At 59.4% G+C, this 57,671-nt stretch carries 44 protein-coding genes and 22 pseudogenes (1 of these 66 running past the window's edge); 37 read left to right on the top strand and 29 right to left on the bottom strand.

What is annotated here, in order from left to right; genetic code table 11:
• From NKI47_RS29150 to istA (NKI47_RS29135), 4 genes and pseudogenes are all read left to right on the top strand, one after another.
• Positions 1–1,525 carry the 3' portion of a WD40/YVTN/BNR-like repeat-containing protein gene (locus NKI47_RS29150; RefSeq protein ID WP_352594471.1) on the top strand. Its footprint begins 677 nt before the window's first position, so only the last 1,525 of its 2,202 coding nucleotides appear in the window; its start codon lies beyond the left edge, outside the window; the stop codon is at positions 1,523–1,525.
• Positions 1,526–1,586: 61 nt separating this feature from the next.
• On the top strand, positions 1,587–1,736 hold the full coding sequence (locus NKI47_RS29145; RefSeq protein ID WP_352594470.1) for a hypothetical protein: 150 nt from the start codon (positions 1,587–1,589) through the stop codon (positions 1,734–1,736).
• 161 nt (positions 1,737–1,897) lie between these two features.
• Entirely contained in the window at positions 1,898–2,098 is a 201-nt protein-coding gene (locus NKI47_RS29140) for a hypothetical protein (protein ID WP_352594469.1), read from the top strand.
• A 772-nt stretch (positions 2,099–2,870) separates the two neighbouring features.
• Positions 2,871–3,594 (top strand): annotated as a pseudogene (gene istA / locus NKI47_RS29135) (IS21 family transposase); the annotation flags it as partial.
• Positions 3,595–3,649: 55 nt separating this feature from the next.
• On the opposite strand, the gene NKI47_RS29130 reads toward istA (NKI47_RS29135), so the two are convergent.
• Positions 3,650–6,253, bottom strand: coding sequence for an HAD family hydrolase (locus tag NKI47_RS29130; protein WP_352594468.1), 2,604 nt, complete (start codon positions 6,251–6,253; stop codon positions 3,650–3,652).
• An 842-nt stretch (positions 6,254–7,095) separates the two neighbouring features.
• On the opposite strand from NKI47_RS29130, the pseudogene NKI47_RS29125 reads away from it, so the two are divergent.
• Positions 7,096–8,113: pseudogene (locus NKI47_RS29125) on the top strand (IS256 family transposase); the annotation flags it as partial.
• Between the two features lie 563 nt (positions 8,114–8,676).
• Here the strand turns inward: NKI47_RS29125 and NKI47_RS29120 are convergent.
• Positions 8,677–9,282 (bottom strand): annotated as a pseudogene (locus NKI47_RS29120) (transposase); the annotation flags it as partial.
• A gap of 146 nt (positions 9,283–9,428) precedes the next feature.
• Here NKI47_RS29120 and NKI47_RS29115 point away from each other — a divergent pair.
• The 4 pseudogenes from NKI47_RS29115 to NKI47_RS29100 form a co-directional block, all read left to right on the top strand.
• A pseudogene (locus NKI47_RS29115) lies at positions 9,429–9,612 on the top strand (phosphoenolpyruvate hydrolase family protein); the annotation flags it as partial.
• Between the two features lie 177 nt (positions 9,613–9,789).
• A pseudogene (locus NKI47_RS29110) lies at positions 9,790–10,915 on the top strand (Mu transposase domain-containing protein).
• Between the two features lie 15 nt (positions 10,916–10,930).
• Positions 10,931–11,590, top strand: a pseudogene (locus tag NKI47_RS29105) (ATP-binding protein).
• Between the two features lie 131 nt (positions 11,591–11,721).
• Positions 11,722–11,842, top strand: a pseudogene (locus NKI47_RS29100) (phosphoenolpyruvate hydrolase family protein); the annotation flags it as partial.
• Here NKI47_RS29100 and NKI47_RS29095 read toward each other — a convergent pair.
• Positions 11,824–11,994 (bottom strand): annotated as a pseudogene (locus tag NKI47_RS29095) (phosphoenolpyruvate hydrolase family protein); the annotation flags it as partial. The pseudogenes NKI47_RS29100 and NKI47_RS29095 sit on opposite strands and share 19 nt — an antisense overlap.
• A gap of 103 nt (positions 11,995–12,097) precedes the next feature.
• On the opposite strand from NKI47_RS29095, the pseudogene NKI47_RS29090 reads away from it, so the two are divergent.
• A pseudogene (locus tag NKI47_RS29090) lies at positions 12,098–12,544 on the top strand (DDE-type integrase/transposase/recombinase); the annotation flags it as partial.
• 57 nt (positions 12,545–12,601) lie between these two features.
• Here NKI47_RS29090 and NKI47_RS29085 read toward each other — a convergent pair.
• The 5 genes from NKI47_RS29085 to NKI47_RS29065 are packed head-to-tail and all read right to left on the bottom strand — an operon-like array spanning position 12,602 to position 17,023.
• On the bottom strand, positions 12,602–13,294 hold the full coding sequence (locus NKI47_RS29085; RefSeq protein WP_352594466.1) for a ribonuclease activity regulator RraA: 693 nt from the start codon (positions 13,292–13,294) through the stop codon (positions 12,602–12,604).
• Between the two features lie 11 nt (positions 13,295–13,305).
• On the bottom strand, positions 13,306–14,091 hold the full coding sequence (locus NKI47_RS29080; RefSeq protein ID WP_352594465.1) for an SDR family oxidoreductase: 786 nt from the start codon (positions 14,089–14,091) through the stop codon (positions 13,306–13,308).
• Between the two features lie 14 nt (positions 14,092–14,105).
• The gene (locus NKI47_RS29075; protein WP_352594464.1) at positions 14,106–15,020 is read right to left on the bottom strand and encodes an SMP-30/gluconolactonase/LRE family protein; all 915 of its coding nucleotides are present in this window, start codon (positions 15,018–15,020) and stop codon (positions 14,106–14,108) included.
• A gap of 18 nt (positions 15,021–15,038) precedes the next feature.
• Complete coding sequence (locus tag NKI47_RS29070; RefSeq protein ID WP_352594463.1) at positions 15,039–15,851, bottom strand: NAD-dependent epimerase/dehydratase family protein; 813 nt, start codon at positions 15,849–15,851, stop codon at positions 15,039–15,041.
• Positions 15,851–17,023 carry a mandelate racemase/muconate lactonizing enzyme family protein gene (locus NKI47_RS29065; RefSeq protein ID WP_352594462.1) on the bottom strand — a complete coding sequence of 391 codons (1,173 nt, stop codon included), beginning with the start codon at positions 17,021–17,023 and terminating at the stop codon, positions 15,851–15,853. The genes NKI47_RS29070 and NKI47_RS29065 overlap by 1 nt, the downstream gene beginning before the upstream one ends.
• A gap of 563 nt (positions 17,024–17,586) precedes the next feature.
• On the opposite strand from NKI47_RS29065, the gene NKI47_RS29060 reads away from it, so the two are divergent.
• Positions 17,587–18,168 carry a hypothetical protein gene (locus tag NKI47_RS29060; RefSeq protein WP_352594461.1) on the top strand — a complete coding sequence of 194 codons (582 nt, stop codon included), beginning with the start codon at positions 17,587–17,589 and terminating at the stop codon, positions 18,166–18,168.
• Here the strand turns inward: NKI47_RS29060 and NKI47_RS29055 are convergent.
• A complete protein-coding gene (locus NKI47_RS29055) occupies positions 18,127–19,077 on the bottom strand; it encodes an IS110 family transposase (protein ID WP_352594460.1) in 951 nt (316 codons plus the stop codon). The two genes, NKI47_RS29060 and NKI47_RS29055, sit on opposite strands and share 42 nt — an antisense overlap.
• 271 nt (positions 19,078–19,348) lie before the next feature.
• Complete coding sequence (locus NKI47_RS29050; protein ID WP_352594459.1) at positions 19,349–19,762, bottom strand: hypothetical protein; 414 nt, start codon at positions 19,760–19,762, stop codon at positions 19,349–19,351.
• Positions 19,763–19,908: 146 nt separating this feature from the next.
• Here NKI47_RS29050 and NKI47_RS29045 point away from each other — a divergent pair, with 146 nt between their 5' ends.
• Positions 19,909–20,814 carry a LysR family transcriptional regulator gene (locus tag NKI47_RS29045; RefSeq protein WP_352594476.1) on the top strand — a complete coding sequence of 302 codons (906 nt, stop codon included), beginning with the start codon at positions 19,909–19,911 and terminating at the stop codon, positions 20,812–20,814.
• A 226-nt stretch (positions 20,815–21,040) separates the two neighbouring features.
• Here NKI47_RS29045 and tnpB read toward each other — a convergent pair whose 3' ends face one another.
• The 5 genes and pseudogenes from tnpB to NKI47_RS29020 form a co-directional block, all read right to left on the bottom strand.
• Positions 21,041–21,256 (bottom strand): IS66 family insertion sequence element accessory protein TnpB, encoded by a 216-nt coding sequence (gene tnpB / locus NKI47_RS29040; protein WP_352594475.1) that lies wholly within the window; start codon positions 21,254–21,256, stop codon positions 21,041–21,043.
• 80 nt (positions 21,257–21,336) lie between these two features.
• Positions 21,337–21,790 (bottom strand): annotated as a pseudogene (gene tnpA, locus NKI47_RS29035) (IS66-like element accessory protein TnpA).
• Between the two features lie 111 nt (positions 21,791–21,901).
• Positions 21,902–22,195: pseudogene (locus NKI47_RS29030) on the bottom strand (IS6 family transposase); the annotation flags it as partial.
• 251 nt (positions 22,196–22,446) lie between these two features.
• A complete protein-coding gene (locus tag NKI47_RS29025) occupies positions 22,447–22,932 on the bottom strand; it encodes a hypothetical protein (RefSeq protein ID WP_352594458.1) in 486 nt (161 codons plus the stop codon).
• Between the two features lie 13 nt (positions 22,933–22,945).
• Complete coding sequence (locus NKI47_RS29020) at positions 22,946–24,388, bottom strand: GMC oxidoreductase (protein WP_352594457.1); 1,443 nt, start codon at positions 24,386–24,388, stop codon at positions 22,946–22,948.
• 489 nt (positions 24,389–24,877) lie between these two features.
• Between NKI47_RS29020 and NKI47_RS29015 the strand changes: the two are divergent.
• Positions 24,878–25,184, top strand: a pseudogene (locus tag NKI47_RS29015) (aminotransferase class III-fold pyridoxal phosphate-dependent enzyme); the annotation flags it as partial.
• A gap of 1,126 nt (positions 25,185–26,310) precedes the next feature.
• Here the strand turns inward: NKI47_RS29015 and NKI47_RS29010 are convergent.
• On the bottom strand, positions 26,311–26,568 hold the full coding sequence (locus NKI47_RS29010) for a cupin domain-containing protein (RefSeq protein WP_502898092.1): 258 nt from the start codon (positions 26,566–26,568) through the stop codon (positions 26,311–26,313).
• Here NKI47_RS29010 and NKI47_RS29005 point away from each other — a divergent pair.
• The 12 genes and pseudogenes from NKI47_RS29005 to NKI47_RS28950 all read left to right on the top strand — a co-directional run.
• Positions 26,533–26,686: pseudogene (locus NKI47_RS29005) on the top strand (histidinol dehydrogenase); the annotation flags it as partial. The gene NKI47_RS29010 and the pseudogene NKI47_RS29005 overlap by 36 nt on opposite strands.
• A 216-nt stretch (positions 26,687–26,902) precedes the next feature.
• Positions 26,903–27,058, top strand: a complete 156-nt coding sequence (locus tag NKI47_RS29000; protein WP_352594474.1) for a helix-turn-helix domain-containing protein — start codon at positions 26,903–26,905, stop codon at positions 27,056–27,058.
• Positions 27,049–27,369: pseudogene (locus tag NKI47_RS28995) on the top strand (integrase core domain-containing protein); the annotation flags it as partial. The gene NKI47_RS29000 and the pseudogene NKI47_RS28995, both read left to right, overlap by 10 nt.
• Before the next feature lie 67 nt (positions 27,370–27,436).
• Positions 27,437–27,673 (top strand): annotated as a pseudogene (locus tag NKI47_RS28990) (LysR substrate-binding domain-containing protein); the annotation flags it as partial.
• Positions 27,674–28,022: 349 nt separating this feature from the next.
• Positions 28,023–29,468 carry a GH39 family glycosyl hydrolase gene (locus tag NKI47_RS28985; RefSeq protein WP_352594456.1) on the top strand — a complete coding sequence of 482 codons (1,446 nt, stop codon included), beginning with the start codon at positions 28,023–28,025 and terminating at the stop codon, positions 29,466–29,468.
• Between the two features lie 202 nt (positions 29,469–29,670).
• Complete coding sequence (locus tag NKI47_RS28980; RefSeq protein ID WP_352594455.1) at positions 29,671–30,963, top strand: sugar ABC transporter substrate-binding protein; 1,293 nt, start codon at positions 29,671–29,673, stop codon at positions 30,961–30,963.
• A gap of 53 nt (positions 30,964–31,016) precedes the next feature.
• Complete coding sequence (locus tag NKI47_RS28975) at positions 31,017–31,877, top strand: carbohydrate ABC transporter permease (protein WP_352594454.1); 861 nt, start codon at positions 31,017–31,019, stop codon at positions 31,875–31,877.
• The gene (locus tag NKI47_RS28970; protein ID WP_352594453.1) at positions 31,874–32,725 is read left to right on the top strand and encodes a carbohydrate ABC transporter permease; all 852 of its coding nucleotides are present in this window, start codon (positions 31,874–31,876) and stop codon (positions 32,723–32,725) included. Before NKI47_RS28975 ends, NKI47_RS28970 begins: the two co-directional genes overlap by 4 nt.
• Positions 32,726–32,834: 109 nt before the next feature.
• Complete coding sequence (locus NKI47_RS28965; protein WP_352594452.1) at positions 32,835–33,896, top strand: ABC transporter ATP-binding protein; 1,062 nt, start codon at positions 32,835–32,837, stop codon at positions 33,894–33,896.
• Positions 33,897–33,983: 87 nt separating this feature from the next.
• Positions 33,984–34,655, top strand: coding sequence for an antitoxin Xre/MbcA/ParS-like domain-containing protein (locus tag NKI47_RS28960; protein WP_352594451.1), 672 nt, complete (start codon positions 33,984–33,986; stop codon positions 34,653–34,655).
• Positions 34,656–35,051: 396 nt separating this feature from the next.
• Positions 35,052–36,160, top strand: a pseudogene (locus tag NKI47_RS28955) (porin).
• A 372-nt stretch (positions 36,161–36,532) separates the two neighbouring features.
• The gene (locus NKI47_RS28950; protein WP_352594450.1) at positions 36,533–36,961 is read left to right on the top strand and encodes a hypothetical protein; all 429 of its coding nucleotides are present in this window, start codon (positions 36,533–36,535) and stop codon (positions 36,959–36,961) included.
• Here the strand turns inward: NKI47_RS28950 and NKI47_RS35250 are convergent.
• Positions 36,952–37,056 (bottom strand): annotated as a pseudogene (locus NKI47_RS35250) (IS5/IS1182 family transposase); the annotation flags it as partial. The gene NKI47_RS28950 and the pseudogene NKI47_RS35250 overlap by 10 nt on opposite strands.
• A gap of 77 nt (positions 37,057–37,133) precedes the next feature.
• On the opposite strand from NKI47_RS35250, the pseudogene NKI47_RS28945 reads away from it, so the two are divergent.
• The 3 genes and pseudogenes from NKI47_RS28945 to NKI47_RS28935 all read left to right on the top strand — a co-directional run bounded on the left by NKI47_RS28945 (position 37,134) and on the right by NKI47_RS28935 (position 39,391).
• A pseudogene (locus NKI47_RS28945) lies at positions 37,134–37,903 on the top strand (IS6 family transposase).
• Positions 37,825–38,217, top strand: a complete 393-nt coding sequence (locus NKI47_RS35245) for a hypothetical protein (RefSeq protein ID WP_502898093.1) — start codon at positions 37,825–37,827, stop codon at positions 38,215–38,217. The pseudogene NKI47_RS28945 and the gene NKI47_RS35245 overlap by 79 nt, the downstream one beginning before the upstream one ends.
• A 142-nt stretch (positions 38,218–38,359) precedes the next feature.
• On the top strand, positions 38,360–39,391 hold the full coding sequence (locus NKI47_RS28935; protein WP_352594449.1) for a hypothetical protein: 1,032 nt from the start codon (positions 38,360–38,362) through the stop codon (positions 39,389–39,391).
• Positions 39,392–40,246: 855 nt separating this feature from the next.
• On the opposite strand, the pseudogene NKI47_RS28930 reads toward NKI47_RS28935, so the two are convergent.
• Positions 40,247–41,069: pseudogene (locus NKI47_RS28930) on the bottom strand (IS110 family RNA-guided transposase); the annotation flags it as partial.
• 497 nt (positions 41,070–41,566) lie between these two features.
• Here NKI47_RS28930 and NKI47_RS28925 point away from each other — a divergent pair.
• Positions 41,567–41,917, top strand: a complete 351-nt coding sequence (locus tag NKI47_RS28925; RefSeq protein WP_352594448.1) for a transposase — start codon at positions 41,567–41,569, stop codon at positions 41,915–41,917.
• Here the strand turns inward: NKI47_RS28925 and NKI47_RS28920 are convergent.
• The 10 genes and pseudogenes from NKI47_RS28920 to NKI47_RS28875 all read right to left on the bottom strand — a co-directional run.
• Positions 41,844–42,325 (bottom strand): annotated as a pseudogene (locus tag NKI47_RS28920) (ATP-binding protein); the annotation flags it as partial. The gene NKI47_RS28925 and the pseudogene NKI47_RS28920 overlap by 74 nt on opposite strands.
• Before the next feature lie 6 nt (positions 42,326–42,331).
• A pseudogene (gene istA / locus NKI47_RS28915) lies at positions 42,332–43,817 on the bottom strand (IS21 family transposase); the annotation flags it as partial.
• Positions 43,799–44,281, bottom strand: a complete 483-nt coding sequence (locus tag NKI47_RS28910) for a hypothetical protein (RefSeq protein ID WP_352594447.1) — start codon at positions 44,279–44,281, stop codon at positions 43,799–43,801. The pseudogene istA (NKI47_RS28915) and the gene NKI47_RS28910, both read right to left, overlap by 19 nt.
• 97 nt (positions 44,282–44,378) lie before the next feature.
• The gene (locus NKI47_RS28905) at positions 44,379–45,257 is read right to left on the bottom strand and encodes an SMP-30/gluconolactonase/LRE family protein (protein WP_352594446.1); all 879 of its coding nucleotides are present in this window, start codon (positions 45,255–45,257) and stop codon (positions 44,379–44,381) included.
• Positions 45,258–46,391 (bottom strand): mandelate racemase/muconate lactonizing enzyme family protein, encoded by a 1,134-nt coding sequence (locus NKI47_RS28900; RefSeq protein ID WP_352594445.1) that lies wholly within the window; start codon positions 46,389–46,391, stop codon positions 45,258–45,260.
• The gene (locus tag NKI47_RS28895) at positions 46,388–47,545 is read right to left on the bottom strand and encodes an NAD(P)-dependent oxidoreductase (protein ID WP_352594444.1); all 1,158 of its coding nucleotides are present in this window, start codon (positions 47,543–47,545) and stop codon (positions 46,388–46,390) included. Before NKI47_RS28895 ends, NKI47_RS28900 begins: the two co-directional genes overlap by 4 nt.
• On the bottom strand, positions 47,469–48,233 hold the full coding sequence (locus NKI47_RS28890; protein WP_352594443.1) for a 2-phosphosulfolactate phosphatase: 765 nt from the start codon (positions 48,231–48,233) through the stop codon (positions 47,469–47,471). The genes NKI47_RS28895 and NKI47_RS28890 overlap by 77 nt, the downstream gene beginning before the upstream one ends.
• A complete protein-coding gene (locus NKI47_RS28885; protein WP_352594442.1) occupies positions 48,230–49,165 on the bottom strand; it encodes a ribokinase in 936 nt (311 codons plus the stop codon). Before NKI47_RS28885 ends, NKI47_RS28890 begins: the two co-directional genes overlap by 4 nt.
• Complete coding sequence (locus NKI47_RS28880; protein WP_352594441.1) at positions 49,162–49,932, bottom strand: GntR family transcriptional regulator; 771 nt, start codon at positions 49,930–49,932, stop codon at positions 49,162–49,164. Before NKI47_RS28880 ends, NKI47_RS28885 begins: the two co-directional genes overlap by 4 nt.
• Before the next feature lie 182 nt (positions 49,933–50,114).
• Positions 50,115–50,840, bottom strand: coding sequence for an FkbM family methyltransferase (locus NKI47_RS28875; protein ID WP_352594440.1), 726 nt, complete (start codon positions 50,838–50,840; stop codon positions 50,115–50,117).
• Positions 50,841–51,102: 262 nt separating this feature from the next.
• Here NKI47_RS28875 and NKI47_RS28870 point away from each other — a divergent pair, with 262 nt between their 5' ends.
• Together NKI47_RS28870 and NKI47_RS28865 are read left to right on the top strand one after the other, a co-directional pair.
• Positions 51,103–51,231 (top strand): hypothetical protein, encoded by a 129-nt coding sequence (locus NKI47_RS28870; RefSeq protein ID WP_352594439.1) that lies wholly within the window; start codon positions 51,103–51,105, stop codon positions 51,229–51,231.
• 482 nt (positions 51,232–51,713) lie between these two features.
• Positions 51,714–52,226, top strand: coding sequence for a GNAT family N-acetyltransferase (locus NKI47_RS28865; RefSeq protein WP_352594438.1), 513 nt, complete (start codon positions 51,714–51,716; stop codon positions 52,224–52,226).
• Positions 52,227–52,349: 123 nt separating this feature from the next.
• Here NKI47_RS28865 and NKI47_RS28860 read toward each other — a convergent pair.
• Positions 52,350–52,793, bottom strand: a pseudogene (locus tag NKI47_RS28860) (tyrosine-type recombinase/integrase); the annotation flags it as partial.
• A gap of 805 nt (positions 52,794–53,598) precedes the next feature.
• Here NKI47_RS28860 and NKI47_RS28855 point away from each other — a divergent pair.
• The 6 genes from NKI47_RS28855 to NKI47_RS28830 all read left to right on the top strand — a co-directional run.
• Positions 53,599–53,763 carry a hypothetical protein gene (locus tag NKI47_RS28855; protein ID WP_352594477.1) on the top strand — a complete coding sequence of 55 codons (165 nt, stop codon included), beginning with the start codon at positions 53,599–53,601 and terminating at the stop codon, positions 53,761–53,763.
• Entirely contained in the window at positions 53,739–53,945 is a 207-nt protein-coding gene (locus NKI47_RS28850) for a reverse transcriptase domain-containing protein (protein WP_352594437.1), read from the top strand. Before NKI47_RS28855 ends, NKI47_RS28850 begins: the two co-directional genes overlap by 25 nt.
• A 13-nt stretch (positions 53,946–53,958) precedes the next feature.
• A complete protein-coding gene (locus tag NKI47_RS28845) occupies positions 53,959–54,387 on the top strand; it encodes a reverse transcriptase domain-containing protein (protein WP_352594436.1) in 429 nt (142 codons plus the stop codon).
• Between the two features lie 8 nt (positions 54,388–54,395).
• Positions 54,396–54,752 carry a group II intron maturase-specific domain-containing protein gene (locus tag NKI47_RS28840; RefSeq protein ID WP_352594435.1) on the top strand — a complete coding sequence of 119 codons (357 nt, stop codon included), beginning with the start codon at positions 54,396–54,398 and terminating at the stop codon, positions 54,750–54,752.
• Positions 54,753–55,697: 945 nt separating this feature from the next.
• A complete protein-coding gene (locus tag NKI47_RS28835; RefSeq protein ID WP_352594434.1) occupies positions 55,698–56,405 on the top strand; it encodes a class I SAM-dependent DNA methyltransferase in 708 nt (235 codons plus the stop codon).
• Between the two features lie 596 nt (positions 56,406–57,001).
• Positions 57,002–57,671 (top strand): SDR family NAD(P)-dependent oxidoreductase (locus tag NKI47_RS28830; RefSeq protein ID WP_352594433.1); only part of this gene is annotated, 670 nt, incomplete at its 3' end.

Genomic DNA, 57,671 nt, shown 5'->3' with positions numbered 1-57,671 from the left:
CCCACACCGCAAGGGTGAAATCTGGGCGTCTACCGACGACGGCCTCGTCCATGTGACGCGGAACGACGGAGCCCGGTGGAGCAACGCTACGCCAGAAGCCATGCCCGAGCTCGCCTATGTCGGCTGCGTCGAGATCTCGCCGCATGACGCCGACACCGTCTATGTAGCAGCCACGCGCTATAAGCTCGCCGACTATCAGCCCTATCTCTTCCGCACCAAGGACCGGGGGAAAAGCTGGGAGTCAATCGTTGGTGACTTCCCGAACGGCGAGATCATCCGGGTGGTGCGCGCCGACACGATGCGGCCAGGACTGCTCTTCGCCGGCACCGAGACCGGCGTCTTCTTCAGTCTCGACGACGGCGCGCACTGGTCGCGCATGGCGGGCGGCCTGCCCGTGGTCCCGGTCTACGATCTCAAGATCAAGGGCAGCGACCTCGTGGCTGGCACCCATGGCCGGTCCTTCTGGATCCTCGACGACGTGACGCCGTTGCGCGAGCTGGCCGCGGATCAGGAAGACGTGAAGCTGGTGAGCCCACGCCCGACGGTTCGGGCCAAGCTCAACTACTGCGTCGAGACGGGCTACGCGAAGACAGGGATCAACTACGGCCCCGGTTGGGGCATCGGCGCCGCCACGGAGGTCGTGGAGCTGGAGGGTGGACGGACCGATCGCCGCTATCTCGACTGCGGCGAGAATCCGCCGATTGGGGCGATCGTCTACTTCTGGCTGCCCGATGATGCGGAGGGGCCGGTCAAGCTCACCTTTCGGGACGCCGCAGACAAGACCATCATCGCGTTCTCGAGCGACGACAAGGACGCGCCCTTCCATACAAAGCCAGGCACGAATGCCGGGCTCCACCGCTTCGTCTGGGACCTCAGACATTTGAGACCGGCCAAGCTCGAGCGGTCGCTGATGATCCAGAAGTACAAGCCTCTCGCGCCGGAGGGCGAGGACCCGAGCGGCCCGGCGGTGGTTCCCGGCAGGTACAAGGTTGAGCTGCAGGCCGACGGCAAATGCCAGACGGTCGGCTTCACGATCGTCAACGATCCCCGCATAGCCACGACCGAAAAGGAGTTCGCCGAGCAGTTCGAGCTCTTACAAAGGCTATTCGGCAAGCTCTCGGCGCTCAACCAGGCGGTGAATCGAATCCGGCTCCTGAAGCGGCAGCTCGCGGATGTGCAAAAGCGGCTGGACGACGGCGACAAATCGCTGGGCGGACGTGCGCAATCTTTGGTCGGGCGGCTCGAGGCGATCGAGGGAGTGCTGATTGACGTGAAACGTGAGACGTCGCGCGACCTAGAACGCAATCCGCCCGGCTTGAACGATAAGCTGATCGACCTCGTCAACGTGGTGACGATCGCCGACGCGACGCCGACGCTGCAAGCCCGCCAGCTTTCCGATGAGATCATGTCGAAGGTCGACGGCGAGATCAAAAAGCTGGACGCGCTCATGAAGGAAGAGGTCTGTGCGCTCAATGCCGCGCTCAAGAGCGCCGACGTCGAGCTGCTCGGGACCGGCAAGGCCTAGGTCTGGGCCGTGAGCCAACACATACGGCTCAGTGAGCATTCATCCCAGGAAGGAGATAGACATGGATTTTATCGAGCGGACCTTCGGCGTTGCTCCGGATGGAGGCGGCGGCACTACCGAGATGCTCTACATCATAGTCGTGCTTGCTGTCGGAGCGATTGTGGCCGCCCGCTGGTGGCTCCGCCGAGGCGCCGCGGTGCGGCGCCGCTAGGCTTTTCTAGGGTCGAGATCTTGGCAGGCGTGCCGGCTAAGATTCTTCTCGATCACTGAAAAACCCGATGCAACGCTGACGGCCGGCGCCAGGCAGGGAGACCCGGCTGGACGATGAGGGCGGGCCGATTGTTGATTGGTAGCAAAAAAAGGAGCGCGAATATGTTTTCACTGGCCCAGACGATCGGAGTAAGCGGCATGGCGAAGCGCGAGCTAGTGCCGTTCATGATCGCGTTCGTTATCGCTGAGATGTTCTATAAGCTCGGTAGCTTCGCCTTGGAATGCCTGGAGTTCCTCGCCACCTGGTATTTGCTGAGCTACGCTTTCGACGGGCTGTTTCGTCGCGGCCGCGGCCGCGGCTGACGCTGCGTCTGGCGCCTCGAGCCGACTCGATCGCCATGGAACATGGCGATCAGCATTGATGCACGACTTTTGCTACCGGCGCGGCAGCGAGCTTCGGCTTCTGCCGGACGTCCGATTGCAGCTCGTACGCATAACGTTGCGGATCGTCGGGCCGCAAGCGTCAGGCCCTGTCCGCAACTGTCCGAAGGATTGGTGGTGTTGAGAAACAGCCCGCCGACCCGCCTGTGGCGAGCACGACCCGCCGTGAGCCGAAGAAGATCGGTCCAATCGAACAGCTCGCCTAAACGGCCCGGCCCCATTGTCCCTCACCGCCAGCCGGCGCGCTTCCACGCTCGCCATGAGAACAATCGACGGAGTGGAACGCACGGCCGCGATCAGGGCACGCACGACCTCACGCCCGCTGCAGTCGCCATGATGCGACGTCGGCTGTGGGCGGCCTCCAGTCCGAGGAGAGAGAGTTAGCTTTTGGCAGGTTGCACTAAAGCTATCAGTCCGCCCCGCGTTTCGAATCGCCTATTGCATGTCAAGCTTCGGATTAAACTCTTTCGCCGTGGGAACTGTGCAACCAAGAGCGCGCAGGGGATGCTGCGTGAGGAACAAGATCGAAGAGCCAAGTGACTACCCAAAACGTCATGCCATCGGTTTGGCTACGATCATCGAATTTCCCAAGATGCTGGACATCGCCTAAGAGCAGGAGCAAACCGGGCCGTGGAGCCGCTCACCGATTGAATTTTGATCATCGGTTGCAAGCGAGACAAACTGACAAACGACGGTGAAGGACATCCGAGCGATCTTGAGCCTGACCCATGAGCAGGGTCTTCCGTGCGCGAAGTGTTGGAACGGCTGAAGATCAGCAAGACGACGGTTTCGACCTATCTCTGCTACGCGCGAGCGAGGCGGGGCTTTCGCGCTGGCCGTTGCCGCCCGGCTACGACGACGATGCGGCGCGCGAGCGGCTTCTGTTCCGCCGGATGGCCCGGCCGCCACAAGATCTGAGTGAGCCGGACTGGGCGCTGATCGTCCGGGAGCTGAAACGCAAGGGCGTGACGCTGACGCTGTTGTGGCAGGAGTATCGCGCCGCCCACCCGACGGCTACAGCTACACCTGGTTCTGCGAGCACTTCGCCGCTTTCGAGCGCCGGACGAGCGCGACATTCCGCAACCGGCATGCGGCGGGTGCGGTGATGCAGACCGACTATGCCGGGCAGACGGTGCCGGTGATCGACCCTGATACCGGCGTCATCCATGCCGCCCAGATCTTTTTGTCGCGGTGCTGGGCGCTTCCAACCTGACCTTCGCCTTTGCCAGCTCCAGCCAAAAGTTGCCGGACTGGATCGAGGGCCAGGTGCGGCGCTTGTCTTCTTCGACGGCGTCACCAGGGCGATCGTCTGTGACAATCTGAAGGCCGGTGTGGCCAAGGCGCTGTGGTTCGAACCGACGCTGAACACGACGTTTGCCGCCATGGCCGAACATTACGACACCACGGTCCTGCCGACCGCGCCGCATCTGATCCGCCTCGGAGGCAAGGCGCCTAGCAATAAAGGAGGAAAATTCATGCCGCCTGCGCCCTCGGAACCAATGGGCGAAAGATCATATGATAGTAATGAGGCGTTTTGAACTGTTGCAAACCAACGGGACGGATTGTCGCGACACTTGCCTGTGACAGGCACCGATAAATCTCTCCCTCCCGATTGATTTCTTCCAGATCGAGAGAGCTCGACACATTCCCACACACGCTTCCTGCATTATTCAAAAGTTGTAGCTCGTCAATTTGCAACCATTCGTAGTGCTCCCCCAAGAGCATTTTCACACTGGTGCCGCTTTCATATGGCATCATAATGGAGAAATATCCGTCATGCAGATGGTGTGCTCTAAGCAACAGGACCTTGGACTCGTGTGTCCTCCCTATCGAGACTTTCAAAGGTGAAAAACGCACATTCATATCTTCTGGACCTAGATCAAGTTGAAATCTTCGTTGCACTAGAGCGCTGAATGTGAAGTCAAGCCCCAAGCCGCGCGTGTCATATGGAGATAGCCGATAAGGTGAGGGCAGGCGCCTCACATTCCTCAAAGCATTTTCTAGATGATAGAGCGTCTTCTTCCGATCTAGATCCATAAAGCTGTCGTGCTGGAAGTCCTTGAAATATTCCAACTCCGCTTCAATAGGCATGTGGGCATGACGGAATAGGGCTGCATGGGCAGCCCGCTGCAAAATAGAATACTCGCATGTCACACCAGATTTGGTAAAAAACGCCCCTGCATCGTTGATGAACCGCATGCATTCAGCTTGAATATTGGCGACTTTCTCGTACTGCTTTTCACTAAGTTCGATCTGCTCAAGAACTGGCTCACCGTCCAAATCATAGTCAACAACCGCTCCTTCCCTGACGGTGCAGCATTGCTCGAAAAAATCGTAATTCCACCAAGGTGTCGCAATGAGAGCTTTACTGTTCGCCGGACGGCCGGGCGCGTCAGAAGCAATAACATAGCGGCCAAGTATATCTGCCTTCAATTCTTCCTTGAAGGTGCGGATCAAATATCTCTGCGTTGTGCCGCTATAGCCTGTGTCTGCCAAAATAATAGTATCGCCTTCCTCCAACTCCAATTGCTTTTTCATATAGCGCATCAAGCGGGCACGCAAAGCAAATGAGTTCTTGAATATCAACTCCAGCACATCATCGTCGCGCAGCAGCTGATAGAATGCCGTCTGTGGGTCGGCCGATTGATGGGCGATCCGTATTAACAATTCAGTCACTTCAGGCGGAAGCAAAAGCTGTTTTGCAGCGGAATAAAAATTCTGAACGTCGGGATTGATACCGCTGATGTAATCATCAACATCGGCGCGAGTTTTGAAAGAGGCCGCAATAGCAACGAATCCGCGGATTCGTACCGGCTTGCCGACGGGCTTGCCCGCATAGGCTTCACACGCAGCTGAAAGAAGATAAGCATCACGCAACAGAAACAAGACCTTTACTCGCTTGCCCTGCTGTTGTAGTGCCTCCACCTCGTCCATAAGAAAACGGGCATAGCCATATAGCACCGGACCAAACGACATGTAGCCGATCACTGTCTCAGGCGCGTATGGCTGTAAGTCTGCTATAGAAAAAATCGGCCGAAATGGACTATAGCACGGCAGAACAACTGTTTCCGGTGCTGTCTGTTCGAGTACAATCAGCGAAGATGCCGCGTGCTGTAGGCGCAAGAAGTCTGCGGCATCACGATCAAACGGTAGGAAATGCAGCGCACGTACGCCCAATTTCTGCGGCACTTGCGCATCGGATACGACATTATCCCCGATGTGAAGTAGTTGCGATGCAGGCACGCCACACTCTTTGATTACAATCTCAAAAAGAGCACGATTCTTCGACGTCCCATAATCGACAGAGCAGTAAACCGTACTGATTGCCTGCATAACGTCTGTAGGCAAATGCTGAGCCAAGAGGCGCCTTAACTCGTCTTCGCGCAAATACGTATCGCTCACGATGATAATTTTGATACCACGGGTGTGCGCCAGCCTGATCAGTTCTACGTACGGTGAGAATGCAAAGCAAACATTCATTTCGGTTCGGATTTCCGTCTCGACCAATAGCTCCCGTTCCTCACCAGAAAGCGACGTAAAAGACCGATAAATATCACGGATATCGATCTCCCTGGATCCGTTCTCTAAACGCTTCGCTCGATAGGCACGCGCAGCAGCGCTAATGCGTTGGTGAGGAGTTATCCCTAAGCTTCGCGCGACGGGCTTATCGGCCAGCACGGTAAAAACATCTTCAGGTGTCGCTGTCTTGCGCCATAGTAACGTATCGAAACAGTCAAGTGAAAGTACCTTTACCGAATCCCCAAACTCGTCCAGAACATTTGGGATATCGTGGGCGTTTATTTGCGCCTTATGATGCGTATCACGCATGTCGCTCCAGAGCAGGCGATCCTCCCGTTTTCGCCGCTGGGCGGTCTTTTCCGTTAGACCGCGCCCGGGTGGAAACATTGCGTCAGGGTGATGGATAGACTGATAGACGTCGTCTCTGGGAAGAGGCGGCAAGATCTCGCCATAAACGTCAGGATCAAACATATGTTCCATACTTAATTTTTCGAAAGGCAGCGGATCAATGTCGGCTTGCTTTATCTTGGCGGCCAAGCGCTCCAGTATATAATGCATTTATTTCTCCGTTAAGTGTTTCTCGCGCAAGCGCGATCTTTTCTGGCTGAGAACTTCTCACTTGTTGTCCACTCTTGGGTCTAGGCCCTCCGCATCGCCAAAGTGTCGAGGTTAGCGGCAACCGCTTTCGCTACGGAGCTTCCAACGAGCCGGGGACTAAACTAGAAATGTCCTGAGCTGCTTGGGAGACTTGGGTTCGAATCAGGGTCTCGCAGCAAAACTCCGCTGCCCTACCGCTAGACGATCCCCATCTCGTCGTTAACCTCTGCTCTTGCAGAAACGAAACGTAGATAACGTCAAAAGACATTCGACTATCGGTTGATCCTCTGCATCTCACCAATCTTTTGGCCCGAAGTTATCGTTTATAGATCTTCGCGTCAACGTAGCGGTGGGAACGCGACTATGGTTGCCAAGTAGTTGATTATGTTGAGGACGTCTGCGTTTCTATGCACAAGAATCTGTGTGATGTTTTGATGAAGAAATGTTAAAGTTGATGCACCTTTAGTTAGGGTAAGCAGAAGCTCCATCTGACGCGGCATGAGGTAATTGGCGAGAGATACACCGCTGGCGCCATCGTGCGGCAGGGCAATCAGCATTCGAGGCGCTCTCACGTTGTCTGCGTATGAACGCGCTGAAGGGGTGTGCGCTGCTGTCAGCAGAGCGCAGGCACGGCCTTCTCCGCCATTTGCGTTCAGACGGTGAACATGGATTGAAACGCGGAGTGTCTTGAGTGAGGTGGAACGAAGAGGTTGTGCAGGGCGGAGAAGATCGATGCGAAGCGCAGGGGACTGTCAGGAATTCCGTGTGCGCGCGGGCACAATGGGTAAAAAGGAATTCCCACTATGACCCGACGCAAAGAACCTGCGATACCGAATGATCTTCTCGACCAGCTCCTGGCAGGAGGGTCAGCCAGTGCCGCCTTCGAGCAGGGTGGCCTCCTGGATTCGCTCAAGAAGGCTCTGAGCGCGCGCTGAACGCGGAGATGGATCATCATCTGGCGAGCGGCGAAGACGCTGGCAATACGCGTAACGGCTGTGGCCGCAAGACGGTGACGACCGAGACCGGCAAGCTTGAGATCGATGTCCCGCGTGACCGCCAGTCGAGTTTCGATTCGCAGCTGATCGCCAAGTACCAGCGCCGTTTTCCCGGCTTTGATGACAAGATCGTATCGATGTACGCGCGCGGCATGAGTACCCGGGAGATCACCGGGCACCTGCGTGATCTGCACGGCGTCGATGTGTCTGCGGACCTGATCTCAACGGTGACGGACGCCGTGCTCGATGAAGTTGCCACCTGGCAGAAAAGGCCACTCGATCCGATTTACCCGCTGTCTTCTTCGATGCGATCCGCGTCAAGATCCGCGATGAGGGGATGGTCCGCAACAAGGCCACCCATATCGCACTGGGCGTGCGCGCCGACGGTGCAAAGGAGGTGCTCGGCCTGTGGCTCGAGCAGAATGAAGGCGCCAAGTTCCGGCTGCGGGTGTTGAAGCTCAAGAACCGCGGCACAGAGGATATCCTTCTGGCTGTTGTCGATGTCCTGAAAGGTTTCCCGGAGGTGATCACCGCTGTCTTCCTGGAGGCGATCGTCCAGACATGCATCGTCCACCTGCTGCGCAACTCCATGGACTTCGTGTCCTGGAAAGACCCCAAGAGCCTCGCCGGCGCACTCAAGGAAATCTACCGCGCCGTCGATGCCGATGCCGCCTAGAAGGTGGTGGCGGCGTTCGAGATCGGCCCCTGGGGGCTGCGCTATCCCGCCATCGGCCAGAGCTGGCGGCGCGCCTGGGGCGAGGTCATTCCATTCTTCGCGTTCCCTGACGACGTCCGCCGGATCATTTACACGACGGATGACATCGACAAGCCTGATTTCGACTTTTTCGATTCCTGTTGCGTTTCTTTGTTCGGCTCAGGTGAGCCTGTTTCTTCGTCCCGGCCCACAGGATTTCCGATGCGAGCGTGTCGAGATGCAGTCAAGGCTGGCCGGTGCGATGGCGGCACGGCCGGCTGCGAGGTTTCCAGGCCACGCCTTGACTGGGTCGAGCACGGCGCCAGTCTGGAGCGGACCGAGGCAGCGCGTGCCGGCACATTCCTTACGGATGACATCGACAGGCCTGATTTCGACTTTTTCGATTCCTGTTGCGTTTCTTTGTTCGGCTCAGGTGAGCCTGTTTCTTCGTCCCGGCCCACAGGATTTCCCACGCGAGCGTGTCGAGACGCAGTCAAGGCTGGCCGGTGCGATGGCGCCACGGCCGGCTGCGAGGTTTCCAGGCCACGCCTTGACGGCGTCGAGCACGGCGCCATTCTGGAGCGGACCGAGGGCGTCGGTCCTGCCGCCAGATTTCCTTGTGCTATATTTGTCCGGCACGGACGACCACGTGGCAAAGAGTGGTGCGAGAGGATGAGAGTGCCGCCACGCAGCCGTTATAGTCGTTCCTCGTTTGTGGCGTCCGTGCGCCGCTTCGGCCCGCGTGGCCGCCAATGCCGAACCATTACCTCGTACGCACGCTCGGCACTCTCGGCCGCGGCTTTCTCGCTGTTTCGCAACTCCTTCACGTTGTAGGCGTAAGCCGAACCGCGGCGACCGACACCGCGCTCGCCCGGCGCGCCGGCCTTGAGAGCGAGCTGCCTCTGTTTTGCCGCCACCAGCGCCGGGCGAGCCCAGAAGTAGTCCTGCCCCTTTGTCAGCAGATGCCAGATCAGCACCGCGAGCTTGCGGGCGACCGCCACAGCTGCGACCTGATGACCACGCTTGTTGCGGATGCGTAGGAAGAAGGCCCTGAGCGGTCCGGGCGGCTTCGCCGCCGCCCAGGCGGCCTCGACCAGCATGGCGCGGGCATGGGAACGCCCATGTTTGCTGATCCGGCCATATTGCGCCAAGCCAAGACCGGATTGACGCACACGCGGATTGAGGCCGAAGTAGCTCACCAGCTTCTGCGGCTCGCGGAACCGCCGGATGTCGCCGGTCGCGGCGATGATACCGCTCGCGACGATGACATTGACGCCGGTGATCGTCTGAAGCCGCCGGACTTGCGCATTATTCCAGCGGTGATCGACAAACGGTGATGCTCGAGGAAGGGCAGGAGGCCTGAGATGACTGGTGCATTTGAACCTCCCCACTTCGGCGAAGCGAAGTACTGGCGCACCTCAACAAGAAGCGCGCTGCTGGTAAGCCGATGATCGGGGGCGGCGCTGGAACCGGATTGTCCGCCAAGAGCGAGGCCTCGGGCGGTATTGACCTCATCGTGATCTACAATTCCGGTCGCTACCGTATGGCGGGCCGGGGGCTCGTTGGCGGGATTGCTCGCATATGGGAACGCCAACGATGTCGTCGTCGACATGGTCAAGGAAATTCTCCCCTCGTGTGCGTATTTCAGGCGATTGTGAGCACGGATTTCACCGCATCGTGAGCAAGGATTTCGGGGGATCGTGAGCAGCCATTTCAGACGATCGTGAGCAACCTTCTCGGAGGTGCTGGACGCTTCGGCCGACAACTCAGCGGCCTACAGGATGCCTCGTTCAAACCGAGGAAGCCTGATGCCAACCAAGAGATTGTGGATGCGCCGGATCAGAGACGTATTACTATTGAGATTTTCCCAGGGTCTGACCGAGCGCGTCATCACGCGCACGCTCGGGGGCGTCGTCCACGGTTACTTGCGACGCGCCCGTCTTGCCGGGCTGAGCTGGCCGCTGCCCGAAGGGATGGATGACGAAGGCCTCGAGCTGCTGCTCTTCCCAGCGCCTAAGGCGGCCTCGCAAAGCCCTCGGCGGCCGGTTCCCGATTGGACCTAGGTGGAGAAGGAGTTGCGCCGGCGCGGCGTAACGCGGGTGCTGCTGTGGGAAGAGTCTCGTGCCGCCAATCCCGACGGCTTTGGCTATACCTGGTCTTGCGCGACCTTCGAGGCCTGGAAAGCGCGCGCGTGCCCGACGATGCGCCAGACGCATCTGGGCGGCGAGAAGGTGTTTGTCGATTTCGCCGGCGACACCATCGACATCTTCGACCCCATCACCGGCGAAGCGCATCCCATGAAGCTGTTTGTCGCAGCGATGGGCGCCTCGCCGAGATCGACAGGCCGAAGCTGGGCGCACTGCCGGAACAGCCATTTGTGTTCGCCCGCTGGAAGCGTTGCCGCGTCGCCGCGATTATCATCTCGAGGTCGATGCACACTGGTATTCCACGCCCTACCGCCTGATCCGGGAACTCGTCGATGTGCGCATCGCTGACAAGACCGTCGAGATCTTCCATAAAGGCCAGCGGATCGCCAGCCACGCCCGTGCGCCCAACCGGCGCGGCCATACGACAGTTGCCGATCACATGCCGAGCGCGCATCCCCGCTACGGCAAGTGGACGCCGGGGGGACTGATCGCGGCCGGCGAGAAGATTGGTCCTTCCACCGCTGCCTTCTTCCAAGCTGTCATCGCTGATCGGCCGCGTCCCGAACAGGGCTTTCGCACCTGCCTCGGCATTTTGGCGCTGACCAAGAGCTACGGCAACGCGCGCGTCGATGCAGCCTGCCAGCGCGGCATCCTCATCAAGGCACGCTCCGTCGCCTCAATCCGTTCGATCCTCAAGAACGGCCTTGATCGCGCTTTCCTCGACGAGACACCCGATCGCCAACCCCTGCGCCACGGCAACATCCGCGGTCAGGGCTATTTCCACTGAACCATGGAGATATCAATGCTCACCCATCCCACCCATGACCGGCTGATCGCACTTGGCTTGACCGGAATGGCCAAGGCCTTCGAGGAACAGCGGCGATCGCCGGATCTCGATGCGCTGTCGTTCGAGGAACGCATCGGGCTTCTGGTCGACCGCGAAGCCGCCGAGCGCGACACCAAACGGCTCACCACGCGCCTCAAATTCGCCGCGCTGCGCCAGAGCGCCTGTGTGGAAGATGTCGATTTGCGCACCCCACGCGGCATCGACCGCGCCGTCTTCGCCAGGCTCGTCGCCGGCGACTGGATCGACCGCCATGAGAATTGCCTGGTCACGGGCGCAACCGGCCTGGGCAAGAGTTGGCTGGCCTGTGCGCTCGGTCACAAGGCTTGCCGCGACAATCGATCGGTGCTCTATCATCGCGCCCCTCGTCTCTTCGAGGCGCTCGCCCTGGCACGCGGCGATGGACGCTATGGCCGCCTGCTCAAGACGGCGCAATCGCCGCGCTTCCACAATCGTCACCAGCCGTCCAGCACTGCACGACGTCATCAGCGATCCCACCCTCGGCGACGCGATTCTGGATCGCCTCGTTCACAACGCTCACCGCCTTCACTTACCGGAGAAAGCATGCGAAAACACAGCGCTCGCGCCCACGCTCTTGACGCAGCCGCAAACACCTGAATCAATGAACAAGTCGGTCGAAGCGGCCGCTCATGATCGCGTGAAATACTGCTCACGATCAAATGAAATGAGCGCTCACCATCGCGTGAATGGCTGCTCACAATCAGCGAAATGCGCACCTCGTGCGCAGTGTGCCCATACTAGCCGGCGTCAACGGGACCGATCCATTCTGCCAGTTCGACACTTTCCTCGATGATCTCAAGCGCATGGGCTTCGCCGGTGTTCAGAATTTCCCCACCGTGGGCGTCAGCACCGGCGCCCACCATCCTATGCGCGTCAGCAACGCCGAACACATAAGGCGTGGTTAGGAGGTCTTTCCGGCGCGCGAGCGCGATAAGTTCGACCTCGAGGTCGTAGCCCATGCCCGTCTGTTCTAGACTCTCACGAAATGCGTCGATTAGGCCTCATTGTTGTGCACATGGGATTGACCATAGGTGGCACTATCGGAGCACTAAATGGGCCGACGCTCGATGATTCCGTGAACCACATCAACGAGATTTTTGCGAATATGTGCTCGACGAGATCTCCAGACGCGTCGCAACACCAAGGCCGCCAGGCGCCTGCTGACGCGACTTCTGAAGAAGCAGGGCCGCGCACTGAAGCGTATGATCACCGACAAATTGCGCTCCTATGGGGCGGCCAAACGCCAGCTCATGCCGAACGTTGAACACCGCTCGCATAAAGGCTTGAACAACCGGGCGGAGAATTCTCACCTGCCGTTCCGAAAACGGGAACGAACGCGACAGGGTTTCCGGTCGGTCGGCTCATTGCAGCATTTCGTGTCGGCCTTCTCCGCCGTCCGAAATCTCTTCGTCCCATCCCAGGACCAACCGCTCGGCAGCACAAATTCGAACCCATCGACGCCAAGCCATGGCCGCGTGGGGAGCCGTGAGTGCACGGCCTGCCTCAAAAGCGCGGTGTCGGCCTCACGCGGCCACATTTCAAACAACGTGACAACGCCGGCAAGCGACAACACTGAGTTGAAAGTGGCCTTGATTTGAAAGCGGCGCTTCACGAATTTTTGTAGCGCTGCTGCGTTTCTTCATTCATCGGATAAAGCCCGGGAAGCGGAACGCCCTTTTCCACCTCGCTCATGATCCAGGCTTCCACTTGTTCCTGCTCAGGCCCCTCAGTAAGCAGGATCTCGACCATGTCTTTGGGAACTATGACCGCTCCGTCCTGATCGACGACGATCATGTCGTCAGGAAAGACCGCCACGCCTCCGCAGCCCACCGGCTGCTGCCAGGCCACGAAGGTCAGTCCCGCCACCGAAGGCGGCGCAGCGTAGCCATTACACCACACGGGCAGGCCAGTGCCGAGGACACCATCGACGTCGCGCATCACGCCATCGGTCACCAATGCCGCGACGCCACGCTTGACCATGCGCGCGCACAGTATGTCGCCGAAGATCCCAGCATCAGTCACGCCCATAGCATCCGCGACTACGACGCATCCAGGCGGCATGTCCTCAATCGCCGCCCGCGTCGAGATTGGAGAAGCCCAGGACGCTGGGGTGGCGAGGTCCTCGCGCGCCGGCACGAAGCGTAACGTGAAGGCGGGACCGGCGATCCGCGGCTGGCCGGGCAACAGGGGTTTCGCGCCTCGCATCCAGATGTTCCTGAGACCTTTTTTGAGCAGGATGGTTGTGATTGTTGCTGTTGATATGCCTTTGAGGGCGTCGATGTCCTGATCACTGAGTGCCATATAAGTCTCCATCAAATGCTCTGGATGAGGCCGCCGTCTACACGGACGACGCTGCCGGTGATGTAAGATGCGCGCCGACTCGCCAGGAAGGCGACAACATCGGCGTATTCTTCAGGGTCGCCGTAACGCCCAAGCGGTATAGAGGCCTTGCTTTCGCTACTGACGCTTTCCACGTCCCGACTTTCGCGCTTTGCCTTCTGTTCATCGAGGGCCTTTATGCGCTGTGTAGCGATCCGTCCCGGTATCACGATGTTGGAGGTAACTCCGTCCAGGCCCACCTCGCTGGCCAGCGTCTTCGACCAGCCCACAAGCGACAGTCTAAGCGCATTCGACAAGCCTAGATTGGCGATCGGCGCCACGACTCCCGAAGAGGTAGACGTGATTACACGCCCCCACTCGCGCTTGCGCATGGTGGGCAGGACGGCGTCGGTGAGGGAGATCACCGAAAGGACCATAAGCTCGAAATGCTTCAGCCATGCTGAGGCATCCTGCCCAGAGGCGGGTGTCGGCGGCGGGCCACCTGTATTGTTGACGAGGATGTCGATCGGACCGAACGTGCCGTGCACTTCGCCTAGGACGCGCGGCATCGCGTCCCGGCTGGCGAGGTCCCACACGACAGCTGAAGCTTCCCCGCCATTCGCGCGGATCGCCTCGGCAGTCGCGTGGGCTGCTTCCCGACCGATGTCACCGCACGCGACTCGCGCACCTTCACGTGCCAGCGCCCGCGCGATGGCGCCCCCTAGCCCGCCGCCTGCGCCGAGTACAAGAGCCGTCTTCCCTGAAATTCCCAGATCCATGATATTGGCCTTGCCTATAATTGGGAGAACATTGGATGGCCGGGGACGTCTAGCTCCGCTGTTAGAATGCTCCCGGTCTCGGATTCGGTAATGAAGAGAGTCCTGTTGCCTTCACCGCCGAAGGCAACGTTGGTGGTCATCCGTCCGGTTGGCGAGTTGATGCGCAGTAACGGCTCACCGAGCGTATTTAATAACCATATGCAACCGAGCCCTATATGGGCGATAGCCAGAGAGCCTTCGGCATCCATCGCCAGACCATCCGGCCCAATGCCTCCGGTCAGCCGGACGAAGGCACCGACCTTATAGGCAGTGCCGTCAGAACGCATCGGCACGCGCCAGACAGCGTTGTCGCGAGTCACGTTAAGGAAGATGGTGGTCTCGCTGCGGTCGAGGACGAGGCCGTTGGGGCTCGGCACCCTGTCCAATACGACATTCAGCCGCCCATCCGCGCGCAGCCGGTACAGGCGCCCGAACGGGTCGTGCAGTCCGCTCAAGCCCTGGTCGGTGAAATAGAGATCTCCATTGCATGAGAAGTGGAGGTCGTTCAAACCGTGAAACGGCTTGCCCTCATAGCCATCGACAACGGTGGTCACCTTCCCGGTCCTAGGCTCGAGCTCAAGCAATCCCCGGGTGAAATCGGCAACGAAAATCCGCCCGTCCGCATGGAACTTGAGCCCGTTCGGCGACCCGTCATATTCCGTGACGACGCTGAAATCACCGGTTGGTGACATTCTCAATATCCGTCCCCACGCTACGTCAACCATGTAGAGATTGCCGCCGCGATCGAAGGAGGGGCCTTCGAGGAAGCAGTCCGTAACCGCACCCGACCGATGTGTCTGCGCCCATCTGGAGATGCGTCCTCTGATCCGGAGCGCATCTGGCACGCGGGCGAACACCTTTGCTTCGATCTGCGGCGGTTGTGCAAACATGAGAGTGATTCCTGCTGATCAATCGAGGCGGGTCGGATCGCCATCGAACCCATCGGCACAGAAACCACCGCCTTGAAAGCGAGCCTCAAACGCGGGTTCATCAAGATGTCCCTGCATTTGCGGCACGAAGCGCTCCGCGTCGTCCTTCGGAAAGAAGCCGATGGCGCGGGTGCCTGCATCGTCCCACTGCTTGCGCGTGTTGTTCGAGACGCCGTAGACGACGTGGAAGTGCACGCCTTCTGCCTCGATACAACGCTCGGTCAAATGGACAAAATCTGGTTCACTAAGCCAGGACCAAAGGGATCGGCGATGCGGCGGTGCAGTACGGCATACGCCAATCCGCTGACAGACGACACTCAGGCCATGCTTATCGGCGTAGAGGCGCCCAAGCGCCTCGCCGAAAACCTTGGATACCGCATAGAGGCCATCGGGTCTCAGTTCGTCGCCTGCGCCCGTGATGCGTGCGCGGGGAAGGAACCCGCCGACGTGATGGCTGCTAGCATAAACGATGCGGCGCACGGCCTGACGCCGGGCAGCCTCGAAGACGCAATATGTTCCTTCGATGTTGGAAGTCCGGATTTCGTCCCAACTGTCCTCGAGCGATCGGCCGCCTAGATGAACGACAGTATCGATCCCCCTGCAGAGAACCTCCATGGTTTCCAGATCGGCGAGCGACGCGTAATGTGCCTCCAGCCCTTCGAACAGGTCGTCATCCCGCCTTTCGCGAGTCGCGACCCGGAGCTGGTAACGGTCGCGAAAGGCTCGGACCAGCAGGGAACCAAGGGCGCCACCCGCTCCGGTGATCAACACTTTTCTTTTGCTTGATGGCATCACGACACCGCCTGCCAGTCGGAAGCACCATAGCGGTCGAGCGTCTCCTCATTGAACGAGAAAGCCAGACCCGACTCGGAGGGCAGGGCGATTCGGCCATCTTGCGGCTTCAACTCACGATCGAACAAGGGTTGTGTGCAGACGATCTGTTGGTCCACGAAATATTCAGCGAGCGCCGAGTTTGGCTGCGAGGCGGCCAGATGGACGTGGATGTCGTGCCACGCATGCGGATACACGGGAACGCCGTATGCCGATGCAATTCCGCAGATGCGGCGCCATTCGGTGATTCCGCCACAGACCAGCGCATCGGCCTGGAGCACATGGGTTGCACGAGCGTCGAGCAGCGCACGGAACCTCCAGCGCCCGGCCTCGACCTCCCCTGTCGCCACCGGTATTGTTGTAGAAGCGACAAGGCGCGCATGGCTCTCGATGTCGTCGGGGCTGAACGGTTCCTCAATCCAGTCGGGACTGAATGGCTCGAAGCAGCGGATAAAGGGAAGGGCGGTGAAGAGGTCGCGCCATGCATTATTGGCATCGAGAAAGAGCCTTACGTCCGTCCCGATGCGTCCGCGCACGGCCATGATACGGCGTTTTTCTTCCTCCAACCCCAGCATCCCGACCTTCATCTTCACGCCCTTGAAGCCCTGCTCGACATATCCGGCAAGTTCGTCGGCTAGATGCTCGGGCGATTTGCCCTCCCGATAGTAGCCCCCGCTTGCATAGCAATCCACGAAGCCGTCCGTGTAGGAACCAAGGAACTGCCAAAGGGGCAAGTTGGCGAAACGGGCGTTGTGGTCCCACAGCGCGATGTCGATCGCGCTCAACGCGCGCATGACGGCGCCCGTACGGCCATGCAACAGCGCGTCCCGGTACATTCTCTCCCAGAGGCCTTCAATCATTAGGGAGGACTTGCCCACGATCAAGGGGGCCAGCAGTGTGGTCACAGCGTCGAGTGCAATGGAACCGCCCGAGCTGCCGGCATAGGTATATCCGAGGCCGATGCCGTCCTTTGAGATCACCTTCACCAACACGTAGTCCCTGGTGTTCACCGCGCGCGTCGCGAAGGACGTCGTCACCCGAAGGGGCATGCGAACGAGCCGCGCCTCGACGCGCTTTATGATTCCAACTGCCGCCCGTGCATGATGGGATGGTTCGAGTACCGCTACAGCCATGTTTGCAACCTGTTCGAAGTGTTCACTTGTGTTTCATCTCGTCCGAGCAACCGTAGCACCCGTCGACCTGCCGAGCTTCAACCACGCCGCCATAGCCGCGCGGGCCGCGGTCGCGTCGGCGAGGAGAGCGATGCAATGCCGTTTCGTCCGGATAACTTCACCTCCGCAGTTCAACGGATGCCTGCAATAGCTCTTGCCCATCGCAGCCAAGCTCGACCTGGGGCTGATAGTCGTCGGCTGGGTGACGCGCAGGGGCTCAACTTGCTTCAAGTCCAGATTGTTGATCTTGTGGCCGCACGACTTGGATACTCGCGCCACATGGTGAAGTCCAGCCCATACTCTTGATACTCATTATTCGATAACCTAATGCGATGAGGGTGGGGGCCGCGGGATGAAACCGTCCTGCGCTGAGGAAAGATTTACCCGACCAGCCGCGGGGCCGGTCAAACCAACCGAGCCAGGGAAATCCGCCCGTTAAGACGGCACTTGGGACCTTGAGTTCTTTCATTGGTGGCGGCTGATCGGCGACTTCAACCTGCCGGAAAGCATGTTCTTCCTGATCTATGGCGGGCTGGCTGGGGGCGTCGTCACCATTTTGTGGCGCTTTACCTGCTCGGCCTTGCCTTCAACCGGTCGGCCCGTTTCCCGCGTCACTACTCCATCTGGCAAGTGGCGATCATCTTCTGGCTCATCGTGCGCCAGGCCTACTCTTCTGGTACCCGACTTCGTCTTTTCCGCAGAAGCGCTTCACGGTCGCCGAGATCGCCATCGGCCTGCTCTGCATCTATCTCCTTCGCCACGGCGGCGGCGCCGAGGCCCTCTATGCCAATCCCGAGACCGAACGCCCACCGCTCTTGGTCTCGCTCGTTGCCGCGCTGCTCGGCATCATCCTCGGCGGCGCCATCGGTGCCTGCGCCGGGTTTTTCGCTGGGTCGCTAATCGCGGATGCCACCCATATGAGCTGCTTCGAGGGCGCCTGCGGATTTTTCGCCGCCGTCATAGGCCTCGCGGGCCTGATCGTCGGCGCCATCGCCGGCGGGATTTTCGCCATCTGGGGAGCAACCGGCGCAACAGGCACCGTCGAGCTAAAGTATCCGTGTTGGTCAAGGGACAGATGGTGTCCAGGTCCGATTGTCCCTGAGTAGTGCGTTTGCGAGGATGATGAGCTTTCGCATGATGGCTGTGATGGCGAGTTTTGAGGCTTTGCCGTCGGCCGTGAGCTGGTGGTATTTTGCCTTTAGATCGGGATTGAAGCGCATGGCGACGAGGGCGGGCATGTAGAGTGCCTGTCGGACATTGGCTCGCCCGCCGCGGATGAAGGCGCGGCCGATCCAGTTGCCGGACTGTCGTGCGACGGGAGCGAGGCCTGCGAGGGAAGCAGCCTGACCCTGACCGAGCGTGCCGAGTTCGGGCATTTCGATGAGAAGCGCGAAGGCGGTGATTGCCGAGACGCCCGGGATCGAGACGAGGATAGCGAAGCGACGGGAGAGATCGGGATCGAACTGGATGAGCGCCGTGATCTCCTTTTCGACAGCAGCCATTTGACGTTCGATCTGCCTGAGCTGCTGGGCATTGTGGCGCTTGAGGATGGGAAGGGTTAGCGCCTTGGCCCTGTTCCTCGCCGCCGTCCGGTTCTTCACCAGCGCCTCGCGCGCCATGTGCAGGTCCTTGAGATCATTGAGGATCGGGCTGCGCACCGGTCGTGCTTCGAGGTCGAGAAGAGCGCCCATGCGCGCCAGCATGGCGGCGTCCAGCCGGTCGGTCTTGGCGATCCTGCCGGTGGCCTCGGCGAAGCGCCGGGCTTGGCGTGGGTTGACCTTGACCAGCGCAAGGCCAGCCGCCGCCAGCTTCCGCTCAAAGGCCCGGTGATATGGACCTGTCGGCTCATAGACGATGCGTACGCCGGGCGGGTCCAACCGGCTCGGGCTCAACCAGCTCATGAACGCCTTGTGGCCGCGGCTGTCGTTGGCAAAACGCCGGCTCGCGCCGTCGCTCAGCCTGTGGGCGTCGAGATGGTCTTTCGATATGTCGATCCCGATGGTATCGTTGGTCATCTTTCACTTGTCCTGTGCTTGTCGTTCGGAGCCGAACTCCGGGTATCCGTTCAGGCCTCAAGGGAAAGACGAGGGCGATCCGACTCTAGCTCGACCCTCAAACGGTCAGCAATTCCACCGATCCGACCCTCGCCGCTGAGGGAGGGCGGCTACCCTCTCTCAGCGTTCCTTTCTGACCCATTCGGCAGCGAAAGTCATAAGACAAGCAATTCCGGGAAAAGTGCGCAGCGGTTTTCCGTCCGGGATTGCGTCAAACAAGATCGGCTCAAAATCACGTGTTGCGATTGCGTGGCGATTGCGCACGCTCTATGTCGGTTGCGGAGAAGACGGGAGCTTTTCCCGGGGAGTGGGTTGGATGTTGCGCTTCATGGCTTTGGTTGCGTTGTCGATTTCGGTCATCATTGCGGTGATCGACACGACTCGCTCGGTGGCGGCATCGGCGCTCGTCATGATACGCCTCGTCAACGACGAGCCCGGCAAGCCAGGGTGTCAGATCATGCGCCAGGTCGATCTTGTTGCGGACGAGCATGCAGCTTCCGATCGGCGCGCTATCGAGGCGGGCGACGAAAGCCGCCTCGAACCGGTCGCCCGTGTAATTGCGCTCGGCAACTTTTCTTCCAGCAAATTCCGCGACCATGCGAAGCGACAACACGGTAGTCGCCTCGATCTGGTTGATGCGTGTCACGTACCCCGCCTCCAAGGGCTCACAGATCGGATTGCAACGCCAGACACATGCTCGTCTGGCGAGACCGATTCAAGTCCAGGGCATGATAGCGATAGTGAACATCAGAGATCTTGATATCTTGATCCAGAGGAGGTGGGCTGGTGGAGATGCAATGGGTGACCACCTTCCTCGCCGTGGTAGAGCACCAGGGGTTCGCCCGCGCCGCCGACGTACTGCACTACTCCCAGCCGACAGTGAGCAATCACGTCGCGTCGCTCGAACGTGAACTGGGAGCACCGCTGTTGCAGCGCTATCGCCGCCCGGTCGCACTGACGGAGGCGGGGGCGGCTTTCCTCCCCCATGGCCGAGCGTTGGTTCGTGAGATTGAGACCGCTCGCAGTGCGGTCGCGGATGTCACCGGTCTGCGCTCTGGTTCAGTCACACTGGGTGCCTACGCCAGCGCTGCGGCCGGCTACGTTCCTGGCCTACTCAGGAGTTTCAGAAAGCGACATCCAAGGATCACCGTTCGGCTGGTGGAGGCACGCGCCGACGACCTTGCGCAAGCAGCGCTCACCGGTCAAGTCGAGCTCTTGCTACGCCCAACCACGCCGCCCCTGTCGGTGGCGACATTCGCGCATCAACTGTTGTGGCGGGAGCGCTACAAAGTGGTGTTGCATCACGAGCACCCGTTGGCCGCACACGCAGGCCGCGTTGCGATAGACGAGCTTGCCAACCTGCCGCTCATAATGACTGGGCATGGCGAACTAGCCAGCCCTCACCACCCCCTCTGGCGTAGTCTCGATCGCTATCCGGACCCCGCGTACGAGGTCACTCACCCCCAGTCTTTGATCGAACTCGTTCGAGCAGGGCTCGGCGTTGGCGTGACAAACGAAGTCGCACTGAACGTCTCGGCTGTCGATGGCTTGGAGATCCGGGACATCAGCGCAGATGCAGCTCAGCGGGATGTAGCTGTCTGGTGGCTGACTGGACGTGTGCAGTCGCCTGCTGCCCGGGCCCTCGTGGCCGCCATGCGTTCCGGTCCACGACCCTGCGGCGTGCAACCGCTGGCCTGACCGCGGCCGCACCCTCAAATCATCACGCTATCGAATAATGAGTATCAAGAGTATGGGCTCGACTTCACAATGGGGACGCGACAGGATGAGAAAAACCGCGAGTGCCCAAGTCGTGCGGCCACAAGATGAACAATTTGGACCTGAAGCAAGTTAAGCCCCTACGCCTCCCCAGCCGCCACGGGTCGTCAAGATGCGTCGAAGCCCGCACCGCGGCCTTATCATCAAATCAGCAATAGCTGTCTTTGGTTGATAAGGGCCACGTACGATTTCGCACTGCTCTTGTTCCGACCCCAGGCAAAGCTCCCCCCCTGTTCCAGGATGTGTAGGTGAGCACCATTCCGGTGCCAACCCATACTAGGATTTTCAGACGATCCCCGCGCTTCGACCGGAAGATCACGGACACCCCGGAATGCGGTTCAAGCTTCAACTCAGTCTGAACCATCAATGCCAGTGCCTGATGGCCACAGCGGAAGTCCACCGGCCGCGTTGCGATCAGGATCGGTAATCGTTTGCCCGCGACGATCATGCCATCCCTCGCATCGCGTACACCAAGGCCGCGACCCGATCAACCGGTACATCGCCGGGAATCCGCATCACCAGGCCTGTGCCTATTTCTACTGTAACGATCCCAGAAGTGATCTCGACCGGCTCCGGAACCGGCGAAGCATCGGTAGCCATCTTCGGCTCCGTCATAATCGCCAGTGGCACAAAGGCGGGTTCGACAGGCCCGTCCTCAAAGACCGGTATGGCTGGCATCAGTTCCGCAGGCAGCGTCAGAAGACCTGACGTGCCCGTCGTCGCCAATCCAAAAGCTGATGCGCAAGAGATCATGACGACGCGCAACATCCACAACCCGAGCTCCAGGCTGAAGGCTCTCCGCCACTATCCGCGCCTTCATGGTCTCAGGCCAACGACGATTCCCCCGACGAGGCTCGACAACATCACATCGACCGACAAACCCGTCACCATCCGCCATGCCAAATCTCCAGCTGTTGCCGAGGACCTTCTGCCAGAAACCTCAATGTTCAGAAACACGGGAAATCAATGGGATATAGGCGGCGCATACGGCAGGTCGCGCTGCTCGCTGAACTGTGTCACCGACATTGTCGATGGCGCGATAGAGATACATCCACTGGCCGCGGACCTTGATGTAGGTCTCGTCGACATGTCATTTGCCGGTCACGCTACGCTTGCGCCGGTTGAAGCGCTCGAGAAACAAGGGCGAGAAACGAACGGTCCAGCGGTGAATGGTCGTGTGATCGACCGTAATGCCGCGGTCGGCCATCATCTCCTCAAGATCACGCAGGCTCAGATTGTAGGCCAGGTACCAGCGCACGCAAAGCAGGATCACGGACTGGTCGAACTGACGACCTTTGAACATTGCAACTTTCCGAAAATGATCGAAGGCTCCTTGCCACAGCGCTGGTAATCAAAAGGTTGTAACAGATCCCAACTTCCAGGGGCCAAATTTTGTGCGAGGGGCTACTTCGCTTCGACCGTCGAGCGGGACGAGGAGATGATCCGCGCCTACACAGAAACCAGGAATTGGCCGACAAGCAGTTGGACCAGATGCAACTGAGGCTCGGATCCTCCTAACCTCCAATCATCTGTCCTAGAATCCTTTATAACCGCTTATGGCGGTTGCCCTTCAAACCCCCAGCTCTGCTGGGGGTTATTGGCTGTTTCGATAATCGCAAACGGGTTGGCGCATGGTTGCGGGCCCGTGAAACGGATCGGATCGCCTGGTGATTGACGCCAGGCATAGTCGGTCAAAAGGTGGAAGTCCGCGAGCAGCCAGCGCTCGAAATGCTCCAACCGCTGCGCACGGTCGCCGGGTAGGATGGCACGCGCAGCGGATGCAAGCCTGAGCTTCTCCAGAAGCGCGGAAAGGCCCGCTAAGTTTTCGGTCGGAAAGGTCGTCGGACGCTGGGTGAGGAACTCCTGGGTGAACGACCGGAGTTCGTTCTCAGCCATGTTCACGGGCCCAAGATGGCGCTCAAGTACCATGCGGACCAGGTCCTCGTGGGCGAAGGAGCGCACCCAGGCGTAAGCGAGACCCATAGAGGCCACACCGCCTCCCAGAAGCCCAAGCACGACGCGTCTCGAAACCGTGATCATGCCGGATCCCTCCTCACGCGATGCGGCTCGCCGCCCTGAGAGAGAGGGCGGCAGCAGTCAGGCTGGGATTGGCGCACGAACAGCTCGGAAAGGTGCTGCTACCCACAATGACGAGATTCCTGAGTTTATGGTGGATCATGTTCCGGTCGACGACAGAATCCGTAACATCCCTACCCATCCGCAGCGTCCCTTGAACATGCGCTACGGTTTTCATTTGCCCTCGGTCGAATATCTGCTGCACCGGCAGTGGCCGAAGCAGCTCACCAAGCCGCTGCTTGGCCTGCGCCATGCCCTCCACGGCATAATCGGAAGGCCCCGCGTAAATGACGTGGGCGTTCTCGTTCTCGTCGAGCGTGACACGGTTCTCCGGCTTGAGGAGGTCTTCCGTCACGACGATCAGCGGCAGGGTCTGCCGGAGCCGTCCCGGTTCGGGACGCATCCCGTACGACCACTGGTTCTCGAAATAGACAAGTGCGGCGGCGTGGTTCGACCGGTGTGGTCCGTCGTACAGGCCGAAATTCAGCCCGGTTGTGATCGTCGAGCCGTCGAAATTGTCAATCCCGTCGAGATAGGCCTCGAAATTCCAACCAAAGCATTCGTGCAATCCACGTCCTACCCACTCGCCGTCGAGATCCGATCGCAGCATTATCGCCGGACTCTGAATGGCGTTCGCCCCCAGGACGAACAGATCCGCCGTGACCTGGAACTCCTTGTCCTCATTCACGAATGTAACCGACTGAACAGATCCGCCGGCGTACTCCAGCCGGCGCACCTCCGAATTGAGGCACACCGCAACATCGGGATGTTCGAAGAGATGCATGAAGCCGTTATTGGCGGTGAATTTCGCGTCGACTGGACACAGCCAGCACCGGAAGGATGCGCAGCAGGCGGAGCGCTGTTCCGTCGCGATGCGTGCGCGCGCAGTCGGCATAACGAAATGCTGGCCGGGCTGCGCCGCTTTCATCATCCGGTCCGGCGCCGACATGCGATGAGGCGGCTGAGGGAAAGGCCTGGAACGCGGCATGACCGCGGCCATATCGGGATCGCCGGAAATCGACATGATCGCCTCGGCCGTGCAGTAAAAAGGCTCGAGATCGTCATAGCTGAGCGGCCAATCGAGACCGATGCCGTAGAGGCTTTTCAGCATGAAATCTTTCGGATGAAAGCGCGGCGTCTGCGCAAACCAGCAGTTTGTTCCGCCCCCCAGGCCGATGGTGTAGTCCCACGGCTTGCTGGAGTTGCTGGAATAGGTACTGTCGTCCTGGACGTTGCTGTTTGAGCCGTGCTCAAGTTGCCAATCATGCGTGTTGTGGCGCCCCCATTCGAGGACGAGAACGCGCCCTTTTCTTCTCCTGGAGAACTCGTGCAAGAAGAAGGCTGAACCGAAGCCGGAGCCGATCACGACAAGATCATAGTGCTCGCCGGCGACCTGTTGGGCTCGGATGTCAAGTACCATTTATGGCCTCTTCGGCCGCTGACCCCTGCAACTGACGCCGATAACGGTGCGATAGGGCTACCTGCAGGTCAGCGAGACAATTTCAATGTTGCATCGCACTGTTACGCACCGCAAAATGAGTTTGCCACTACCACATTGGGTAGTTAGGCAACACTTCTTGCCGCGACCTCTCCAGTCTTTCAAAATCGTGCCGATGGCCAAAAATGAGATCTGAACTTCCTTTCCTCGTTATTTCAACAGGTTACGCAACGGCTTGGTTCTGGTAGGTGGGTTGATGTTGTCACACACACGACAAATCGGCAGATACACTCCCGCCGAGCGGAGTTCCTGAAACTACCGGAGGCAGAAGTGTCCGGCTCCATTCGGGAGGCAGGCTAGTGGAAGGAACTGCCCCAGCATCACGGATGGTTTCCAGGTCATCGGGGCCTTGCATTTAAACGATGGGCCGTGATGCCCGGTTCGGCGCAAAACGAACCGAAAAACGGCGCTTTGCGCCGACGCGGTCTGAAATATAAATTTCAGTTCCCCGGCCCCACCGGCGCCAAGGCCGTCGAAGCTGCTTTGAAGCTCGCGCGTAAGGCTACAGGACGGCACAACACAGTTTCATTCACCAACGGATATCATGGGGTGAGTTGGGCACGCTTGCGATAACGGGCAATCGACACTATCGGGGAGCAGCAGGTCTGCCGTAAGCCGCTACAGGTTTATGCCTTACGACGGGTATTGGGGAGCCGATAGGGACACCTCAGAGTATCTGAAAAAGGTTCTTGCGGTGCAAGGTGGCGTCGATCTGCCGTAGCCATCACGGTCAATGCCGGCTCGTAGTAAGCGCTGCCATCGTCGTCGTGGCGATTGGCGTGACGTGCGAGGCCGTCCGCTTGATCGCCCTTGCCGATCGCGTTCCCGGCCCGCAGAACGGCTTACTTCTATGCCGATCCGGGGACGGGGATTCTGCGCAACGATCGCCCTAATGTGCAGCGTCTTTGCGCTCCGCGCAGCGCGGAATGCCGCTTTCGCGGCAGCCGATCCCCGCCCCTATCGGGGAAGCGGGCCATTGTGATGGACGAGGCCGACTGGACAAAAAGGATGGGGCGGCCGGGGGCTGTTTACCGCGACGGGAATCGTCATCGGCGAGCGCTCCACTCGATCGCGACATGTCGGACGGATCGTCGCAGGCAACAGGAATATTCGTTCCGAGATTAATCTTTTATCGGGTGCTTACACTTGGGTTACCTATGGAAAATTTATCACCAAAGCCTGGGTCACTTTCGATGGCAGCACGGCCTTCTATCCCTCGACGCATAGAATACGAGCCGCACCAACATACTCGCCGCCGAGCGTGACCTGCGGACGGTCAAGCTTGGCGCGAGACTTGGTGGATTGTCCAAATTGATCCGACGGTGGCTTTGGCGACCGACGTTTTCAACTAAACGCTGCGGCCCGGATGAGCCATGGTTTGATCTGTTTCTTCGCTTCCGCGCGCCGCCGAGTCAATCATATCTGTGACAGCTGGGTTTCCCCACAACATCCTTGACCGCGCGGCTCGTCCAGCTACTGATGGGTGGCAATTTTCACTCGGGTTCCAGCGAAATGAAGACGACCATAGTGTTGGGCCGTCCGACCGCCCTGGGAAAGATGACGGAAACGTCGGCTTCAATACGCCTTCACATCGGAGCGCTTGCGTCTCCGCTGACAAGCTGGGACAAACCCACTTGGTCTGCGACGGTTATTCGTTATTCTTCTGCAAAACATTAAGCGGCGCGGCGTCATCCCGGCCAAGCTTCCTGCTATGTTAACCGAAAGTGCCGATTTCCTGTATATTGGGGCACAATCGCGGTTTCAAACGTTAACATTGACCCAAGCGAAGCTGGTTAGAATTTTAACAGAGAACCACAGCTCGCCGTCCCATTGACTGCCACTCATTAGTAAGTTGGCGGCGTGATCGCACTTAGGATTTCGCTTTGGCCGTCGTAAACATTCCGAAATCCATGAGGCAAACGACTGCCAAAATAGTAGCCATCGCCAGACTGAAGGATTCGCTTTTGGTTTCCCACAGACACCTCGACCATACCAGATAGAACCATGCCGGCTTCCTGCACTACATGAGGGAATTCTTCGCCGCTGTCAGACCAGGTTCGTGCAGCCTGCCGCTCGAAATCGAAAGCCTCTCGGGGCTTCACCTCGGTCACCGGGTCATCCCGATCGATACTGTCGGCTGCTACGTGCCGGGCGTACGTTACTCGCTTCTCTCTGCACCTGTAGACCATTGTGCCGGCAGAGGTCGCAGGCTGCAACAGGTCATCGCCCATCACGTGTCGCGATTGCGTGGCGATTGCGCACGCTCTATGTCGGTTCCGGGCCGACGAGAGCTTTCCCCGGGGAGTGGGTTGAATGTTGCGTTTCATCTTCCCGCTGGCGGCATCGGCGCTCGTCGATTTCAAGTCCAGGGCATGACAGCGATAGTGAACATCAGAGATCGTGATATCTTGATACAGAGGAGGTGGGCTGGTGGAGATGCAATGGGTGACCACCTTCCTCGCGGTGGTAGAGCACCAGGGGTTCGCCCGCGCCGCCGACGTACTGCACTACTCCCAGCCGACAGTGAGCAATCACGTCGCGTCGCTCGAACGTGAACTGGGAGCACCGCTGTTGCAGCGCCCGTCGCGATAGCCCGCGTCATGACCGACAACGGCTCCTGCTATAGATCGAAGGCCTTCGCAAAGGCCTGCCGCGATCTCGGCCTCGAGCATGTCAGGACAAGGCCTTACACGCCCAAGACCAAGGCCGAGCGCTTCATCCAGACGGCGCTGCGCGAATGGGCCTATGCCATAGCCTATCCGACTTCAGATCACCGCGCCGCAGAGTTGCCGGTCTGGCTGCATCGCTACAATTGGCACCGTCCCCAGGGGAGCTTAAAATCCAAAACACCTATCAGTCGCCTCGCTCTAACCCTGGACAACCTGTTGAGGCTCCACAGCTAGCCAGCCCTCACCACCCCCTCTGGCGTAGTCTCGATCGCTACCCGGACCCCGCGACGAGGTCACTCACCCCCAGTCTTTGATCGAACTCGTTCGAGCAGGGCTCGGCGTTGGCGTGACAAACGAAGTCGCACTGAACGTATCGGCTGTCGATGGCTTGGAGATCCGGGACATCAGCGCAGATGCAGCTCAGCGGGATGTAGCTGTCTGGTGGCTGATTGGACGTGTGCAGTCGCCTGCTGCCCGGGCCCTCGTGGCCGCCATGCGTTCCAGTCCACGACCCTGCGGCGTGCAACCGCTGGCGTGACCGCGGCCCGCACCCTCAATCATCACGATATCGAATAATGAGTATCAAGAGTATGGGCTGGACTTCACTATGTGGCGCGAGTACCCAAGGACCTGAAGCAAGTTAAGCCCCTGCGCGTCACCCGGCCGACGACTATCAGCCCCAGGTCGAGCTTGGCTGCGATGGGCAAGAGCTATTGCAGGATCCATTGAACTGCGGAGGTGAAGTATCCGGACGAAACGCCATGCATCGCTCTCCTCGCCGACGCGACCGCGGTCGCTGAGGCAGCCCGCTGGGACGGACACGATCGTCCGTCTAGCCGGGCATCCCCGACGAACCACCAATCAATATATTCCCGGAGGTATATCCCTTGGCCACATTCACCACTGTCTCAGCCGATTGGGACACCACGGAACGAGTCTCGAAAACAACGCCATCACTGCAGGTCGCCGTGAACCCGTACTTCCGCCCTGGCAACATCATCGGAGAGAATGCATACAAGGCCCTGCGCGACCTTGGCACCGATTACGTTCGCTATATCCCATGGCTGCCGTATCCTAAGCTGGCGGTGGCCGAACTTGAGCCGCCAACGGACACGACGACTTCCTGGGATTTTTCTCTGATTGATCCGATGATGATAGACTTCTTCGAAGCCACGAAGGGGCACTCAGTCGTCTTAGACTTCAGCACCATGCCACAATGGATGTGGAGAACGGCCGAGCCGGTAAGATACCCGGCCGACCCCGACGAGGCCACGTACAGCTACACGCAAGGCAGGGAGCCTCGAGATCCGACCTTCAAGGAGATAGCCGACTACTACGCAAGACTCCTCAGCTGGTACACCCAGGGTGGCTTTGTCGATGAAATAGGTACACGACATGAATCCGGACATTACTACTCGGTCCCCTTCTGGGAGGTCCTGAACGAGGTCGATTGTGAGCACAACATGACACCGGAGATCTATACGAAGTTGTATGATCAAGTAGTCATGGCGATGCGGAAGGTGCAACCAAATCTAAAATTTGTCGGCATGGCGCTGTTTAGGGCGGATACGAACCCACGCTTCTTCGAGTATTTTCTTGACCACAACAATCATGAGCCGGGCATTCCGCTAGACTACATTTCGTATCATTTCTATGCTACGCCAAGCCCTGACGAGTCCCCAGAAGTTCAAGGCTACACGTTCTTCGCCCAGGCCGATACCTTCTTGGCCACCGTTAGGTACGTGGAGAACATTCGATCCCGGCTATCTCCCGAGACTCGCACGATGATAACCGAGATTGGCGCATTTCATAGAAAAGACCCATGGCCTCCGACGGTCGACGCCGCACGGCCAATTCCTGACTCCCATTGGTATCTCTCCGGAGCGCTGTATGCGTATTTGTTCGGCGAGCTTAGCCGGAAGGGAATCGACGTTGTTGATGCATCAATGCTCCTAGCAGGTGAGCCTCGTCAGCACTCCATCTCTCTACTTGACTGGACGACCGGTGAACCAAACCCACGGTTTCGCGTGCTTCAACTGTTACATGACTACTTTAGCCCTGGCGATAGAATCGTCGCCCTGGAACAAGGCCAGGACCACCCCTATGTTTACGCAATGCCAGTCGTTACCAAAGGTGGCGAGCGGCGCCTCCTGCTGGTGAATAAGAGCCAGCATCCAGCCAAAATCTGTGTCCCAGGCTCCAGCGGCGGAGAGAAGGTATGGGTGGACCAGACTACGGGCTCCGCGCCGCCCGCGATCGCAAAGACCACATCCGACACAATTGCACTGGAGGCGTACACAGTGGCGGTGATGACGTTCCCGGACCGACACTAATGCCAGCATAATGAGACCGAATGATATCGGCGAGCTGAATATGAAGTGGAGTTCTACCGGCTGAACTATGCGGTCTCCTCAAGCCGAGTCATTGCTACGCGGCTTGGGTGGCTGGCAATATTAGGTTATTGCCTTCTTGCAAGAAATCAGAGCTAAGGAAGCGGTTCCATTCTGGGCCGCAGAACGCACGGGAGGAAACAAGATGACTATAACGGGCTATCGCTTGGGTCGGCGCGGCTTCTTGACTGGCATGTTGGGGGTGTCGGCGCTGCCACTCCTTGGATCATTGCCGGCCAGGGCGCAGGACAAGAAGCTGCGAGTCTTCGGCTGGGGAGACGGCGCCGGTTTTAAGGGGCTCTTCGATGCCTTCGAAAAGGTGTCAGGCGTAAAGGTTTCCTACGAAGGCGTGCCCTTTGCCGACCTTCAGAACACGATAGTCCAGCGCTTCCGGACGGGAAATTCCGGAATAGATGTCTTCCTCGTGGACCCGACTTATGTCCCGACGTTCTCGAAGCTGGGCATTTTGGCAGACTTGACGAGCGCCTTCGGGGAAAAAAGCAAGGGCATACTGTTCCCCAGCGATGTGCAGGGCGCTACCTACAACGGGAAGATGCTGTCAATGCCGATGTGGGAGTCATCGCAACTCCTGTACTTCAACAAGGGGCTTCTGGCCAAGGCCGGCGTTGAAGCGCCGGGTGTCTCGCCCGACGCGCGCATGACCTGGGACAAGGTCATCGAGCTTGCCAAGAAGGCGCAGGCGGCCGGAGCCGAGACGGGCTTCGGCTTCGAGCAAGTCGATCGCTACTACCAGCTACAGGTCCTTCCGGAGTCGCTTGGCGGTGGGCCAGGCGTCAAGGGTGACGATTTGCTGACCGTAGACGTGGCCAACGATGCTTGGCTGCAGGCAGGAAAATGGTATGGGAGCATCTTCGCCGATGGCGTGGCCTCGCGTGGGCCGACCAACTATCAAGAGATGAGAGACCTGTTCGCAGCCGGCCGTCTTGCATTTCTTGTTAGCGGCCCCCGGTATATCGCCGACTTCAACAAGGTCGATGGTCTTGACTATGGAGCGGCGCCTCAACCGTATTTCGCCGGTGGCAAGGCGGTGACGCCTTCTGAATCATTCCATCTGGGAGTGGCGGCGGACACAACGAACGCCGACCAGGCCCTGGAATTCTTGAACTTCGCAGGCTTGGACAAAGACGGGGCGTTAGTTGCCACCGGCGGAAACAACCTGTCCGCGAACATCGAAGTTGCGGCCGAGGTGCTGAGCCGCATTCCCCAGCAAAATCCCAACCTGAAGGGTATTGATTCTTTGGTCCGCTACGAGCTCGCGAACACGGCTATCCGGCGACCGCGTACACTCGGATATCTCCAATTGGAGGAGCTGGTCACGCGTGCGTGGAGCGATATCCGCAACGGAAGTGATGCCGCTGAGACATTTCCGCAGCTTCAACGTGAACTTGAGCGCAGTTTCAAGCGCATCGAGCGCTAAAAGCCATGGCGATGGAAGCGGTTCCTGAGGGACGGATTGTGAGGGCCACTCCCATGATGCGTTCAAAATGGAGAGCGGCCATAGCGCCGCTCCTCTTCCTGACGCCGGCTCTGGTTGCCCTCATCGGGTTTCGGTTGTTGCCAGCATGCTGGCTCGTTCAGCAGAGCTTGTCCGGCCCCGACGGCGAATTCGCCGGCCTAGATAATTTCGAGTTCCTTTTCTCCTCGCCTACGTTTGCCAAGACCCTGCATACCACCCTAACCTTTGTCGCGGTGGCCGTGCCGCTGCAGACGGCAATCTCTTTCGGCCTCGCTCTGCTGTTTGCCGGAAACTCGCGGATCGTCTCGCTGCTGCGAATTCTGGTGTTCCTGCCGGTACTCATCCCATCGAGCGTCGCAGCCATCCTGTGGGGTGCTGCATTGCGCCCGCAGGGACTGGCAAATGCGCTGTTGAGTTCTGTGGGCGTGAGCGCTCAGCCGTTCCTCGCATCGCCAGACCAGGCACTGATGTCGATCGTCGTCACGAGCTCGTGGATCGGAGTCGGCTTCTGGATGATTTTCCTCATCGGTGGCCTAAAGGACATTCCTCGCGATCTCTATGAGGCAGCATCGATCGATGGGGCTGGGAAGCTTTCGTCGCTGTGGCACATCACTATCCCGCTGATGCGTCGGCCGCTGGCCTTCGTAATCGTCGCTGACACAGTAGCCGCATTTCTGCTGTTCGCTCCGATCGCGATACTTACCCGAGGCGGGCCCGGCGGCAGCACGCAGCTCATCATGTACGACGTGTATCAGCAGGCTTACTTCTTCAACGACGTGCCATTGGCTGCTGCGGAAGGGTTGACCTTGATGGTCCTCATGATGGTCATCATGCTCATCCAGTTCCGGTTGCTGTCGCGGGAGAAGCAACTATGAGGGCCGAAGAAACAAGCTCGGCCGGGGCGGAGCGCATCCTTAAGCTCCTGTTCGGCATCGCCGTCGCCGCCGGCTTTCTGCTGCCGATCGTCTGGCTGGTTGCCGCAAGCCTCCGGCCCGGTAGCGAGATATTCACCTCGCTCGATCCGCTTTCCATTGGCAGCTTCATTCCGCCACGGCCGACGCTGGCAAATTTTGGCAGCGCGCTCGGCGGAGCGTTCCGGACCGGATTGATCAACTCGATCGTCGTGGCCGCATGTACGGTGGTCGTCGGACTGCTGGTGTGCGCAGCCGCAGCCTTCGCGTTGAGCGCCATGCAGTGGCGCGGCCGCGAGGTCGTCTTCGCCATCATCGTCTTCAGCTTTTTGGTCCCCGAGGAGGTCGTGGCTGTCCCTTTGTCGGCCATCTTCGCACGCGCCGGGCTGCAAAACACCTACATCGCACTGATCATGCCCTTCGTGGGCAGCGGCATAGTTATCTTCCTGCTGCGGCAGTTCTTCCTCGCCATACCGCGTTCGCTGATTGAAGCGGCTCAAGTCGATGGAGCCGGCTGGCTAAGGATTTTCCTCGAGATTTTCCTGCCGCTTTCACTACCGGCTCTCATAGCCGCCGGGGTCATCCTCTTCAATGGGCAATGGCAGGCCTATCTCTGGCCGCTTCTGGTCACGACGCGCCAGGACATGTTCCTCGCCCCGATCACCCTCGCCCTGATGGTGGGGGAGCGTACCACCGACTACGGCCAGATCTTCGCTGCATCAACCATTCTAAGCCTCATCCCTGCAGTCATCCTGCTGGGCTTCCAGCGCTTCTTCACCGACTCGGTCGCGATGTCGAGCGTCAAAGAATAACGCGCACGTTCGAATTCGAGACAGCGTTCGAGCGTTTGAAATTGCCGCATCCGCCCCAAAGGGCGGCGTGAAAATGCAAATTGCTTTGCCGCAATAGAGGGGATGCCAGTTGGCTCAAGTTACCGTCAGGAACATCGTCAAGCGTTATGGAAGCGTCCAAGTCATTCATGGTGTGAATGTCGACATCGCCGATGGCGAGTTCGTCATCCTCGTCGGCCCGTCGGGGTGTGGCAAATCCACCCTGTTACGCATGATCGCCGGTCTTGAAGCGATATCGGGCGGAGAGATCAGTATCGGCGGGCGGGTGGTGAACGATGTTCTGCCAAAAGACCGCGACATAGCGATGGTGTTCCAGAACTATGCGCTCTATCCGCACAAGAACGTCGCCGACAACATGGGCTTCTCGCTCAAGATCAGGGGCAGGCCGAAGGCCGAGATCGAAGCCAAGGTGAAGAAGGCGGCCGAAATCCTCGATCTGGGCAAGTTGCTCGACCGATTTCCGAAACAGCTTTCGGGCGGACAGCGCCAGCGTGTGGCTATGGGACGCGCCATTGTGCGCGACCCGGAAGTCTTCCTGTTCGATGAGCCTTTATCGAATCTCGACGCCCAACTTCGTGTCGCGATGCGCGTCGAAATCAAGGAACTGCATCAACGCCTCGGCACGACGATCGTCTACGTCACCCACGACCAGATCGAGGCAATGACCATGGCCGACAAGATCGTGGTGATGCGGGATGGCAAATTGGAACAGGTCGGCGCACCGCTCGATCTCTACGACAATCCAGGCAATGTCTTCGTCGCCGGTTTCATCGGCTCGCCGGCCATGAACTTCATCAAGGGCAGGATCGATTCGAAGGACGGTAGCCAGATCTTCGTGTCGGACACGGGTTCCGTGCTGCCGGCCGACGGGGCGAGGGCGCAGGGCGGTCAGCCGGTCATCTACGGCATCCGTCCCGAGCATATCGACATCGCGCCCGACGGCTTGTCGGCAACGGTTTCGGTGCTGGAGCCGACCGGCTCCGAGACGCAGATATTCGCCAAGCTTGGCGAAGATCCTATCGACGCTATTGTCAAGGATCGGCTGACGGTCCGTCCCGGTGAAGAAGTAAGGCTGAGGATCGATCCGCGCCGGGCCCACATCTTTGACAGGCAAAGCGGCGCGCGCTTGTGACCCTTCGCTTCCGGAAAATCGGGGCTGGTCACCGGCGCCGGCAAGGGCTTTGGTCGTGCGGACTCTTACGCGGCAGGGGAGCCACACATGACAAAATCATTTGATTTTGGAAATGAGCCTCGCCAGGACGAGCTAGACGAGCTTTCAAGCTTGGTTGCAAAAGAGGTCCAGCGCGTTCTGGCTCAGCACGAGGAGGTTATAAAGGAAAGGAGTTCGATCTCATCGCATATAGGGACTGGCAATATCACTGCCGCCGATTCACTTTATGCAACGCGCCCACAAGAGATTCATGACGATTTGACCGCCCTGGCCTCCGAATTTGTTCGGAGGCTCGCTCGTGAGGCGAATTCGCTCACGGCACGAACTGAGGTCGCGCATGGGTGCGCAATAAAACCGCGGGATCAGCAAAGCGAATGCCTGCGCATTGAAGACTGGGCGGGCCAGGTTGCAGGGCCCACATATCTGGAAGAACACTTCCACATACCGCGATCGACATTGCATTCGTGGCAACGGCACAACGACGTGGTCGCATTGCGGAAAGGCGCGCGCAAGCATGTGTTCCCCTTGGCTCAGTTCATCGACGGCCGGCCTGCGCCGGGGATACGACAAGTGCTCTCCTTGATCCCCAATCCCAGACCGGCATGGCTTTGGCTGACCTCCCCTTCACCGCGGCTTGATGGCCGAATTCCCATAGAGATGCTCCGGCAAGATCTGGCTGCCGAAGTCATTTGGGCTGCACGAGACTTTTCCTCGACATGAAGTCCAGCTGACGAAACCAACTGCAAATCCGTATATCGCGGCAATCGGTTGGTCCCGTTGTGAGCCTGTGAAAGCCCATTGAGGGTCGCGCGCCACTACGCGCTGCGTAATGTATTTTGCAGTATCGTGCGAAATATCCACCTTGTGTTGTTCGTATAGGTTGCGCGAGTTGTACAGTATATATTTGCTTTCCGTGCCTTAATTGCAACGGCTTGCGTATATATCTCTGCGTCCCGCACAGCATATGTTGCATAATTCAATATCGCGGATAGCGTCAAACTGCGAAGAAGCAGCGCGATGCGCATCTTTTTCGATCCTGGGGAATGGGGAGGGATGCGTCTTTCAGCAAAGAAGATGCCCTGACTCTTTTTTTTAATCTTTTGACTGGAGATAAAAATCAACATCAAGAGCCTTCTTCTCGGCTCCGCTGCCGCCTTGGGCGCGGTCACAGGCGCACGCGCGGCCGATGCCGTCACAGTCGCCGAGCCGGAACCAGCTGAGTACGTCAAGATCTGCGACGTCTATGGCGCGGGCTATTTCTACATCCCTGGCACCGAAACCTGCCTGCGCATCGGCGGCTATGTCCGTTGGGATGCTTCGGCCGGTGAGGAAGGTTCGTACAACGGCCGTCGTGCTGTCGACCATGAGGACGGCAGCATCAACGATACCTGGCACAAGAAGGCCCGCTTCACGCTGAGGACCTGGACTGGTCAGGAAACAGAACTCGGGACCTTGAAGACCTACACTGACACCCGCTTCAACTATTCCGACGGCAGTAACAGCAGCTCGCTGAACTTTGCCTGGATTCAACTCGGTGGGCTGCGCGTCGGTAAGGACGAATCGGCCTTCGACACGTTCATCGGTTACGCCGGCAACGTCATCAACGATACGTTGGTTCCCTATGGCGGTTTCGACACCAACGTCGTGCAATACTACTTTGATGCCGGCAACGGCTTCTCGGCCGTGGTCTCCCTCGAAGAAGGCTCTGGCACGGTCGGCACGATCGACAGCTCCGTTCCGCATGTCGTCGGCGGCGTGAAGTACACGGAGGGCTGGGGCGCCATCACCGGCGTCGTTGCTTATGACAGCAACTACGAAGAAGTGGCCGGCAAGGTTCGCTTGGACGTGAATGCGACCGAGGCGCTGGCGCTGTTCATCATGGCCGGCTACGGCACCGACGACAATCTCAACGACCCGACCTATGCGATCCCTGCAGGCGACCGCGGCTTCTACAAGCAGTGGGGCGGCAACTGGGCGTGTGGGGTGGTGCCACCTACACCCTCAACGAGAAGACTGCATTCAACCTGCAAGTGTCGTATGATGAAGCCAAAGAGTTTGGCCTTGCGGCGAACGTCGCCTACAAGATCGTCCCGGGTCTCACGATTACGGCCGAAGTTGACTGGGCTCATAACGACCACGACAGCAACGGTTACAACTGGACCGGCATCCCTGCTGGCAAGAGCAACGCTGTCGGCGGTATCCTCCGCTTCCAGCGCTCGTTCTGAAGGATCGAAGCATTGAACCGTAGCGCCCATCGCATATGGATGCGTGCGCTAGACTCGCCCGTCCAGCCGGTGTTGGCTTAGCGGGATACCAAAAAGGCACATCGGCGGCTCCTTCCAAAGTGCTTAGGTCCGCACCTCCGGGATCGAAGCCTGCCGCCGATGGGAAGGGCGCCCTTGACCAAGGCGCCCTTCATTCTACACCGTCGAGCATTCTGACTGAATCGAAGGGATTGCCGTCGTGTAGAGACGACCTGCTGTCAGAAAATCTAGATTTGAATATCACGTCGGGGGATGTTGTTGTCTACAGAGCGGTACAGCGGCTTGGGACTTCCACTGTCATTCCTCATTCTTAATTGCTGATGGATGATGGAGATGGTTACCGGAGAACCGACTGACGTGCGATTGAAAAATGTCGACGGCCAATGGAGTGTCCAGGTCGTCGAAAATGGCGAAGTAACTCGGCCTTTATTCAACGTTCAAGCCGTTGCCGAGAGCTACGCCGAATTCCAGCGAATTAGGCTCGGCCTGCCCGGAAAGCCACCAATTTGGGAGGAGAACCCGGTGGATGAGCGCCCTAAGCGCGAAATACCAGACTTCATTATCAACGATGTTCTCGACCTCGCCGATTACTCCGATCGCGGTATTGTCACGACCCTAGTCGATACACACGGAGTTCGCCTTCGTCTCCACCTCACAGCCGTGACCTCAGAATTGCTTTGCGAGCGAATTGCCAACGCGCTGGAGCGCCGGTACGGCGAATGGCGACCTAAGAGTCCTCTCTGTTTTGAAATTCAGGGATGAGCGTTTCTGCATGATGGCTTAGAATCGAAGCGCTTTTCATAATCGCGCAGGAAGCGGCGCCATCTTGTCGTCCAGCCGAAGGTGCGCTCGACGATCCTTTGTACAATGTTGCCTGGAAATGGTGCTGTCACATTGATTGAGCGGTAAGGAAATTGTGGTAGCAGCGCGCCCGATGACCGTGAGTGCAGCGACCTACAAGAACCACCGCTATCCGATCGAGATCGTGGCCCGTGCGGTCTTGGCTCTACTTCCGCTTCAATCTGAACCTGCGCGATGTCGAGGAAATGCTGCTCGATCGCGGGATCGTCGTTTCCTACGAGACCATCTGCCGATGGTGCCGATAGCACGGCCCTGATTATGCGCGCCGCATACGCCGCAAGTCGCCGACGAAAGATGATGTCTGGCACCTGGATGAAGTCGTGGTGCGCATCAACGGTCAGAAGTGCTGGTTGTGGAGAGCGGTTGATCAGGACGGATATGTGCTCGACGAGATCGTCCAGACGCGTCGCAACACCAAGGCCGCCAGGCGCCTGCTGACGCGACTTCTGAAGAAGCAGGGCCGCGCACTGAAGCGTATGATCACCGACAAATTGCGCTCCTATGGGGCGGCCAAACGCCAGCTCATGCCGAACGTGGAACACCGCTCGCATAAAGGCTTGAACAACCGGGCGGAGAATTCTCACCTGCCGTTCCGAAAACGGGAACGAACGCGACAGGGTTTCCGGTCGGTCGGCTCATTGCAGCATTTCGTGTCGGCCTTCTCCGCCGTCCGAAATCTCTTCGTCCCATCCCAGGACCAACCGCTCGGCAGCACAAATTCGAACCCATCGACGCCAAGCCATGGCCGCGTGGGGGAGCCGTGAGTGCACGGCCGGCCTGAAAAAAAGCGCGGTGTCGGCCTCACGCGGCCTCATTTCAAACAACGTGACAACGCCCGCTTGACGATTTCCCTGACAGTGACTTCAGCCAACTCGCATCCCCTCTATTGCGGCAAAGCAATCTGCATCTTCACTTCGCCCTTTGGGGCGGATGCGGCGATTTCAAACGCGCGAACGCTGTCTTCGAATTCGAATGTGCGTGATCAGCGGCTTCACGTCGATCGCATCGGAAGACAGCATGGCAACGCAGCGCGGAAAAACATGCGCATTGCGGAAGACATGCTCGACGCGCGCTTCGCGCACCATCGCTTCGCCGACGTCATCGGCGAGCTGAATATGAGGCGGAGCTCTACCGGGCTGGAACATGCGGCCTCCTGAGTCGGCTCTTTGCTATCACTCGGCATTGGCGGCTGGCAATATTAGATTATTGCATTCTTGCAAGAAATAATTTAGCGTGCGCCTGCTTCTTCACCGACTCGGTCGCGATGTCGGGCGTCAAAGAATGATCACGAGGATTCGCATGACCGTAAGATTGCTTCACCAGACCGACCTGTTTCGTCCCTATATCGATCCCGACGATCACTGGGACCTTGCTTGCGTCTATGCTCTTGCCGCATCGGGCCAACTCGAGCTCGGCGGCGTACTGGTGGACTTCCCGCCCGATCACTACCCAGGCCGCAGTCCGGACGTCACCGGCATTGCGCAGCTAAGCTACCTCACGGGGTTGCCGACCCACATGGCTGTCGGCTCCTCCTTGCCCTACACGCATGACCGAGCGTCGCTTAATGCCCTTTCCCGGCGAGACCGCGCCGGCGCGGAGTTCCTTCTCAACTATCTTCGCGACAGCGAAGAGCCGGCTTATATCAGCATTGTCGGCTCCTGCCGCGATCTGGCCGTTGCGGCCAAGCTTGAACCTGATCTTTTCCGAAACAAATGTGCCGGAATCTATCTCAACGCGGGCACGGGTCATCCCGATGTCGCGAAGCAGGGACATAAAGAGTATAATGTTGTGCTCAATGCGGCGGCTTACGCCGCCACGTTCGATATCCCGTGCCCGATATACTGGATGCCGTGCCACGAGACGATATTGGATGATCCCCTTGAGGAAAAGGACCAGCGGTTCGGCACCTACTACCATTTTAGGCAAAGCGACGTTCTGCCGAAGTTGTCGTCCGGCCTGCAAAGCTACTTCACCTACTCCCTCGAGGCGCGAACGGATGCGCGTTACCTACAGCCGCTGTTGGCGCCGCAGAGCGATGTGTCGAGCTGGTTTACGATCCACGCCCATCGCTACATGTGGTCCACCGCGGGCCTTTTCCACTTGGTGTCCCAAGCCGTGGACAAGGCGGGCAAGATTATCTCGGGGTCCAACGCAGACGATGCGATTTTTGGCTTCCGCCCCGTCGAAATCAAATGCGATCCGAATGGGGTGACGACGTGGACGGAGGCCGGGGCGGAATCAAATCGCTTCCTGTTTGAGGTGAAGGATCCCGATAGCTATGCTAGGGCCATGACTTTCGCCATGACGACGCTACTGGGGAATATTAAGTAGTCGTAAGCCGAACCAGTGGTCACCCATGCAACTCAAAGCCTTTCCGCCGCTTGTGACTGTCGCGAATGAGTGGTCGGGTTTTTGGCTCGGTAGCGGCGGCCCTCGCCGTTGCCGCGAAGCAAACGATCAGCGCTATCACCACGTGTTCTCCTGGCTGAGTTGCGGCGCAGACAGGAAGCTGGTGGGCAGCGAACCTCCCAGTTGTCCACTTGCCTTCCGGCGGCGCGTGTGTCGCGCCTTGCACTTCACGAATGCCCTAGTTGCCATGCACGCGCGCTTCGAGGCGAGAGCGGCACCCTTCGTCTGGGAGTGTTCGCGTCTTTGTCCTGAGCCTTCGTACGCACTATGTCGGCCGGTATCGTCGTCGTTATCCAGAAATAGAATGTCCTTTCGAAGAGGGTCCCGACGGCCATCAGGAGTGGCATGATGAGGGCGGTGTTCAGAGAGGCCGATGGAGGTCGTGCTTCCGGACGAAGCGCGCTGCGGCATGTTCGTCGAGAGCCGCGAAGATCTATGTCACCCACTGTCCCTCCTCACCGCTGCGACGCCCGGTTCCATTCCACCTTGCAGATGGCGCATTGTCAAGGTTGAAGGCAAGAAGGCTCGCCTGCTTGCAGGTTTGCGAAGCAGTCGGATCGGCTGAAGCTGCACAGGGCTGGGGGTGGAGCTCAGAGACGACGGTTGATCAGACTCTCATCCGCGGGTTGGGTACCGGCCTTCCGTGTCTTCGTCTCGGGGCTGTCCTCGGTCTAGAGGGCAGGCGTCGGGCGCATCGGCTCGGCCACATAACTAGGGACGGGAGTTCCCCACCGTGCCCCACCCCCAGCACTGTGCAGCGGGTTGGGTCGAGACCGGCTATGAGGGCGCGACCTCCCGGCCGATGGCCCACAAGAAGCCGGCCATCTCGCGTGCGATCGCAGCCACGACCACCGGCGGCTTCTTGCCGGCGGCGCTGAGGCGACGATAGCGGGTGCAGAGCCGGAGCTGCCCCTTCCAGGCAATATCGCGGACAGCCTTGGGCAGCCCCTCGAGCCGGGCCCTCAGGGGCGCGCCGGCGACGTAGGGCTCGACCGGCGAACGGTGTCGCCAGTTGAGCGCTCCCCCGGACATGGCCGAGAAAGGCCCCCAACTGCGGCGGCGTATCGAAGCGACGCACATCCCCAATCTCGGCCGCAAATATCACTGCGACTAGGAACGAGGCGCCGCGCATGGCCTGATAGGCCTCGACGACCCGCGCCATGGACCAGGTTGGCATGACGGCGCTCAACTGCTCGTCCAGGTGGTGTAGTCGCTGAGCCGCGTCCTCGATCGCGTCGATCTTCTCCTGGAACAGGATCTGCTGCGCGGTATGCTCGCAGCTCTGGTGGGCAAGCCAGCGCCGGTGCGCCAACGTCCAATGGCCGCCGTTCTCGTAGATCCGCCCATGGCGCAGGAGGAAGGAAAGTAGCTGCTGTCGTTTGCGGCGCAGGTCGTCGGCTGCTGCTTCCCGGGCTCGCACCAGATCGCGGACAGCCTCGTGGACCACGTCCGGCACCCACACCCCACTCAGTTCGCCCGCCCGATGCAGCCGCGCCAGCGTCACCGCGTCCCGCCGGTTGGTCTTGACGCGCTCGCCCGGTCGCTTCGGGATCAGGGCCGGCGCAACCACCATGCAGTCGTGACCAAGATCGCGGACCTTATAGCGCGACAATCTGGGGATCTTCCGCATATTTGGTGCAAGTTGCGGGATTCACGGACGGTGCGAATAAGTTCATAGAGTCGGAATCGCAGTCGATGCCGTGATTTGCCCGTGCTCCATGCCTTCCGCTCGCTGATTTCGCCCGAGCTTTCGATTGTCCAAATTCTCCCGCAGGCTGACAGGGTTGTGCTTGTTGCCCGGCCGAAGGCGATGGAATCGAGCTGTCCATGTTGCGGTCGCCGAACCCGCCGCGTCCACAGTCACTACATGCGGTGGTTGACCGATCTGCCGTGGCAGGGGCGGATTGTCGAATCCAGCTTCACGCATGACGGTTTCGATGCGCCGATCCACAATGCCCGCGACGGATCTTCACCGAGAGGCTTGCTGAGACGGTTCAACCGAAAGCTCGACGCACGGTTCGGCTCGGCGAAAGCCAGCTGGCGATCGGCTTCGCGGTGGGTGGCGAGCCGGGCTCACGCCTGTCGGACAGGCTTGCCATGCCGGTGAGCGGCGACACACTGTTGCGGATGATCCGCGCGGCCGGGTTCGAGCCGCCGCAAGCGCCGCGTGTGGTCGGCATCGACGACTGGGCCTGGCGCAAGGGGCAGCGCTACGGAACGATCACCTGCGATCTGGAGCGCAATCGCGTGCTGGATCTGTTGCCGGATCGCAATGCCGACAAGGTCGCATCATGGCTGGAACGCCATCCTGGCATCGAGGTCATCGCGCGCGATCGTGCGGGCGTTTATGCTGAGGGCGCCCGCGCGCTGCGCCCGATGCAACGAGGCCGAGTTCGCGGCGCGCGACCTGAAGCTTCTGGTCGAGGTCAGTGGTACGAGCGAACATAACCCGCCATCCAGTCTCTATAAGGGCAAGTCCGATGGCCGAGGCGAGATGGCTCTTTCCGCCACCGGGCGGGCCGAACAGAAGCAGGTTCGCTCCTTCTCGAGCCAACTGTCGCCGGCGGTGATGGCCATCACCTGGGCCTTGCACATCATCGGAACGGCTTCGAACTCGAATGTGTCGAGGGTCTTGCCCGGCAGGAGGTGGGCCTCGGCGAGATGGCGTTCGATACGCCGCCGGTCACGCTCGGCCAGTTCATGTTCAGTGATCGCAGCCAGGAAGCGAGCGGCCGGCCACCCTTCCTTGTCGGCCTGTTCGGCAAACTGCGGCCATATAACCTTGATGGCCGGCAGGCGCAGTTCGTTGAGGAGCAAGCTCAGCCTGGCGGAATCGACAGCGGGGTTCTTCTTCATGCCGCATCTCGCGCCAAGCAGGGCTTCATAGACGTTGAGCGGAGCAAGACGCACGACGACACTTGGCAGCCGGGCGGGATCCGGCGCGAACCGTCCGCGCAAAGCCCCCATGTCGGGCAATCGCCATGCCCGTAGCGAGGCGGTCAATTGATCAGCCAGTTCTCTCTCGCAGCCGCGCTCGTGCGCCATGGCGAGAAGCTCGACCATGGTGCGGCAGGCCTGCCGCTCAGGCAGTCGCTCTATGAGCATGTCGAAGGTTCGCCGGTAGGCCTCGCGAGGGAAGAGCTGGTCACGATAGCCGAGGTTGAGCAGCGCCATCGGCTTGCGGCGCAGCGAATGGATGACATGCCGAAACTGACGACCTGGTCGTGCTTGCCCGTTCAAGAGGCGCGCCCCCCGCGGCAGCGTCATGAGTTGCGTGCCGCCGATGAAAATACCAGCCGATCATCGAAGAGCCGCACTCTGAAGCGGTGGCCAATCAGGCGTGAGGGCACGGTGTAGAACACCTTGCGCAGCGTGAAGCCGCCCGATGAGGTGACGCGCACAATGACCTCCTCGTAGTCGGAAGTGCGCCGGACGGGCAGTTCCTGGAGTTCGGCCCGCTCGATGTCGATGCGCTTGGAGTTGCGAGCATTCACGCGGCTGACGATCTCGTCGACAAAGCGACGGTAGGCTGCCAGGTCGTCGAAATCGCTCGATCCCCGCATCAGCAGCGCGTCATTGATCGCCCGCTTGAGATGGCCATGCGGGCCTTCGATGGAGCCGTTCTCATGCGCGATGCTGCGATTGTTGCGAGAAGGGGTCATGCCGTAGTGGCTGCACAGTTCGTCGTAGCGGCGCGTCAGGTCCTCCCGGGCGTCCTTGTCCAGGTTGCGGAGTGCCGCCGAGAGGCTGTCGCTGCGATGTTCGCGGGGAGCCCCGCCGAGCGACCACAGCGCGTTCTGCAGGCCTTCCGCCAGAGCGACGAAACTCTCGCCGCCGAGCACGACATGCGCATGCTCGAAGCCGGAATAGGCGAGCCGGAAATGGTAGAGCCGGTGATCGAGTGGCTGGCCCGCGATCGTGATGCCGGCGGCGGCCATGTCGGTGAAATCCGACAATCCCATGCGTCCGGGTTCGTGGACCTGCCGGAAAATGACCTCCTGCTCCTCGCCATGGACCGCGCGCCAGGATCGGACACGACGCTCGATCGTGCGACGAATGCCGTTGGCCAGTTCGGGAGTCGCCTGATCATCTCCTCGAAAATGGCGACCGACCGGATGCCGGGAGCCGCCCGCAGCAGCGGCACGATCTCGGTGTCGAAAATCTCCGCGAGCGGATCGGGCCGGCGCCTTTCCCGCGGAACCTTCCTCTGCGAAGGCAGTCTCGCCTCCTCGATGCGATAGGCCGTGGCTGTGCTGATCGATGCCTTCGCCGCTGCGACGGCGTCGTTTTGTCTGACGGAACTTCATGAAAGCCTCAATTGGTGATCTGTTACGTGGCGGCAGGGCACAAAGTGATTCCTCCCCAATAGGAAAAACCACCGCATACCGGTCGACCGTGATCACCAGACGAAAGCCCCGAAAGGAACGTGCGGCCGGCGGATTGAAACTCCAGTCGGGCTACGCCCTCCCTCCGTTCCAACCCGCCGGCATTCTCATCCTGCCTGATTGACGCTGCGCTTTCACGTTGATTGCCGCGCCGCAGGACCTGCCGGCACAACCCATAACCCGTCGGGCCAGCCTCGAAGCAGACGTGCAGTCGATCATACTTTTTTTCCAGCTTCTTGATCGTCCGCTCTATCGCCGCCGGACTATTCTCGACCTCGCCGACGAACCGGACCTCGCCGGTGCGGCCGCCCTCCGCGATCGCAACCGCGTGCTTCTTCTTGGCTACATCAAACGCGACAAATGCTTCGCTATACTCTCCGATGGCTCGCCCTCCGTGCGTGAGGATCGGCTCGGCCCATCCGAGCAACCCTCGTCTTTAATCGCACGAAGGGCGGGGCCACCGATATCCGCCTCGGAACATGACGTCTAGATCCGTGCACCTACACAAACCGCGTCCTTGTGGTCTAGATTCTGCAACTGAAGGGCTGTTCGCCAGCCTGACCGACCTCAACGCGGAAGAGGTTGCCGGACTCGGGAAATCGAAGAAGTTCATCAGACGATTGCCTGGTTCGCCGTGAGGTTATGAACAGCGTTCTCAGATCTTCGCCGCCAAGTGCCACACAGGTCGGCGCCATACTCGGCATATCCACGCGGTCTGTGATGTGACCGTTTCGATCGATACGAACGACACAGCCGCCTCGTAGCCTGGCGCTCCAGTACCCCCCTTCAATGTCCACGGTGGCGCCATCAGGCGATCCCGGGGCGATGTTCGGGCCTGCCAGTGGGCCTATCTCGGCAAGACCCGCAAATTGCGGAGCCACGGCGAAACGCCGGATGGTGCCCTCCGTTGTGTCGGTGAAGTACATGATCCGGCCGTCGGGCGAAAAAGCCAGTCCGTTGGCCGCCGCTACGCCACCGAAGAGCGTGACGACCTCGCCATCGGGCGCGACCCGATAGACGCTTCCGACCGGCTCACGGCTGCGTTCATTGTATGTGCCCAAGACGATCCCGCCGTAGGGATCGATCGCGGCGTCGTTGACACGGGTTTGCGCAAGATACGGCTCGATCTCGGCCACTTGTGAGAAGTCGGTGAAGGTCGGATCCGTGATAACAATGGACTTAGGAAAGCCGAGCACGAAGCCACCACGCGCGCGTGGAAAGACGAACGCAGCACGATTGGGAAGTTGCCGCACTGCTGCAACCCTCCGGTTGTCGTCCCAGCGGAACACGCACTTTGCTTGAATATCAGTCCACCATAGGCTCTGGTCCGATGCGCTCCAGCTGCATCCTTCGGCCAGCAGGTTGTGGCAATCAAACGCCGTGTACGCGTGATGAAGCCGCATTTACTTTGCACTCTGCAGATTCCGCTTCCGCAGTTCGGCAGGATCGACAGCGAAGGGTTCGAGCTTTTCGTGCTCGAACACCACCCCATGTCCGGGTGCCTCAAATGGGAAGGCCACTCCGTTCTCGAGGCGAAGCGCCGTCTGAAGCACGCCCATCTCGGAGAAACTTCCGCCGTGCACGCATTCGAGAATGTCCGCGTTGTCGATTGCACACATCAATGCGACGGAGACTTCGGACATGTAGTGGGGCGCCATGGTGCGGTGGAAGGACGCTGACAGATTGGCGATCTTCAGCCACTCGCTAATACCTCCGACGCGGCATACGTCCGCTTGGATGATGTCGACGGCGTTGGCCTGGAGATAATCGGCAAACTGATGCCGCGTATATAGGCTCTCGCCGACCGCAATGGGCAGCGCTACGAAGCCGCGTAGGTCGGCGTGCCCGCGAATATCCTCGGCATGGAGAGGCTCTTCGATCCAGCCAAGATCGAACGTCGCGAGTTTCTGCAGTCGGATCATGCAGTCGGCGACATTCCAGCGCTGATTAGCATCGACGAACAGTCGTCGCGTGGGACCGATCAATTTCTTCACGGCTACGATACGATCGAGATCTTCTTCGGCGTTGTCCCGACCGATCTTGATCTTCACCGCCTTGTGTCCGGCTGCCAAAAATCCATCGACCTGATTGAGTAGAGCGTCGCTGTCGAGGAAGAGATCAATGCCACTGCCATAGGTGGGGATGCTGTCGCGCCGCGCGCCGAGCAGACGGTGTAATGGAACGTTGTACCACTTGGCCGAAATATCCCAAAGCGCGATGTCGATCGCGCCCAATGCGAGGGTGTTGATGCCCCCGGTGCCGCTGCGGTGCAATTGGCCATAGAGGAACGACCAAAGTCGTTCGATCTGCCGCGGATCTTGTCCGACAAGCATCGATCGGCAATAATCATCGATCAGTGCGAGGATGGCACTTCCGCCAATCCCTGTCGTGTAGGCAAAGCCCTCGCCGACGATCCCAGCGTCTGTGGTCACGCGGGTGATGATGAATTCGAGGTTCGCGACGCGGTGTGTGGCGTCCTCCCAGGAGACCGTCGGCGGGATGTGATAGAGACGCGAGGCGACATGGATGATTCTCAAGGCACGGTCCTCCCTGCCATCGCGAGAACTTCGGGGTTCGACAGATTGCCAGGCTTGCCGGCCAAAAGCCGCTGCAGATTTTGCACAATGCTGCGGGTGTGACGTACACGCATCTCTTCGGTCCACGCGGCGATATGCGGCGTCGCAAGGACGCGCGGATGAGTAACAAGCAGATCCCTCGCCGAAGGCGGCTCCGTGTCAAAGACGTCTAGCGCGGCCCCAGCGATCTGTTGGCGATCCAAGGCCTGTAGTAGCGCGCCAGTGTCGATAAGGCCCGCCCGACCTGTGTTGATGAGATACGCGCCGCGCCCCATCCGATCGAGCTGGTCTGCGCCGATCATGCCGCGCGTTTGTGTGCCGAGCCGCGCGTGCAAGGTTATAATTGCCGAGCGTCCCAGAAGTTCGTCGAGTGAGACCGGTTCGACCCCGAGTGTTCTTAACTCGGCGCTATCGACATAAGGATCGTGGACGATAGTGCTCATGCCAAAGCCGGAAAACTTTTCGGCGACCGCCCGACCGATTGCCCCAAAGCCGACGATACCGAGTGTGCGACCATGTAGCTCGATGCCCGTGAATGCGAGTTGCGGAGAACTCGCGCCGCGACCCCATACCGTACCACGAAAAAAGTCCTCTCCGGCGTCGAAGTCGGGCGAGCGGGACCTAATCCATGCACCGGCAGGGATGAGGTGGCGAGTAAGCCCCAGCGCGAGAGCAACCGTGAACTCTGCAACCCCGTGATCCGTTCGCCCGACAGTGTGCAAGACGGCGATCCCCCGCGCCGTGGCGGCCGCCACATCAATGTTCGCTTGCGGGGCCGAGCGCACTGACAGGATGACGCCAAGCCGTGGTGCGGCAGCCAGTAGCGCTTCGTCAAAACACTCATATCCCGCTATCACAACCTCGGCGTCAGCAATTGCGTCCATTAGCTGCTTGCGATCACAGAACCACTCGCCGGCTGCCCAGCCGAGCAAATTAAGCTCGCTGATTTCGCGGAGCGAGGCGATACCTTCCGGGCTAAGATCTGCTGTCGCCAGGACGCGAGGTCGGCCACTAATCAATCTGATGGCGTCGGTGCTCCTAGGCATCGAGGAGATAAACCGGATAATCGGAATCTTCGCCGTGCGCGGCAACGACCGGAACGATTGTAGATTCATTGATACGCGCACAGAACTCCACGTCGTTCTGCCGGCAGTTGCCGATGAAGCGGCGACCGGTCATCGAGCCCAATAACACCTTCACGGCACTATCTTGCGAGATTGTGAAGCCGTGAGCGAGCGACGCGGAGTCGTCCAGTTCAACAGCGTCATCCTTCGCCAGTGCACAAAACCGTGAAACGATCAATCCGGCGCAATAGCTATCTTCAATCGCGATACGCGAGTTGCGTAGCTGGCCTGAGCAGATTATCGTGATGTCTGCATTGCGCGACCGCGTCTCCGCGAGCGCACGCCGGGCAACCGCATCCAGGTTTCGCAGCGAACCAATCAGCACCAATGCCGCGCCTTCGCGATCTGTCGCGAGAATGGCTGGCGTGCCATTGGCCGTCGCCAGCATCGCGGAGCGACCCAACAGATCGAGTCGGGACAGGAGGGACGGCGAGGGCTCATGATCGAATCCGATGGGCGGGGATCCATCATCCTGTTCCGCGCAGATAACGCCACTCTCGCCCACGGCGGCGCGCGCTTTGGCGACATCCGAGCGAAATCCGCCTACAAACACACGTTTGCTGCCAGCGTCGAAAAGTCCGACGAGAGCTGTCGTGGCGCGGATTACATCGACGATAATGCACACGTCTCCGGCAATAGCCAGGGGGCTGGTGGGAAGGAAAGCAACCTTAATCTTCATGTGCAAGCGGTCCGGGTTTTCATCATCTCAGCAATCTGCCTCTCATCGGGCAATGCCGGAACCACGAGCTTTTTCGTGACTGCGAGGGCGCCCGCCGCGGTGCCGCGGCGAACGGCGTCAGCCAGGGTCAATCCACTGGCCAGCCCTGCAGCGAGTGCCCCGTTGAATGCATCTCCGGCCCCGGTAGTGTCGACGACGTCGACTGGATAGCTCGGGATTTTGGTCAGTCCGTCGGGGCCGGCAATCAAGGCACCATCAGCTCCCAGCGTCATGACGACGTGCCCCACGCCGAGGCCGCGCAGTCTTACCGCTAGTTCGGCGTCGGCCTGCCGATCGTTCGCGTCGAGCCCCAGCAGGATGCGCGCTTCGGATTGGTTCGGCGTTAGGATGTCAACGTCGGCAAGGATCTCCTTCGGCAGGGCGCGGCCAGGTGCGGGATTAAGGATGGTCGTCAGTCCCCGCGCCTTGCCGATGGCAAGCGCGCGGGCCGCCGTCTGGACTGGGATCTCGAGCTGTGTGAGTAGGATGCCCGGGCTCGTCCAGGTGGCGGCGAAGGTTTCTACATCTGTCGCCGTGAGCCGCGCGTTGGCACCGGGATCGGTAATGATGCGGTTCTCGCCTCCGGCATCGAGAATGATGACCCCGGCCATCGTCGGTGTCTCGCCCGTCTGCCTAACCGCCGAGCAGTCGACGCCTTCTGCGCGCCAGAGTTGCAGTGCCTCATCACCGAACTTGTCGGCTCCAACTCCCGCCAGCAGTTTGCATCTGGCGCCGAGTCGCGCAGCTCCGATAGCCTGATTGGAGCCCTTGCCGCCATTTCCGAAGGCAAACCCCGACCCTAGCAGGGTTTCGCCCGGCGCTGGCACGTCGCCCACAATCCAAAACGCAACTCCGTACGAGCCGACCACATAAACTTCACAGGTAGGCATCATCTGCTCCGGCCGATTAACTGTCGAGGTTGAGCGATCGAGGCGGTCTTTCGTTCGATCCAGCCGGTGTAAATGTAGCGATCGGCCCGGTAGGACGAGGACGAAAAGTAAATAACCCGATCGGTCGCGTCGAAAGCGGTACGGTCAATTTGCAGCACCGCAGTGCCACTCGACACGTCGAGTGCTTTTGCCAGTCTGGCACGCGCGATGCCGGCCCGTATGTCCTGCTTGGCTCGGGCAAGCGGCACACCAAGGTGCTGCTCAAGGATCTCGGTGAAAGAGGTGTCGGCAAGGTCGAGCTTTTCCATGTGGCACCCGATTGCCGCGGCGAACGAAACTGTCTCAACCGCTACGACTTCGTCGTCGATCGTGCGCAGGCGCTCGATGGTCAGCACGCTTTCATCGGTCGGCACGTTAAGTGTGGCTGCAAGCGCGGCGTCAGCGGACCGCCAGTCGACCGTCACATGCCTAGTCCCCGGCCGGAAGCCACGCGCCACGGCTTCTTCCGAAAACCCTGAAAAAGTGAGCAGGTCGCGGCCGATGTCACACTTGGCAACGAACGTCCCCTTGCCAGCGCGTCGATAAAGCAAGCCTTCACCGACAAGGGCAAGCACCGCCTGTCGCACCGTACTGCTGCTGAGCTCGTGCTGCTTCATCAACTCCATCTCAGTGGGGAGTTGATCGCCAGCATTGAAGACGCCGCTCTCGATCTGAGACCGAATGATATCAGCGAGCTGAATATGAAGTGGAGTTCTACCGGGCTGAATCATGCGGTCTCCTCAAGCCGAGGCATTGCTATCACACGGCCTGGGTGGCTGGCAATATTAGGATATTGCATTCTTGCAAGAAATATCTTGGCGCGGCCGAGCATCTCCAGGCGGCAGCCGAGGGTCGGACGCAATGGCAGGGCTTGATGTTTGTTCGATGACAGCGTTCGATTTGGGCCGCTGCATTAGGGCAATCGCTCAAAGATGACGTTGATGTCAGTCATTGCAGCAAGCCGGTATGATCTGCATTCCATCAGATTGATGATCCGAGCCCTGATGCCCTTTAGATAATGCTCACTTGGCTCGCATTGGATCACAGCAGGTCTGATGCGCTCGTAGTCAATGGCCTCAACGAGATCGTGATCCAGTCCTTCGCAATCGATGGATAAAAAATCGACCTTATTGGCATAAGGGGTCAATAGTTCATTGATACCGATCGCGCTCACCTCAATATGTTCTCGGATACCCCCTATACCGTCGAAGTCGCCGAAACTTTCAACATGTGCCTTATCCACCGAGGAAAGCTCATGGGCGTTTCCGATGAAGAGCGTGGCAGACGCTTGCGGAGCGGGCAAGACAACGGATCGCACGAGAACGTCTTTCGGGCGCGCAATCCCGATCAGCGCCCCCAATTCAGGATTGGGTTCAACCAAAACACCTCGCGCGCCCCTTTGGTACAAAAGATAGGTACTTGAAGTAGAGATGGGGTGATTAGCGCCGATCTCGACATAGAACACACTGGCCCAAGATCTTTGGCTCTTGCAGAGTTTTGCAGCCAGGATTCCTTCGACAATAACGTCTTCTCCGGCCTGTGCGTAACTAGCTGGCGCGAAGTGCTTGATCCGAGAGTTCGGCAGATTGAGCCTAGCGACCTCTTGGTTAATGGACTGGTTTTCAAACTGGGACAACATAGCTCGCGCTCCAATGTGACTTGCGATCTTGGGACGGGGCCGCTACGATCGGATTGTCGCGGCGGCTCTTGCTCAATCATCGCAGCAATCGGCGTGCCACATGCGGAATGCGGTGCTCCTTACTCAGAAAGAATGAAACACGCGCGCCCGCTGGCATGGCCCCGACACTTTGTCGGGTTCGCGACATCGGCGCCACCAACCGTCAAGCGACTTGCCGAAGTGACGCGCAAACAGCGAAACTTGCTGCACATCGAGGCCGTCCGTGGAGAATCTTATTCGTGTTGGTGTGGATACGTCAAAGAGCGTCTTTCAATTGCATGGCAAAGCCAGTTGCGATCGCTTTGCCGTCGGCGGCGAGCCCGCCTTCCGGCTTTCGCACAAGCTCGCCTGACGATCACCGGCGACGCGCTGTTGCATGATTCGCGCCGCCGAGTTCGAACTGCCGAAAGCCCCGCGCGTGGTCGGCATCGACGACTGGGGCATGGCGCAAACGCTACCTGGAAGGCGGCCGCATTCTCGATGCGCCTGCAGCATTTCGATGCTGCAATCGCTTCGTCGGAAAGCCCTGCCTTTAAGGGAAGAAGGGGTCGCCAGCCGCTGTGGCTCTCCACCGAGGTCACGTTGCAGTCTCAAGTAACGCCATGCCGACACCTCGTGACGGGTTTGTCGTTTCCGCGGAATAGGCTTGTTTAGCCAATTTTTGTTTTGCGCCAGGCGAAATAGCTGACAAGAAATAACAAAAAGGTCTTCGTCGGTCCGATCAGCCAAACTGGCATGGGTTTTGAAACCCTTTGGTGTGAGGCGGCGAGAGTTACGGACCGGCATTCATGTCGTGGGTAACCGCGATCGATGGAACGAAGGATGGAATTTCACATGAATCTGGAAACAGAACGTTTATTCATGCGCCCAATACGTCCTTGGGACGCCGATGCCCTGCATCGCCTGCAGTGTGATCCGCTAGTAGTCGAATCGACGATGGAGGGAATTCCGCCAACGCGGGAAATTTCTGATGCGCGGCTGTCCCTCTATCTTCATGAGTGGGAAACCTACGGTTATGGATTCTGGATGGTCTATGAACGAGATGACAATGGCGACTTGCGCTTCGTGGGGCGGTCCGGGCTGCGCCGCTTCGATGACAACGCCATTGAAGTCGGATGCATCTTGTTCGGAGCCCGGTGCGGTCAGGGGATTGGCCCGGAAAGCTCTAAGCCAGTGATCGAATTCGCGTTCGCAACCCAACCTATCGATCGGTTGGTCTCTTTCATACGCCCGACGAATATACGATCTCTCAGAGCGAGTACCCGACAGGGCTTTACCCACCTTGGGCCCGTTGTCTTTGATGGAACGAACTATCAGTTCTTGGAATTGCGCCGTCCTCTTCAGTAATGCTCTGCAAACTGCTGCGCTTTGGGCTCAAAGTTATCCGGGTCAGGCCGCCAGTCCAACTGTCGGCGTCTCGATCTCCCAAGATGCTTGAGAAGAGGCATCATAAGGGCCGTACGCAACGCGCACCTTGAGGCTCACCGCCTCCGAGGCGCGCAACCCCGCGGCATAGGCGGTGGTCAGTGCAGTGCGCGCCTTCAACGATGGCACCGCTTCCAGAAAGCGCACCACCTCGTCGGCGCTCAGGATCGCCGGCAACTTGCGCGGCGTGCGCGCATAGACGATGCGCTCCGGGACCTCCGCCCGGTCCAGCGTCACGCCGTAGAAGAAACGCAACGCACAGACAGTCTGGTTCAGCGCCGGCCAGGAAATGCCCTGCGACACCAGATAAACCTGGAATGCACGGACGTCCTCCAGCCCCAGCCGATCCGGCGACCGGCCGAAATAACGGCTGAACTTCGCCACCGCCTGCAGATAGGATCGTTGCGTCGCGGGCGACAGGTTGCGCAAGCTCATGTCGTCGATCATGCGACGGCGCAGCGGGCTTACCGCTGTCGTGGCTTCAGCCATGGGATGGTCTCCTGGTCAGGGGTTGGTCTCAGCAACCAAACCTTCCCATCAGGAGGCCATTCCAGCCAATGCACACGCCAATCCCGCGTCAGCGGGTTCGTTGTGTGCCCAGCATGTTCAACCGCTTGTGGGTGAAAGTCCCCTAGCCAACCTGATGGAGGTGAAGGCTTAGCAAAGCGCAAGGGCATTACCGCGAGGTGGTGTCTGAAGGAAGCGTCGAGCAAAACCGCGACCTGACGAACAGAAACCGGATATGAGGCATCCCTGGCCGGACGAGCGGGCAACGGTCGCGAAGTCCATATCCATCAAAGGGCAGGGCTGTAGATCCGGCAGGTGCGCGGGGAAGGCGATTGAGCTTACCTGGGGAGGCCTGCGTCATGTTCCGACTTCGGAACTGAGGGAACCGCAAGGTGACCTGACCGTGATGCAGGAGTCAGCAGAGGGCGTAGTAGGTGATGCTGTCGGCAAGGCTAGTGAGGCACTCCAAGGCCGAAAGGCGGAGCAAATGGATAGGCCGAGCCGGAAACGATGACCGAAGACCCGAACGATTGGAAGCGGCAAGTAGGACTGGCAACTCATGAGTGGAAAGCGGCAGAAGACCCAGTATTCACTGGCCCTGGAACCGAGGGACCGGGGTGAAGCCCCTGTCAGCGGTTACCAAGGGGCCGAACCACTCATGGCGAAGTCGGCACCCGAAAGCCCGGCTTGGACGGAACAGCTAATGGAGACGGTATGTAGCCGAGAGAATCTGGAAACAGCGTGGAAACGCGTTCGAAGTAACAAGGGTAGCCCAGGCGTGGACGGGATGACCATCGACGACGCCAAGTGCTACCTGCGTGAGCACTGGCCAAGCATCCGGTCTCGATTGCTGGAGGGAACCTATCAGCCGCAGCCGGTCAAGCGGGTCGAATCCCCAAGCTGGACGGCGGGGTCAGAAAACTCGGCGTGCCTTGCGTCGTCGACAGACTGATCCAGCAAGCCCTGCTGCAGGTCCTCCAGGAGCAGTGGGACCCGACGTTCTCGGAGCACAGCTACGGCTTCCGCCCGGGACGCTCTGCCCATCAGGCAGAAGCCCAAGCGCAATGCTACATTGCCGAGGGTTACAGCTACGTAGTTGACCTCGACGCTCGAAAGATTTTTCGACCGGGTTAATCATGATAGCCTGATGGCGCGCGTCGCCGCCAGGGTGTCCGATAAGGGTGCGCTCAAACTCATCCGTGCATTCCTCAATGCGGGGGTGATGGAGGACGGCCTGGTCCGTCCGGTGGACGAGGGGACCCCGCAAGGCGGCCCGCTCTCGCCCCTCCTAAGCAACCTCCTGCTCGACGATCTCGACAAGGAACTGACCCGACGTGGCCACCGTTTTTGCCGCTACGCCGACGACTGCAACATCTATGTTCGCAGCCGCCGCGCCGGCGAACGGGTCATGGCTTCCGTCAGCCGGTTCCTGACCAAGAAGCTGCGGCTGAAGGTCAACGAGGAAAAGAGCGCGGTGGCGCGACCGGAGGAGCGGAAGTTCCTGGGTTCAGCATCTCGAATGACGGCAGCGAGCGGCGCATCGCGCCGAAGGCCCTCGACAAATTCAAGACGCTGATCCGGGATATGACACGCCGGACCCGGGGGATCAGTCTGCCGCAGTTGATCAAAGAGCTGAAGCCATACCTCATCGGATGGCGCGGTTACTTCGGCTTCTGCCAGACCCCACGGGTGCTTACGAACTTGGAAGCGTGGATCCGCCGAAGACTACGCATGTATCTCTGGCGGCAATGGGGGAACGGGCACAACCGCTTCAAGGAACTGCGCCATCGTGGCGTCCCAAAGTTCAGTTCTGCGGCTGCCGCCGGTTCGCCGACGGGATTCTGGCGCATGTCAGGACACCCGGCGGTCCAACAGACCCTGCGCAACCAACACTTCGAGTCACTCGGTCTCCCCCGTCTCTATGTCTCTGTCGAAGCTTAATCCGGTCGAACCGCCGTGGTACGTGATCCGTATGCCCGGTGGTGTGGGAGGGGCGGCGCCGCCAGGCGTCCCCCTATCCCGATCAATCCTCAAAATGCTCGTCTCGCTAAAAATCTGCCAAAGTAGTGCTAGCCTATATGCGCGGCCGCAATCTCGCTGGTCGGTGATCGAGCGGCTGGCGGGTTCTGCGCAAAAGATGGTCCTGACAGAACTCGCTGTTGGAACTCTGATCGGCGGCAAAATTTGTTAGAGTGGATGCCCCTCCCGACGGCATTTGGATCTGCCAATGTAACTTCTAGGTCGCGGACCGTGGCATCATCGGACATCTCTTCCAGTTTGCCCCAGAGCTCGAAAATGGGCATCTGAGATGACGCGCAAGGATCCTGACTTACGCCCCCCAAAGCGTATCGGCCTGGCACCGAGGTTAGTCTCCTGCCGGGCTCTCCTGCGGATTGCTTTCCCATACAACGTCGTCACGCGGAAGGGTTGTGGTAGTAGTGTATGTGTGTCGGTGTATTATCGGAAAGTTAAGTAGAAATACGACGTATATCTCAAACTTGTAACGTAACGCAATGTAAAATTCTCAAAAATCACCTTTTTGCTCCTGCATGTGGCTGGTACAGTCGCTCTTGAGAATACCAAATCGTCTTTTTCTGGTACCCATCTTGGAGTGTCGAGGGCTTATCGTGGAGAGCGTCCCCGCAGGACCGGCAGCCGCCAGGTCAGGAATTGCTGACCAATCCCGCCGGGCGGATCCAGCCGAGAGGGTGGACATATGTTTCCGCTAGAGGACGTCGACGTGACTACCTTGTGTCTAGACGCCTTCGCATGGCCAAACAACCATCCTCCGCGTAGTGGCAAGGAACAGTTCGTGGTTTCAGCTACGGCCATCGCGCGCCCTGAATGCAGTGCCGCACCCATCTACCCTTACACGGAGGAACTGTCATGAACACCCTGGATCAGCAGACAGCACCGGAGCAAGCCGCACGAGAGCGCATGAAGGCATCCCATGCCCTCGATGGCGACGCCGCTCGCTTGGCCCACTTATATCGCGGATGGGCGAGTGCCTTCGATCTTGATCAGGCCCGCGTCGGGTACTGCGGGCCGATGATCGTGGCGGAACTGGCAGGCGCCGTGCAGACGGCCTATTTGGCCGGGCAGCGAAATGCCATCGCAATCCTGGACGCTGGCTGCGGAACAGGGCTCGTCGGCGTGGAACTGGGACGCCTCGGCTTCCGGTTGATTGACGGGTTCGATCTCTCCGAAGAGATGGCCGAAAAGGCACGGCAAACCGGCGTCTACCGCCATGCCCAAGGCGATGTAGACCTTAATGGGCGGCTCTCCGACTACTCCAGCGCGAGCTATGACCTGACCGTCTGCTGCGGCGTCCTCACGCTCGGACACGTCCGACCGGATGGGTTGCGCGAGCTGGCTCGCGTCACCCGCCCGAACGGCTTCGTCATTGCAAGCACCCGCAAGAGCTATGCGGAGACGACATCCTTTGAAGGCGAGGTGCGGCGTCTGCAGGATGAGGGCGTCCTTATACCGGCACAGTGTCTAAGGAACGGCAGATACGTCGCCGAGGAGGACGCGCACTATTGGGTCTTCCAGGTGCCCGAGAAGGTCAGCGCATCGACGGAGGGGCGGCCATGACCGCGATACCGCGAATCTTGCTGTCGAAACTGGCCGCTGATGCAAAGCGACACGAGGAGCGCGAGCGCCTACGCATGCCCTGGCAGGAGTCCGGGTTCTGAGTATGGCACCACGAAAGAACGCGTCGCGCTAATGTCCGAGGCTTCGCCACGATGCTTCATGCTGCCAGTCAAAGACGATTCTCCATGCTGTAAAATAAGAAAATACCCAGATCGTTGCGCCGGAACTAACGTCAAACAAAGGTGTAACCATGCCCAAAGATCTCTTAGGGAGACTTGACGACAAGCTGCGCGCGAAAACCGGAAGCTTTGACGAAATACCCGTGGTTGATATCCTCGATGGTGCGAACAAACAGCCGGTGGCAATGAGATGGTATTCCGCAGGAATTCGTAGTTTCTGCGTTCGATGTTACCCGCTGGTTCTTTGATTTGCGCATGTCACCGATGTCCAAGGCACGCCATGACTTCAGCTTGTCAGATCCATGATTTTTTGGTCTCTTGAAAAGGAGAGAACTAGCGGTTTGCGGGCATAGATCACCAAGCAGGCCGCCGAATATACCCGCTAGGCCTCATCACTTCTAAAGGGCAATCGATACTATGACGCATTCCAAGAAGGTGGTTATCGTTACTGGCGCAACGTCGGGGATAGGGGAGGCCATCGCAGAGGCCTTCGCCGCGACGGGGACGTCACTCGTATTGGTCGGCCGCGATCGGGAGCGGGGCCGAAGAGCCTTGGAGTCGGTTCAGAAACTCAATTGTCCGGCCGAATTGATGCTAGGCGATGTCGCTGATTCGGCCTTCGCCGACCACGTGGTTAATTCCAGCGTAGAGCGGTTCGGAAAGGTCGACGTCCTGGTGAACAGCGCCGGGATCATCCGGCGTGGAAGCGCCGTCGATACCACGGATGATGATTGGCGCCAGACTTTCGACGCCAATGTCAGCGGTGTGTTCTACTTTAGCCGCGCCGCGGTGAAGGCCATGAGGAAAAGCGGCGGCGGCAGCATTGTCAATATAGCCTCGAATGTGGGGTTGGTTGGCTGTCCCGGGCTGGCTGCCTACTGTGCATCGAAGGGCGCGGTCGTTTTGCTGACGCGAGCCATGGCCCTTGACCACGCCAAAGAGCAAATCAGCATCAATGCGGTCTGCCCCGGCGCCGTTGATACACCCATGCTTGTGTCGGGCCACAGCCAGCCGGTTACTGCCGACGAGGTCCTCCAGAGGAACATCGATGCAATACCTCAAGGTCGCGTGGCTACGCCGAAGGATA

Origin of the sequence: Mesorhizobium sp. M0633, assembly GCF_040320645.1 — a bacterium.
Lineage (GTDB): Bacteria > Pseudomonadota > Alphaproteobacteria > Rhizobiales > Rhizobiaceae > Mesorhizobium.
Note: the sequence above shows the minus strand (reverse complement) of the source record. Positions and strands in the feature narration are given on the sequence as shown.

Coding starts and splice junctions, on each gene's coding strand:
- NKI47_RS29145 (WP_352594470.1), top strand. CDS start 1,587: ATGGATTTTATCGAGCGGACCTTCGGCGTTGCTCCGGATGGAGGCGGC.
- NKI47_RS29140 (WP_352594469.1), top strand. CDS start 1,898: ATGTTTTCACTGGCCCAGACGATCGGAGTAAGCGGCATGGCGAAGCGC.
- NKI47_RS29130 (WP_352594468.1), bottom strand. CDS start 6,253: ATGCATTATATACTGGAGCGCTTGGCCGCCAAGATAAAGCAAGCCGAC.
- NKI47_RS29085 (WP_352594466.1), bottom strand. CDS start 13,294: ATGGCACTCAGTGATCAGGACATCGACGCCCTCAAAGGCATATCAACA.
- NKI47_RS29080 (WP_352594465.1), bottom strand. CDS start 14,091: ATGGATCTGGGAATTTCAGGGAAGACGGCTCTTGTACTCGGCGCAGGC.
- NKI47_RS29075 (WP_352594464.1), bottom strand. CDS start 15,020: ATGTTTGCACAACCGCCGCAGATCGAAGCAAAGGTGTTCGCCCGCGTG.
- NKI47_RS29070 (WP_352594463.1), bottom strand. CDS start 15,851: ATGCCATCAAGCAAAAGAAAAGTGTTGATCACCGGAGCGGGTGGCGCC.
- NKI47_RS29065 (WP_352594462.1), bottom strand. CDS start 17,023: ATGGCTGTAGCGGTACTCGAACCATCCCATCATGCACGGGCGGCAGTT.
- NKI47_RS29060 (WP_352594461.1), top strand. CDS start 17,587: ATGGCGGGCTGGCTGGGGGCGTCGTCACCATTTTGTGGCGCTTTACCT.
- NKI47_RS29055 (WP_352594460.1), bottom strand. CDS start 19,077: ATGACCAACGATACCATCGGGATCGACATATCGAAAGACCATCTCGAC.
- NKI47_RS29045 (WP_352594476.1), top strand. CDS start 19,909: ATGCAATGGGTGACCACCTTCCTCGCCGTGGTAGAGCACCAGGGGTTC.
- tnpB (WP_352594475.1), bottom strand. CDS start 21,256: ATGGTTCAGACTGAGTTGAAGCTTGAACCGCATTCCGGGGTGTCCGTG.
- NKI47_RS29025 (WP_352594458.1), bottom strand. CDS start 22,932: ATGATCACGGTTTCGAGACGCGTCGTGCTTGGGCTTCTGGGAGGCGGT.
- NKI47_RS29020 (WP_352594457.1), bottom strand. CDS start 24,388: ATGGTACTTGACATCCGAGCCCAACAGGTCGCCGGCGAGCACTATGAT.
- NKI47_RS29000 (WP_352594474.1), top strand. CDS start 26,903: ATGCAATGGGTGACCACCTTCCTCGCGGTGGTAGAGCACCAGGGGTTC.
- NKI47_RS28980 (WP_352594455.1), top strand. CDS start 29,671: ATGACTATAACGGGCTATCGCTTGGGTCGGCGCGGCTTCTTGACTGGC.
- NKI47_RS28975 (WP_352594454.1), top strand. CDS start 31,017: ATGATGCGTTCAAAATGGAGAGCGGCCATAGCGCCGCTCCTCTTCCTG.
- NKI47_RS28970 (WP_352594453.1), top strand. CDS start 31,874: ATGAGGGCCGAAGAAACAAGCTCGGCCGGGGCGGAGCGCATCCTTAAG.
- NKI47_RS28960 (WP_352594451.1), top strand. CDS start 33,984: ATGACAAAATCATTTGATTTTGGAAATGAGCCTCGCCAGGACGAGCTA.
- NKI47_RS28950 (WP_352594450.1), top strand. CDS start 36,533: ATGGTTACCGGAGAACCGACTGACGTGCGATTGAAAAATGTCGACGGC.
- NKI47_RS28935 (WP_352594449.1), top strand. CDS start 38,360: ATGACCGTAAGATTGCTTCACCAGACCGACCTGTTTCGTCCCTATATC.
- NKI47_RS28925 (WP_352594448.1), top strand. CDS start 41,567: ATGCCGGTGAGCGGCGACACACTGTTGCGGATGATCCGCGCGGCCGGG.
- NKI47_RS28905 (WP_352594446.1), bottom strand. CDS start 45,257: ATGCGGCTTCATCACGCGTACACGGCGTTTGATTGCCACAACCTGCTG.
- NKI47_RS28895 (WP_352594444.1), bottom strand. CDS start 47,545: ATGAATCTACAATCGTTCCGGTCGTTGCCGCGCACGGCGAAGATTCCG.
- NKI47_RS28890 (WP_352594443.1), bottom strand. CDS start 48,233: ATGAAGATTAAGGTTGCTTTCCTTCCCACCAGCCCCCTGGCTATTGCC.
- NKI47_RS28885 (WP_352594442.1), bottom strand. CDS start 49,165: ATGATGCCTACCTGTGAAGTTTATGTGGTCGGCTCGTACGGAGTTGCG.
- NKI47_RS28880 (WP_352594441.1), bottom strand. CDS start 49,932: ATGATTCAGCCCGGTAGAACTCCACTTCATATTCAGCTCGCTGATATC.
- NKI47_RS28875 (WP_352594440.1), bottom strand. CDS start 50,840: ATGTTGTCCCAGTTTGAAAACCAGTCCATTAACCAAGAGGTCGCTAGG.
- NKI47_RS28865 (WP_352594438.1), top strand. CDS start 51,714: ATGAATCTGGAAACAGAACGTTTATTCATGCGCCCAATACGTCCTTGG.
- NKI47_RS28855 (WP_352594477.1), top strand. CDS start 53,599: ATGACCATCGACGACGCCAAGTGCTACCTGCGTGAGCACTGGCCAAGC.
- NKI47_RS28845 (WP_352594436.1), top strand. CDS start 53,959: ATGGCGCGCGTCGCCGCCAGGGTGTCCGATAAGGGTGCGCTCAAACTC.
- NKI47_RS28840 (WP_352594435.1), top strand. CDS start 54,396: ATGACACGCCGGACCCGGGGGATCAGTCTGCCGCAGTTGATCAAAGAG.
- NKI47_RS28835 (WP_352594434.1), top strand. CDS start 55,698: ATGAACACCCTGGATCAGCAGACAGCACCGGAGCAAGCCGCACGAGAG.